The organism is Chryseobacterium sp. SORGH_AS_0447 (genome assembly GCF_030818695.1).
Classification (GTDB): Bacteria; Bacteroidota; Bacteroidia; order Flavobacteriales; family Weeksellaceae; genus Chryseobacterium.
Map to the genome: position 1 here is coordinate 2,881,004 of NZ_JAUTAR010000001.1, position 57,671 is coordinate 2,938,674.

The following is a 57,671-nucleotide window of genomic DNA, read 5'->3' on the forward strand; positions in this document are numbered from 1 at the left end:
CAGATATTCTCAAAAGCTCAGTAGGCTTGATGCTGGCAGGACTTCTTTTCCTGATCTCTCAAAATATCTATGCGGTGATTTTTGGGCTTGGATTATTGACCCTATCCTTTTTTGCTGCGCATACCATGGCCAGTCAAATGACAGCGCTTCACGCAAAAGAAGGAAAGTCTTCCGCGACTTCCATTTACTGGCTTTTTTATTATTGCGGTTCGAGTTTTCTGGGCAGTGGAACCGGATACCTTCTTCATGCAACTTCCTGGAATTTTTTTATTGGAATGCTTTCTGTTGTACTTGTAATCTGTTTAGCTCTTACCACTTTTAATAAATCACCTAAAATTGATTAAATAGGTTTTACAGAAATATTTGACATACCACAAACGTACCACAGATTTAACTTTTATAAAATAACTTTTTTTATTTATTTAATAGCTGTTTTGTAGTGTTTAAGGGCGTTGTAACTGCTGTTCATGTAAGATTTAACATTCGTACGAAATATTATCCTAAACATAAGGCATGGTATTTGCAAATATTAATTTACGATATATCGCTTTACAAAAATAACTTAACACACACAAAATAGTATGAACGTTGCAGATCTAAAAATCAAAAATTTAGTGGAATATAAAAATCAGATTTATAACATTACTGAGATATTCCAGGATAATGAGGGAAAAGATTATTTTGTTAAAATTGAGAACGACATTCACAGTTTTTCTGTTCCGGCAAAATCGATCAAACCGATCCAGATTACTGAAGAATGGCTTGAAAAATTCGGTTTTTCAAGAACGTACAGCTCCGAGCAGCGAATCAGATACGAAAGACCGGAAACTTTCATTAAGTACGACATCGACCTAAATTCAAAAAAGATCGTAGAAGGATTAAAAATCTACGGAAATTCGATCAGATGCAAGTACATTCATGAGTTTCAGAATATTTTTTCATGTCTGTTCGGAAAAGAACCCGTAGCTTACGGATTAGTCGGCACCGAATCTTAATAATAATATATTTTTCAAAGAGAAACCACAACTTTAAGAGTTGTGGTTTCTTTGTTTTAGAGATGATTTTTTTATTAATTGCAAATTTAAAAATCCAAAAGTTACTAAGTATAAACCCGAATAAGATCTACCTACGTTACTCTATTTAAAATAAGCTGATCAAAAGGCATTAAAAAGCCTTCACGCTTAAAAACTGAAGGCTGGAAAATATAACTCTTTATTTTATTAGTTGATATTCAGATAATCTTTGATGATTTTCAGGACACCAAAATTATCATTGGAACACGCTTCAAAGCTAGCTGCTTTTTTCACGGAAGGATGCGCGTTTTTCATAGCATAAGAATATTTAGAATTTTCCAACATCTGGATGTCATTCATATAATCTCCGAAGGCCATGGTTTGCTGTGGGGTAATGTTCAAGGCTTTCTGCAACTTTTCCAGTGCGGCGCCTTTGTTAATGTTCTTGTTCATGATGTCAAGCCAATATTGTCCGGAAACTACGATATCCAGGTCATACTTTTCAAATTCCTTTAGTTCAGGATATACACTCAGTTCCGACCCTCCGGAATGGTAGACCGCAATTTTAAAAATACTGTCATGCACTTCCTCGGTAAGATCCTCCCTCCTTTCGCTGTCTGCATAAAATTGTGAAATATAATCGATAAAATCCTGATTATCAGTATCAAAATAGGCTTTCTTCTTTCCTGAAAGAACGGCTGTTGCTCCCGGAATCGCGCGAATCTTTGTGATGATTTCAGCAATGTATTTCGGATCCAGCTTATCAGCAAACAGTTCTTCATTTTTATAAATTACATATCCCCCATTTTCTGCGATAAAAGCCATTTCACTTTCCGTATCACCAAAATATTTGGTAATTCCCAGCATCTGCCTTCCACTTGCAGGCACAAACAGGATATTTCTCTTTTTAAGTTCTTCGTAAATTTTCGGGAATTCCGGGCTAACTTCATGCAGTGAGTTCAGAAAAGTACCGTCCATATCCGTTACGATCATCCTTATATCATCCATAAAAATATTCTTCAGTAATTGAATTTAGCGACAAATATATTATATAAATATTTAATCGTATATCAACAATGCAAACGGCCTGCCTTTATTGCTTAATGCCTCATTTAATACAATTATAAAATCTTTATTCTTGTATTTTATTTAATTAAATAAAATCATTATAAACCTAACAAACAATTGGATGTTTAATAATAAAATTCCTAAATTTACCTAAGCATTCAACTAAAAAACAATAAACCTGAGCATCAATATATCGTGAATAAATCCTTTTTGCTATTCTTATTTGTCCTTTTTTCCTGTGTAAAAATCCATGCTCAGTCGCAGAAAAATATTTCCGGCCTCAAGAATAAAGTCACCGAAAATTCGAAGCTGTTCGATACCGATATCAATAAAGCCTATCGTGATCTGGACAGACTCATTAAAGAATCCAGGAAACTTAAAGACTCACTTTCCGAAATGAAGCTCCTGGAGAAGAAATGCAGGTATTTTTACTATAAAAGCCAGATCGACAGCCTTATTATCGCCTCCGAACAACTGCAAAAAGCAGCCGGTACTTACGGCAACAAATATTATGAAGCCATGGCCGATGTTTACCTGGCAGAGACCTATTCTGTAAATAAATTTTATGATAAAGCTCTTGTGCACCTGACGAATGCTTACAATACCTTAAAACAAGACGATTCAAAAAGCAAGATGATTTTCTATGCAAAAGCAAATGTCTTAAGCAGCTTTGCCAATGTATATATGGATAAAAACGAACCCCGGAAGGCAGCACAGAAACTCAGAGAGGAAATAAAAAGTGGTAATGAACTGAAAGACCCCGGAGAATTTGCTGACTTTCAATACCTCAATTATTCCAATATCTCAAAAGTTTACGTAGAGTACAATCTCGATTCCGCGTATTATTTTGCCATGAAATCGGTTGGGATCAAGCCGAAGAACGTTTCGTACGATAAATCCATGATCGATAATTATACCGTGATCGGCCAGTATCATGAGCATTTGAAAGATTATGAAAACGCGGTGAAAAATTTCCATAAGGCTCTAAAAATCGGAAAACGGACCGGTATTGAATTGAACCTTAACAGCATCTATAAATCTTTAAAGGAAATTTACCTCACAAAAAACCAAAAAGACAGTGCAGAATTCTATGAAAATAAAATAAAGCAGAATGACCTGCAAATGCTTCAGAGTAAATACAATTCTTTGCAGGAAGTAATGAGCAAAGATCAGGAAGAACAGAAACATTCTTTCAATAAAAGACTTTTGCTTCTGGGAATTTTGTTGGTATCGGTTTCATTAATTTTTGTTTTTCTTTTTTTCAGATTAAGGAATAACGGCAAAAAGAATATAGAAACTGCAAACGTAGATTCCAAACCTAAACAAAATGCCTATCTGCATGAAACGTACAAAAACCTTATGGCCCTTCTCGAAAATAACGATCCGGGATTTATGTTTGCATTTGAAAATGCGTTTCCTGAATTTTCTGAAAAGTTACTGAAAATACATCCGGATCTTCAACAGTCTGAAATTGAGTTTTGTGCCCTTTTAAAACTGAAGTTATCAACAAAGGAAATCGCAAAATATACTTTTATAGAAACCAGAACCGTACAAAATAAAAAATACAGGCTCCGTAAAAAGCTGGATATTCCTCAGCAAATCGATATTTATCACTGGATCGATAGTATCTGATTTATACAAAACCTTTACATTTCCATATTTCTCAATTATGACTATGATAATTTTATTATTAAATAAATATTAATTTTTAAATATTCATTGTTAATTATATTAAATTCAATGATGCTTTAAATTCCTTTAAAATTCAAAATAAAAATTAAATGTAAATTGAATTATTCACACTATTTCATCATAGAACAATAAAAAAGTATCAAATTAGTACCTATTTTCTTGATAATTTCTACGTAAAAAGCATGTTTTCCCAAATCAATCTATAAATTTGTTCACAGTTCTTTACCAGAACAATTCCACCAAACCGCAATTTATTAAGATCTGAAAATCCATAAAATTTTTCACATTTCTTAAAACATTCTTTATTATGGGAAACATCTCTTTTTTTACCTTTAAAAAGGCTCTTACTTTTTGCGGAGTCGGTCTTGCCATTCTTACTTCTGCCCAACAGTGGAGCAACGCAGGTTCGTCTGCCTTGGTTTCAGCAGGCAACAGCAGCTATAATAATCTGGTTGTAGATGCTTCTGGAAATTATTATATCTCATATTATGACACGACTGTAACGAAAGGATCCGTACAGAAATTCAACGGGACTACATGGTCTTACGTGGGAGGCTCCGCAGGAATTACAACCGGTGTTGCGACCTACAATTCGCTTACAGCCGATCCTCAGGGAAATATCTATTACAGCAATCAGGCCAGCTATCCGAATACGGGAATGGAGATTAGAAAATTCAGTGGAGGATCATGGGGCTCGCTTCCGATGGCCACGACCAACAGCATCAACTTCCACTCGATTACAACTTCACCTTCAAACGTACTTTTTGCATATAGTGCTGATGGGTCCGGAACAGTAAGAAGATATAACAGCAGCAGCGGAGCATGGGAGCAGGTAGGAAACTCAGGATTTCCCGGAGGCGCTACTTTCCCTAAAATAGCAGTGGGTTCGGATAATATGGTTTATGCTTCGCAGATCACTTCAGGTGTGTTCAACATCTATAAAATAAATGCCAATGCAACTTCATCAGATGCTTGGACACTTGTAGGAGGAGGTCCGGTAGGCAATGCCTACAGCTCAGACAGTTCTTTTTCTGATATTGCGCTGGACGGTAATAATATTCCCTATGTTGTATATGTATCGAGCACTGCGGAAGGAAGAAAATTGAATGTAAAGAAACTTTCAGGAAATACGTGGGTACAGATCGGTGCCGCTAACTTTTCGGACAGTGTGGTAAACAACACCGCCATTGCAGTAACTCCAGCAGGTGCCCCGTACGTAGTTGCAGCGATTTGGGACAGCTCGAACAGCAACCATGGAAGAAACAGCGTATATCGCTTTAATACCTCATCAGGAAACTGGGAAAGATTCGGAGATCCTTTTATTTCAACAGCAGCTTCTAATTATAACGATATCGCTATTGATCCCGTAAATAATTATGTGGTGGTGGCTTATTCCGAAAACGGCACAAGGGTAAAAAGAATGTCGTTGAACAACCTTGCCGTACATGACGTTAAAACTTCCGATACTTTCGGTATATATCCGAATCCGACAGACGGATTAGTATCTATAAAAGCCGCAAGAAAAATTAAATCTGTAGAAGTGAGCAATACTGTCGGACAGATAATAGCTGCAAAAATTTCTGAGCACCAGATTGATATTTCCGATGCCCCGAAAGGTGTTTATTTAGTAAAAGCGACTTATGAAGACGGCAAAATTTCAGTACAAAAGCTGATAAAAAAATAGACAATTGAATCATCATTGATAAGTAGCATATTAGGAAAGCCTGGGTATTTCAATTGAAATGCTCAGGTTTTTTGTTTTACACGTTTATAATGACTGAATTCAATTACAACAGATAATAATAATTCCTGATAAGCTTAACTTTTAACCTCTACCATTAAAAACTTTTTTAGTAATTCCATATCCTGATCTTTTATCATAATGCAGACCTATGCTCCATTTAAATCATTAATCCATGCGTATTCTTCACCTGTGCCATCACAAAAGTGCTGTGGCTGCTGCCGATTGAAGGAACGGCTCCTAAAATATTGAAAACAAAATTTTGGTACTGCTTCATATCACGGACATGTACTTTAAGAAGGAAATCGAAATCTCCGGAAATGCTGTAACATTCTGCCACTTCTTCGATTTCCAGAATCTCACGCTCAAATTCCATCGCCAGGTAGCTGTCATTGCTCTTTAATTTTAACTGGCAATATACTGTAAAACCAAGATTCAGCTTTTCTGCATCCAGGATAGCAGCGTACTTTTGAATATACCCTTCCTGTTCAAGCCTTTTTACTCTTTCAAAAACGGGTGATGCCGAAAGATTAACTTCCTTTGCCAGCTCTTTAACCGTTAATTTTGCATCATTTTGAAGCAGTCTCAACAGCTGCATATCCTTACTATCCAGTTGTTCCATAGAATATTATTCTTTTATAGGTGATCAATTTGGCAAATATAAAGAATATTATTCTACATAATGCATTTTTAAAAGTTTAATTTGCTGAATTTATAAAATATTATCAATCATATATTCTTTATATGTAATTTTACTCAAAACAAAATACCAGAATATGGTATCTGTTTTAGTAATAAAATAGAAGGGAATATTTTATATCGAGATCACTCTAATTGGGGAGTGGTCTCCTTTTTAAAATTTAATTATAAACCCAATAAGAATTTCAGTTAAAGTACATCATTAAGTTATACTTAAATTAATCTTAGGGAAAGCAGCATATGTAAATATAGCTGCTTTTTGTTTTTTAGGGCATGAATGATAACGAATATTTGGTCAATGAATTCTGCTTGCCTTATTTTTTATTTTGGCAGTTCAGGAACCCTACTATTCTCAGGCTCTGAAGACAGGGTTTTTAAAAAGGCTTCCAGCTGGTAAATTTCTTCATCCGACAATTCCAGCATCCTTACCATTCCCGATTTTTCTGACTGTAAGATAATACCGTCATGAACTGTTGATCTTTTCTGAAAGTGCTCAGGATTTCCCCTGCTGTAAAAACGGATGACTTCCGCCAGCGTTTTCATCGATCCGTTATGAAACCACGGCCCTGTCCGGGATACTTCGCGCAGGCCCGGCACCCTGAATTTCCCTGCATCTTCCGGATTTTTTGTCGCAAGATACCTTCCCAGATCCTCTCCTTTTTCGCCCATTAAAGACGTTCCTATATTTTCAAACTGATGATTGGAAAAATATCCCGAATTGTGGCAGTTCATACACTGTGCTTTGGTCCGGAAAAGATGGAGGCCCATCAGCTCGTCATTTGTATAAATATCCGACTTGCCGTCAATGAAAAGATCAAATTTACTCGGCGTACTTTTTACCGTCCTTTCAAAAGCGGCAAGGGCTTTTGAAATCCTGTCTTTTGAAACGGTTTTATCGCCGAAAGCCTTTTCAAATAACACTTCATATCCTTTTATTCTAGAAATTTTCCCGGCAGCAATATCAATATGCTCTCCCATTTCCTTTTCATCCTGGATCGGCATCTGCGACTGCTCTTCCAGTGTTTTGGCACGGCCGTCCCAGAATAGAGACCGGGCATACGCTACATTCAGAATGCTCATGGCGTTGCGGGATCCGAGCTGCCGGTCGTGACCGAAAGAAAATGTCCTGTTGTCGCACCAGCCCAGTTCAGGGTCATGGCATGAGGCACAGGCAATTTGATTGGATCTGGAAAGCCTAGGATCAAAGAAGAGCGTTCTTCCCAACAGTTCTTTTTCCGCCGAATACGGATTATTTTCAGGAAACGAAATTTCAGGAAGATGACCGATCTCTGAAAATGTAGGCCTTGATTCCGGATCAAGAATGGGTTTCGGCCATTGCGAGACATCCCCCGAAGAATATAGTGTTCTCAGGTGGTCCAGAAAAGCTTTTTTCCGGTTGATCTCTTTTTGTACGGTATTGCTTAAACAGTTATGCAGTAGTGAAACAACAAGAAACAAAACCAGAATCCAACTTAAGACATTCTTCATAGCCGTCAGGAGTTTCCGCAAAAATATAACATTTTTTAAATTGTATTCATTTAAAAATAACGATCCGAAAAACTGTTTCTACAGGAAATCAATTTGTAATATACCTGCATCTGCAACCACAAAGACGAATAAAGAATTGATAAAATTAAACTGTATACAGAGTGAAACGCCTTTAGCTGCCTTATATGCTGAAAAATTTCAGGGAAATCCCCCCTGTCTGATCCTGCGGTAAAATCAAGCGGCTATCAACACCGTGAATAATTTACCAAATACAGTCATTTCAAAAAAGTACCATAAAAATTCACCCCATGTTTATATAATTGAGAAGTAATAAACTTATATTTAAGCCTCATTTAAATAATAAACAAATTTACATGCAGATATTATCCCTGAAAGCCGCTACTTCTGCAGCAGCCGTCTGTTTCAGCACGATGGTTTTTGCCCAGCAGAATTACTCGGTGAGCGGTACGGTAAAAGATAAAAAAAACGGTGAATTGCTCATCGGTGTTACGGTAAAAGTAGCTGAAGATCCGGGCATTTCCGTTATATCAAACGATTACGGCTTTTATTCGTTATCGCTGCCGAAAGGAACCTATCATCTTATGATTTCAAATCCCGGCTTTAAAGACTTCCGGCAAAGCATTACCGTGGATGACAATACGAAACAGGACCTGCTCTTGGATTCCGGAGAAGAACAAGACCGGACGGCAGAGATCGACGAAGTGGTTATTTCAGGTATTAAAAAAGACAAAAACCTGAGTTCTGCCCAGATGGGAACAGAAACGATCAGCATTAAAAATATTGAAAAGCTGCCCGTTCTTTTCGGGGAACGGGACGTAATGAAAACCATCCAGCTTTTACCGGGAATCAAAAGCAACGGCGAAGGCAACAGCGGATTCAGCGTGCGTGGCGGCGCTACGGACCAGAACCTTATCCTGCTGGATGAAGCCACCGTATACAATGCTTCACACCTGCTCGGATTTTTCAGCACCTTCAACAGCGATGCACTGAAAGATGCCAGCATCATCAAAGGAAACAGTCCGGCCCAGTACGGCGGAAGGCTTTCTTCGGTACTGGATGTAAAAATGAAAGACGGAAACAACAAAGCCTATAACGTCAACGGAGGCATCGGAATTATCAGCAGCAGGTTAAGTGTTGAGGGACCGATTCAAAAAGAAAAGTCCTCCTTTATCATATCGGGAAGAAGGACCTACGCCGATCTTTTCCTGAAAGCAACTGATGATTTCAAAGACAATAAACTGTACTTCTACGATCTGAATTTAAAAGCCAATTACCAAGTGAATGAGAACAACCGCCTTTATTTATCCGGATACTTCGGGCGCGATGTGCTGGGATTGGGAAACACTTTCGCTTCGGATTGGGGAAACACAACCGCTACCCTGCGCTGGAACAGCATTATCAGCAGCAAGCTGTTTTCCAATACATCTCTTATTTACAGCAATTACAACTACAATTTCAGCGTAAGCAGCAATAACAATACGTTCGGGCTTTCTTCCCAAATCGAAGACTGGAACCTGAAGCAGGATTTTACCTGGTTTGCCGGCAACAGGCATTCGGTAAAATTCGGGCTTCAGTCTATTTACCATACCCTTACCCCAAGCAGCGCTTCAGGAACCAGTGTAAGCAGCTATCCGAGAAATCCAAGATACTCCTGGGAAAATGCCGTTTATATCAATGATGATTTTAAAGCCACTGAAAAGCTGACGATCAATTACGGACTGAGGCTTTCGATGTTCAGTGTTTTGGGAGGAGATACCTATAACCTCTATGAAAACGGAATCTTTATGGGTGCAAAATTTCTGGCTAAAGGAAAATTCGGAAAAACATATATTAATGCCGAACCCAGAATTACGGCCAATTACCGGTTGAATGAAGTCAGCAGCATCAAGGGAGGCTATTCCCGGAATACGCAGAACCTGCATCTTCTAAGCAACAGCGGAAGCGGAAACCCTACGGATCAGTGGATCGGAACCAGCTATACCGTAAAGCCGGAAATAGCAGATCAGGTAAGCGTCGGGTACAGCCGGAATTTCTACAATAACAATTATGAGCTGAATGCGGAAGTCTATTACAAATCGATGCAGAACCAGATCGACTATAAGAACGGAGCACAGATCACGTTTGATACCGCGGCTGATGTGGAAAGCGAGCTGCTGTTCGGAAAAGGCAGAGCCTACGGTCTGGAACTGATTGCCAAGAAGAAAAGCGGAAAGCTCACCGGCTGGATTTCCTATACGCTGTCGAAAACCGAAAGAAAAATAGATGGGATCAACGATAATCGATGGTACAATGCACGGATAGATAAGACCCACGACCTGGCTGTGGTGGCAACTTACCAGCTAAATCCCAAATGGTCTTTCTCAGGATTGTTTGTCTACAGTACAGGCAATGCAGTAACTTTTCCCACGGGGAAATACGAGCTTAACGGCCAGTCGATCCTACAGTTCAGCAGCAGGAACGCCGACCGGATGCCCGCCTATCACAGAATGGACCTGAATGCCACTTATGAACCCGGCGGCAATAAACGTTTTAAAGGCTCCTGGTCTTTCGGGGTCTATAACATTTACGGGCGTGAAAATGCCTACTCCATTGCTTTCAAGGATAATCCGGACAATCCGGGAACGTACCGCGCCGTACAGACCTCGCTGTTCCGCTGGGTTCCGAACATCACCTACAACTTTAAATTTTAATCGATGAAAAATCTGTTTTTAAGTATAGTATCCCTGCTTTTTCTTACTTCCTGCGAAAAAAATATTGATCTCGATCTCGAAGACCAAAGCGGAAAAATCGTTATCGAAGGAAATATTACGGATGATACCGGACCCTATCTTGTGAAAATCTCCAAATCGGTAGCGTATACGACCGCAGTGCCTTATACCGCTGTTGAGAACGCCCAGGTCGTGGTAAGCGACAATACGGGGCAAACCGAAACGCTGACCTATCTTGGAGACGGCTATTATAAAACCGCCCATTTCACCGGGCAGCCTGGCAGAACCTACACGCTGAAAGTGACGGCGGAAGGACAACAATATACTGCACAGAGCACCATGCCTCAGGCGGTCTCTTTCGACGGACTCGATCAGGATTCTTTCCCGATCGCCGGAGAAACCACCTATACCCTGCTGCCGGTCTTTACAGATCCTCCTGCGCTGGGCAACCGTTATCTTTTTGTATTTTCGGTAAATAACAGCTCCCAAAAGCTTTTCGCAGAATTTTCCGATAACGTCAATAACGGTTTACCCAACCAAAGACCTCTGCTGATGCCCAATGATAAAGACGGTATCAGGGTAAAGTCAGGCGATACCATCTACGTTGAAATGCAGTGCATCGATCAGAATATATTTACCTATTACTCGGCGCTGCTCCAGATTCTGGATGGCGGTGCAGGATCGGGCGTTACTCCGGCAAATCCACCAAGCAACATCAGCAACGGAGCACTCGGATATTTCTCTGCGCATACGGTAAGAACCAAGACCAAGGTAATCCAGTAAAAATCAAATGAGCTATTCAGAAGATCAGGAATAGCTCTCCTTATTTCCGGGCAAAAGTATTATCTTTTTATACAATTCATTCTAACTGATGTAACAAACCTCTTCTTTGGAATGTCTTATGGGTAGAAACCTAGTTTACATGAAAAATATTTTGATGCCCATTGCTTTTTTAGCTGGCATTCTCACCTTTGCACAAACAGAGAAGGATACTCTTAAATCGAAAGAAAAAGCCATCGAGGGCGTTACCGTCACGGTAAGAAAGCCTACTATAGAATCCAAAGTCGACAGAACCGTCTTCAATGTTGCCAACAGTTCCGTGCTTGCCGGAAATACCACCTGGGACGTCCTGCGAATGACACCGTTGGTAAGCATTGATAACAATGATGCCATCAAAGCGGAAGGTGAAACTGTTACGGTCTATATCAACGACAGGAAATCTGTTTTTACAGGAAAAGAATTAAAGGAATACTTAAAGACCATCCCGGCCGATAACCTGATGAAGATCGAAGTGATTACCAGCCCTTCTTCAAGATACGAAGCAACAGGGTCCGTTATCAATATCGTGCTGAAAAAACGGGATGACGAGGGCTTTAAAGGAAGTGTTACCCTAAACAACCGGCAAAACACCAAAAACTCGCAGTATGCCAATTTAAACGTTAATTACCATAAGAAAAATTTTACCCAGACCCTGATCGGAAGCTATGGCAATAATATCAATGTGCAGCGTAATTCCAGTATTCAGACGATATACGCAGATAATTCCACGACATTCCGGAATGCAAAAACCATTGGGGAATCCAGAAACCCTTCCCTTTCATCAACTTCGGAGTTTGAACTCAACAGCAAAAATACGGTTGGGGTCATCCTGGAATATTACCAAAGCAACTCGCTTTCCACTGCCGATGCTGACGGGCTGAAGAATGTGGATGGCATTTTCGCCAATTCTTACACCCAAAGCCGGAATTCCGATGGGCTGAACCGGAATTTAGGGACCAATCTTTTCTACAAATGGTATGACAAGGAAAAGAATAAAATCCTGGATATTAATCTGGGCAGCAATTATTACGGTGAGTCTACCAATGACTACTTTGTTAAAAACATAATTGATGCGGCATCACCAACTGTCATTCAGAACCAGCAAATCGGGGTTCTTACCGATACCGAAAACCGGAATTATTACGTTAAAGTTGATTACACGCAGCCTCTAGGAAAATCCGGCGGCAATTTTGAAGTCGGAGGAAAAATGGATTTCAACAACAATGTGATTCCGAACAGCCTTTATGGAAATATGCTCTCCGGACTCAGCAGCCATGATGTTTTTCATTACGAAGACAATATCAACTCATTATACGCCAATTACAGCAAAACCTTTTTCAAAAAACTGGAAACCCGGATCGGTCTCCGTTACGAACATATCGACTACAAAATCCGGCAGGACATAGCAGGTACCTCACGCAAAGACTCATACGGTAAACTCCTGCCGAATATTTTGCTGAAATATTCCTTCTCTGATAAATATGACCTGAGCTTAACCTACAGCAAAAACATCTGGCGTCCGTGGTATGCGGAATTCAACCCTTTCATGATCCCGAACAGTGACGGGTTCTACAGCCGCGGGAATATCAGCCTTGAACCTAACCCCAGCGACCGGGTTTATATGAAACTGGGGATTCTGAAGAAATATTTTATTTCCGCAAGGTATATGTTCACCGATCAGGATTACTGGACCGACTATGTTACGGAAGGAAACAAAACCATTTCCCAGGAATCAAACTTTGCCGGGAAAGTGCATAAGTATTACGTTTTTGCCAATACCAACCAGACTTTTTTCAAGAATAAATTTACCGTGAATCTCGGTTTGGGCTGGTACTATATCGACAACAGCGATTTTAATCAGAAAAACAGTTTAAGTAATGCCAATAATTACATCAGTTACCTGAGCGCTTCTACCAATCTTACCTATACTAATCTGTTTAATAAGAACATCAACATCAGTGCATGGGTAGAAGTTTCCAATCAGAACAACGGAAATTCCGTTACCAACAAACCCAATATTTTCCATAATATTTCGGCAACGAAAATTTTCCCGAAAACACAGATGGAGGTCAGCCTTCAGCTGATGAATATTTTCCAGCGTCCAAATTACGACGCGACCACCTATGTGCAGGGCGGAACTTTCAGAAATTCTTCCAAATGGGATTGGTACGGTGCTTCGATCTCATTCGTCAAACGTTTCGGAAACCAGAAAGTGAAAGAAAATACCAAAACCGATGTAGAGAAAAACGGCGGCGGCGGAAAATAACCTTTTATTCTTTTGAAATGTGGCTCATACTTTAAAATAATTCCAGAATATTTATTACCAAACGGACTTTGAATTCTTTTCACAGTCCGTTTATTTTTACCCATCTGTAATTTGCATACAACCTTCATTGTTTTGCATACATCCGCTTCATTATTTCTGCGGAATTTTGTTGTAATAAAAATCAGAATATGAATTTAAAACACATTGCATTAGGAAATCAGGGACTGACCGTTCCGGCCATCGGTTTGGGATGTATGGGAATGACCGGCTTTGAAGAGGCCGATACCTACGGAAAATCAGACGAGCAGGAAGCAATCGCCACCATTCACCGTTCGTTTGAGCTGGGTGGAAACTTCCTCGATACCGCCGACCTGTACGGCCCGCTGAAGAATGAGCAGCTGATTGCAAAAGCCATCGGCAAACAGCGTGACCAGTATATTATTGCTACTAAATTCGGCTGGGAAATCGATGACCAGCATAAAATTACCTGGGCTATCAACGGCAAAAAGGAATACGTAAAAAAGGCCGTTGAAAGATCTCTGAAAAATTTAAACACCGATTACATCGATTTGTATTATATGCACCGTTTAGACAAAAATACCCCGATTGAAGAAACGGTAGGTGCGATGAGTGAATTGGTACAGGAAGGAAAAGTAAAGTACATCGGATTATCCGAAGTTTCTTCCGAAACAGTACAGAGAGCCCATCAGATTCATCCAATTACGGCAGTACAAAGCGAATATTCCCTTTTTGAAAGAACGGTAGAGGAAAAAGGAGTACTGAAAACACTTCGGGACCTGTGCATCGGTTTTGTGGCTTATTCTCCGCTGGGAAGAGGGTTTCTGTCGGGACAAATAAAAACCGTCGATGATCTTCCTGAAAATGATTTCCGCAGAGGAATTCCCCGGTTTCAGGGTGACTACTTCCAAAAGAATATCGAACTGGTGGAAGCCATCGGCAAAATGGCAGAAGAGAAAAACATCACGTCTTCCCAACTTGCCCTGGCTTGGATCATGAGCAAAGGTATCGTTCCGATTCCGGGAACGAAGCGCAGGAAATATGTTGAGCAGAATATCGCATCGGTTTCTATAGAATTAAATGCTGATGATATTGAGAAACTGGAAAGTATCGTACCTTTAGGAACCGATACCGGAGCTCCGTATGACGAATTCAGCATGGGTCTTCTGGATTATTAATTTTAATATACGAATTATGCATACCATTCAGTCGCTTTCCGCCTTCCACCGCCTGATGTCTCTGCCCGAACCGAAGCATCCTCTTGTCAGCGTCATCAATTTATCAGATGCTGTCTTTGCTGAAAATGAGATCTGGAAAGGTTTCGTCAACCGCTTTTACTGCATTGCCTTAAAAAGAGAGGCTACCGGAAAGATCAGATACGGACAGCAGCATTATGATTACGATAAAGGGGTGCTGAGCTTTACGGCGCCAAACCAGGTTCAGTATCTGGACGTTCATGAGATGGATTGCCACGGAAAAGGCTACCTTCTGGTTTTTCATGAAGATTTTCTTCTGAAACATCCTTTGGCCCAAACCATTTCTGGATACGGATTTTTTTCTTACGCGGTCAATGAAGCCCTGCATCTGTCGGAAGATGAAGAAAACGATCTGGTTGAAATTCTCTGTAAAATTGATAAAGAGTGTCGTCATATTGATCACTATACCCAGGAAATTATTCTGTCTCAGATCGATTTGCTGTTAAATTACTCTAACCGGTTTTACGAAAGACAGTTTATCACAAGAAAAAGCGGGAACCATCAGCTGCTGGCGAAATTCGAGCAATACCTTAATGATTACTTCCATCAGGACAGTTTGGAAAAAGGAATTTTAACAGTACAACAGGTGGCAGAAGCTATGAATCTTTCACCGAATTATCTGAGTGATCTTCTTCGGATCCATACCGGGCAAAATACCCAACAGCATATCCATGAAAAGCTGATCGGTAAAGCTAAGGAAAGACTTACGTCGACCCAGATGTCGGTGAGCGAAATTGCTTATGCCCTGGGATTTGAACACGCACAGTCCTTCAGCACTTTATTTAAAAAGAAAACCAATATGGCTCCTTTGGAATTCAGGACCAAATTTAAGTTTAACTAAAAGGGCTGGAAGCCGGATAATGAATTCAGGAAGTTAATAAAAATATTTCTTTACAAACTTCAGGATCCGTTTTCCGGCTTCCAGCCTTTACATATCATGTAGCTGATTATTTCTTACGGATGCGGTATAATTTTCCGCCGTCCGTTACCGTATACAGGTTATTGTCCAGACCTTGGGTAATATCTCTGAAACGCTGGTTTTCACTTGCAAGAAGCCTTTCTTCTCCTACTACCTTATTATTGTCAATAACCAGTCTTGCAATGTGCATCCCGCTGAGTGACGCTACAAAAAGGTTATTCTGCCATTCAGGAATGGTGTTGCCTTTATAAAAAGTAATACCGCTTGGCGAAATCACAGGATCCCAGTAATATACCGGCTGTTCCATACCTGCCTGCTGCTGGATTCCGTTTCCGATGGTAGCGCCGCTGTACTCAATTCCGTAGGTGATGGTTGGCCAGCCGTAATTTTTACCTGCCTGTACCCTGTTGATCTCATCACCGCCTCTCGGGCCATGCTCACTTTGCCACAATTCCCCGGTTACCGGATGAATGGCAATTCCCTGTGGATTTCGATGCCCCATACTGTACAATTCAGGCAAGGCCCCGGATTGCGTAAAGGTAGGATTTCCCGGCGCAGGCTGTCCGCTGGTGGTAATTCGTAAAATCTTTCCTAAAGCGGCCGTAACAGACTGTGCCAATGGCCTGGTCGAAAGATCGGAACGTTCTCCCGAACTTACAAACAGGTTTCCGGTACTGTCAAACAGAATCCTTCCTCCATAATGCAGGTTTCCTACATTTGCCGAAGGATTGGCCCGGTAGATAACCACCGGATTCTCAATGGTTGTTTCGGAATTTGAAAGCCTTCCCTTTGCAACCGAAGTAACATTGCCCCCGGAAACATTTTCAGAGAACACCCAATATACCATTCTGTTGGACGAGAACTGCGGATCTACACAAACTCCAAGCAGTCCGCCCTGCCCTCCTGAATTAACCGCAGGAAGCCCGGTGATCGCACCGCTTACGGCTCCGGTATTGCTTACAATTCTCATGGTTCCTGCTTTTTCGGTAACCAGCAATCTTCCGTCCGGCAGACTTGTAATTCCCCAAGGTGCGGATAGTGATGACGTAACTACTTCTCCAATATATTCCGTTGAGGTTTTTACACCGTTGGCCCGGGTCTGTCCCGGAAATGCAGGCTGGTAATTAGTATTGGCAGCGTTGGTTTCTACAGGCGGAAGTACGGGCCCATTGTTCACGTTTTCATCAATCGTTTCCGAGCAGCCTGCAAACAGCATCGATGCTGCAATCAGCATTTGGTAAGTTGTTATTTTCATATAATCAATTTTGGTGATTTGGTAATAATTTCAGTTCTTATGCATCAAATTTTTTGCCGTAAATGATTTTCAAGCAATTTTTGCAAAGTATAATCGATTGGCTATATAAAATCGGTACAATGAATACGTAAATTCCATCAGATGTTCTTATTAGATTAATTCTAATTATTTTAAAAAAGTTCACATCCCCAAATTGTCTCCAACAGGAGGTTTGCAAAAATTTTATTAAAAAACAATTCCAAATTGTAATTATTTTAGTAAAAAAGAGAATTGTGGCATGAATATTATTATATTAATAAGAAACACTCTAAGAGATGGAAAATTTATCAGAAAATAAAGAACTAATAAAAAACTATATACATCTTATCATTAAGCAGCAATTTAATATTCAGATTGATCTCACCGGTGAATATACTTTTACAGAAAACCTGGTTTCGAGAAAACCGATTATTGCAACAACTTTCTCAGATAAGATTTTATCAGACCCTGAAATCAAGATGTTTCTTACTTCGCTGATTACAGAGATTAACACCGGGAACTGCAGCATACAGTCGATGAAGATGAAGCTCAGAAATTATCCGCAGATCGACTGGAATTCGTTAAGAAGAATTGTATGAATCGTATAAAATGAAAAAACAGATAAAATAAAAGTCCTTGCATCATCTGCAAGGACTTTTATTTTGAAATATCTTTAGATTTATTGCAGGTATTGCGCTACTTTATCTTCAAGGTCTTCCAGATTGAAAGGTTTTGCTACATAATCATCTGCCTGTGCCTGTTTGGCCAAAGCTACAATATCGTTGTTCGCTGTTACATAGATAACCGGAATGGTTTTAAATTCGTCATGGTTTTTCAGAAGCCGGGTTGCCTCTACTCCACCTATTTTCGGAATCCAGTTATCCATCAGAATAACATCCGGCTGATACTGGGCAACTTTCTCCAGGATATCATGCGAGGTTTCTGAAATTTCTACGTGATAGCCGTTTTCCTCAAAAATGATCGTAATCACTTCCAGAATCGTTTTATCATCGTCAAAAATCAGGATTTTCTTTTTACTCATACTAATTTTATAATTTTTAACGTAGTTAGGGACTTTAACTTTTATTCTTTACAGCTGATTGATATAATCTGCTAAGTTACCTGAATTAATGATTAAATCATAATCTATTTCTTCCACTGCATGTTTCGGCATATAATCCACTTCTGCTGTCTCCGGATCCTGTATCCAGACCCTGCCCTTATTTTTTTTAATATAGGACAATCCTTCTACACCATCCGCATTGGCACCCGACAACAGTACACCGATCATATTTTCGCCGTAAATCTCAGCCGCTGATTTGAAGGTAACATCAATAGACGGGCGGGAATAGTTCATTTTTTCGGAACTGTCCAGCGACATTGTTTTTTTATCTTCAAACAGCAGATGGTAATCTGCCGGTGCAATGTATATTTTATTCTGCTTTACCTCTGCCTTATCTTCAATTTCAATTACTTCTACCGGCGAGAACTGCTGAAGCAGCGTCTGCAGTATATTTGTCGCATTGGCTTTTCTATGCACGACAAGCAGAATCGGAAAGCGGAGTTTGTCATCCAGTTTCTTTATCATTTCAAGAATCACCTGCAGGCTTCCTGCAGATCCTCCTATTACGATAAGTTCGGTATTCGTGCTGTTTGTGTACATGGTGTAAAAGCTTTAATGATGATCTACCTTTTTCCAGATTTTCTGATCATCAACCTGATGAAAATTTTTATCTAATTTAGAAAATCTTATGGTTTCTTTTGCTCCTAAGGCCAAAAAACCTAAATTTTCCAAACTATTGTCGAATAACCGGAACACCCTTTCCTGCAAACCGCGGTCAAAATAGATCAGAACGTTTCGGCAGATAATCAGCTGAAAACTATTGAAGGAACTGTCTGAAACTAAGTTATGGGTAGAAAGGATCAGCTTCTCCTGCAGGCTTTTATCAAACTTTACACTGTCGTAATTGGCTGTATAATAATCTGAAAAATCTTTTTTACCACCGGATTGAATGTAGTTTTCGGAATACAGCTTCATCTGGTGCAGTGGGAAAATACCTGCCCGGGCAGTCTCCAGTACAGACGGATTAAGATCCGTCCCGTAGATCAGCGACTTCTGGTACAGATTGGCTTCCTTCAGCAGAATGGCCATGGAATAAGCTTCTTCTCCTGTGGAACATCCGGCCACCCAGATCCTGATCAGCGGATACGTACCCAGCTGCGGTAATATTTTCTCCCGCAAAGTTTTAAAAAACTGGGGATCCCGGAACATTTCCGTAACGTTTACCGTAATTTCTTCAATGAAACGTTTCAGGTATTCAGGATCGTTAAGAATGGTATACCTTAATTCTGCAAAGCTGGTAAACCTGTCGATAAGGCATATCCTGTTCACCCGTCGCTTAAACGAAGCGCGGCTGTATTCTGAAAAATCGTAACCGTACATATCATAGACATCCTTGATCAGATATTCCAATTCTTCATCTTTTATAATACTCGGCTCCAGCATTTAGGTTAATTTTTCAATGGATGTTATCAACTTGTCCACATCAATCGGCTTGGTCACATAATCCTGCGCTCCTGCATCCAGGCATTTCTGCCGGTCCTGCGGCATAGCCTGAGCCGTCACCGCAATGATGGGAATATTCCTTAAAGACGGAATATCTTTTATAATTTTTATAGCCTGATAACCGTCCATTTCCGGCATCATCATATCCATCAGTATCGCCTGAAACTGGTTGTCATTCTGTAAGACCGATATGGCTTCCTGAGCCATTGTACAGCTTTCCGTCTGATAACCCCGTGCTTTTAACGTTAGTTTCAAAGCAAATATATTGCGTGGATCATCGTCCACAATTAAGATTTTCTTATTCATCAGATTTCTTGCTGTTTAACTTTCATATAACCAAACACGGAGCAGGGAAAGAAGCTGATCGATATCCACCGGCTTCGAGATATAATCTGATGCTCCTGCGATTATACATTTTTCACGCTCGCCGATCATAGATTTTGCCGTAATGGCAATAATCGGCAACCTCGTGAATTTCGGCATTTTCCTAATTTCCCTAATGGTCTCGTATCCGTCCATTTCCGGCATCATCATATCCATTAGGATTACATCGACGTCCGGATTTTCTTTAATTTGCTGAAGGGCATGCTTTCCGTCCATGGCTACTACCGCTTCCACTTTGTATTTTTCCAATGCTTTGGTAAGGGAGAAAATATTCCGTACATCATCATCGGTAATCAGGATTTTTTTTCCGCTAAGAACCTCTGTTAAGGAGCCCAGCGCTTTATTTCTTACCGTTTCGATGGAACTGTTTTTTTCTTCCACCAGATGTAGGAACAGCCCTACCTCATCCAGGATTCTCTGGTAGGAATGAGCTGTTTTTACCACAATAGAATCTGCATACTGCTTAATCTTCAATTCTTCAGATTTGGATAAATTCCTTTCTGTAAAAATAATGATCGGAAGGTTCTCCAGTCCGTCGTAGCTTTTAATAGATTCTACAATCTCGTATTCATTTCCTTTTGATGCCCCGATGTCTAAAATGACACAGTCTATACGATCGGAAGTCAGGGCTTTTACACTGTCTTCCACATTGTTCTCCACCGAAAGCGAAATATTAAAATTGCTCAAAAAATAAGATAATGCACTGGCGTGCTTAGCATTTTCTTCAACAATTAAAACTTTCTGCGGTCCTTTTTTAAGGGCTTCTTCAATTTTTTTGAATACCTCTGTCATCTGATCCAATGCGACCGGCTTGCTGATAAAATCGATAGCCCCTTTCATCAGACTTTCTTTCTTTACATGCAGTGCAGACATCATGTGAACAGGGATATGCTTGGTATCTGCATTTGATTTTAGATCATCCATTACCTGCCATCCGTCTTTTACCGGCAGCTGAACATCCAATAAAATCGCATGCGGACGGTATTGCAAAGCAGCGGCAAGACCGCGGTCTCCCCTTACTTCAATTACGGCCTTATAACTCTGCAAATGGGCGTATTTCAGCAATGCTTTGGCAAAATTCGTATCATCTTCAATGATCAGGATTACTTTATCGTCCTTTTCTATCTGGTTACGGTCATCGTCTACATTATCCGGGATTTTGAGCGTATTAATTTCTTCTTTTACGTCATCTTCTCCTTCATCCAGGATATGCTGAATTTCTTCAACCTCTTCACGGATCGTTTTTACCAGGTTCTGATCATTTTCGGCCGGCTTGATTTCAGCAGTTTCTTTTACCGGAATAATTAAGCTGAACTCGCTTCCTTCGTCCACTTTGCTTTGAAGAACCAATTCTCCGCCCAGCAACCTGGCAATTTCACGGCTGATAGATAACCCCAGACCTGTTCCCCCGAACTTTCTCTTGGTAGAACCGTCTGCCTGCTGGAAGGCTTCGAAAATAATCTTCTGCTTGTCTTCCGCAATACCTATTCCTGTATCTTTTACCGAGAAAATTATAAAGTCTTTCTTTTTAGGATCGTTTTTAATATTCAGGCTGATACTTCCTTTGGTGGTAAATTTCAAAGCATTCGACAATAAATTTCTCAATACCTGATCCACCCTCAAACAGTCGGTCTGGATATTTTTTTGAACATCTGCTTCAATATCAATATTAAACAGAAGCTTTTTCTCCTGGAAAACCGGATTGAAAAGGTTCTTAAGGTCTCTTACGACATCTTCGATAACAACGTCCTGATATTCCAGGGTCATCTTTCCGGATTCGATCTTGGCCAGATCCAGGATTTCATCAATTAAGGTCAGCAAGCTGCTTCCTGAGCTTTGGATTACCTTTGCCGATTCGATCTGATCTTCATTCAGGTTTTCGTCAGGATTTTCAGCCATCAGTCTGGAAAGAAGCAGAATGGAATTCAGCGGCGTACGCAGCTCGTGAGACATATTCGCCAGGAATTCCGATTTGTATTTGGTGCTCAAGGCAAGCTCTTCCACCTTTTTCTGGATTTCGTTGTTGCGTTCGGCAATCAGGTGGTTTTTTTCTTCCAATAATCTCGAACGCTCTTCCAGTTCAGCATTGGCCTGCATCAATTCTTCCTGTTGCACTTTCAGCTCTTCTTCCGAAGCCTGTAGTTTCTGGGTCTGGGCTTCCAGTTCGGTATTTAAATTTTCCAGTTCAGAATGCTGCACCTGCAGCTCTTCCGATTGGGCCTGCGTTTCTTCCAGCAATTGTTGTTCTTTCTCACGGCCTCTGGCTGCACTTAAAGCAATTCCGATATTCCGGCTGCATTCTACGAAATAATCAATCCGGTCCTGCTCGTAATTTGAAGTTGATCCCAGTTCCAAAATTCCGATAATTCCTCCGTCGGCAAAAATCGGGATCAGCATAATACCGTAGATCTGAATGGTGCTGCTCGCGAAAGTTACCACGAAATCATCTTCATGCAGGTTGTTGTAAACCTGTGTTTTTTCGCTGATAAAAGTCTGGCCAACCATTCCTTCGCCCGGTTCGAAAACTTTCTTCATGTTATTTTCAAGCCCGAACGCAGTCGTCAGCCTCAGCAATCCTTCATCATAGAGATAGATGGAACCGTTGATGCATTTTCCATATTCAACCAGCTGATGCAGTGAAGCGGTAGCAACCTCTTTTACAGTTTTGTTTCCTACAAGAGATTCGTTTAAAATCGCAAGTCCTTTCTGACGCCAGTCGCTTTTATTGATGGTATCAAAGGAGAACTTCAGCGATTCCGTCATGTGATTCAGTGATTCCACCAACTCTCCTAAATCGTCTTCGGCAGTATCCACTACTTTCTGGCTATAATCCCCGTTGGCTACCCGGTTGGCAATCTTCTGGATGGCACTCACCCTTCTGGAAATTTCAAGATCTTTTGCCCTGAGCATTTTTTCCAGTTTTTCCCTGCGGATCAGATCGGATCTTAATTTAAAATAGAAGAAGGTCGTTACGATGATGGCTGCAATAGCAGAAAATATAATGAACATCACCGTCGTATTTGAAGAACGGTTAAGATCCTTGTTTTTTATAGCAAGCTGGTTTTCTTCATACTGCGAAAATTCTTTCACAATCTGTCGGCTTCTGTCCATATTGATCTTGCTGTCGAGGATCTGCTGCTGCGTCATCATCATTCCTTTTCTGCGGTTCTCCACATAAAGTTTCTGGGTAGCAATATTATCGTTTGCATTTTTCTCCAGCTCATCCAGCAGCTTTTTCTGATGAGGATCGGTTATCTCCAGCGTTTTTGCATACTCAAAGGTCTTGGAATATTCGGCAACGCTGCGGTTGAAGGGTTCAAGAAAGCTTTCCTTTCCGGTAAGCTGGTATCCGCGGTTTCCGGTTTCCGCATCCAGAAGCGACAGCATCACATCCTTTACGGCGGTTACTGCCCTTTTGCTTTTCCCAACGCTTTCGCGGTGGTTCATCTGGTTCTGAATACTGAAATAAGAAGCGATTGAACTTGCTATAAGGATAACAAGGGAAAGCCCGACTCCAAACTGAAGATTTCGTATAATTTTTTTCGGCATGAAAATTAGTTTAATGGTAAAGTAAAATAGAATGTTGAGCCTTCGTCAACTTTGCTGGAAACTCCGATATTACCGTGGTGCTGCTTGATGATTTCGGAACAGATGAAAAGCCCGATACCCATCCCCTGAAACTGGAGGGAAGATTCTTCAACCCGGTAAAATTTATGAAAAACGGCTTCCTGCTTATAATCCGGGATGCCGATTCCGAAATCGGTAACATTTACTTTTATTTCCTGCTCTTCTTCATCAAGGAAAGTGGTTACAATGACCTGATTGTTGTTGGGAGAATATTTTATGGCGTTGGTAAGGAAGTTAATTAAAACCTGCTCAATACGGATTTCGTCGATGGGAATCAGAATCTCCGGAAGAATCCCGTCACGTTTTATTTTTACCCTATTTTCATCATGGGTCTGCAGAATAGTATCGATGGCGTTATTTATTACGCTTGCCAGGTTCGCCGGTTTACGGGTAATTTTCAGTTTTCCGTTTTCAATTTTGGAAACATCCAGCAGATCGGTAATCAGGGTGTTGAGTTTTTCAATCTGGTCCTGGACTTTGGTAACAAATCCGGCTTCCGTACTTTCTTTATTAAGCTTCAGCTTTCTTTCCAGCAACTGAACATACGCCTTGATGCTCGTTAAAGGTGTTTTAAGCTCATGGCTGGCAATACTCAGGAACTCATCTTTTTCCTTTTCTACTTTTTTCTGGTCATCAATATCGGTAAAGGTTCCTACCCAGTTTTTAATGCTGTTCTCTTCATGCACCGGTGTGATGCGCAATAGATGATAACGGTAATTTCCCGTCTCCCGGTTTTTAATCCTTACCTCCATTTCAAGAGCCTTGCCTTTTTTCCTGCATCTTTCAAGCTCTTCTTTTATATTGAAATCGTCCGGATGCGTTTCAGGAAATTCTTTATCGGAATCCGAATACTGATACCATTTTACATTCACAAAATCTACGATTCCTTTTTCATTAAGAGTAAATGCAATCTGGGGAAGAGACTCCAGCATTAGGTGAAAATGATCGATCTGAGACTTCATGGTCACTTGGGATTCCCGCCTGCCCTTTACTTCTAATTCCAGGCTCTGCTGCGTCTTTTTCATCGCAAGATTCTGTTCCTGGAGGTTATAAAAGGTTTTTACCTTAAGAAGGAGAATTTCCGGATCCACGGGTTTCGTTACATAGTCCTTTCCTCCGGAAGCGTATCCTTTGGTAATGAATTTTTTTTCCGTATTTACTGCAGAAAGAAATATAATCGGCACTTCTTTTGTTTTGCTGTACCCGGCTAACGTTTCGGCAACTTCAAAACCATCCATGTCTGGCATCTGTACATCTAAAATGATGAGGGCATAATCGTTTTTAAGAGCCTTGCCAAGGGCCTGTTCGCCCGAATCCGCTGTATCTACCTGAAAATCTTTAGATTCAAGCAATTTTTTTAATGAATAAAGATTACTTTGGTTATCATCAACAATTAAGATCATAGAAACGTAAATCAATAATTAATTATTTTTTAGATCAGTTTCAAAAGTACTGATAATATTCTAAAAAAAGTCATTCTGTATCTTGCAGCAATAGATATACCATTATGTTAAATTCTCTAAAATTTTTATTAAAAAAAGTGATCAAAAAAAGTGGAGTTATCTTTATTCGGGCAATTGAGTGTTTAAATGTAAAAATTTAACCAATTATACTATTTTAAATTAAAATTTTCTTTTTATAAAATTATTCACGGCACGGTGTTTGAATACAGATTGGTAACACTTTTTCACTTAAATATATTTTTCAAATTTAGCCCCCGTTTTTTGCGGGGGTTTGCTTTTTTGTTTATATATTTGCAGCGAATTTCTCATGTTTAATTTGAGTTTTCATGGTTATTAGTTTTTTAATCCCCGTCGCAAGTCGGGGATTTTTTATTGCAATAATTACAACCATCCGTTTATTTTTGTCTTATTTCCCTACCACAGTTCTGAGAATTTTATTCATTAAAAATTTAATTTCATTTAAAATTCTACCCGGTCTGGCACAACTTGTGATATAGCAGAGATACACCATTAAAATCATAACACTATGTCGATAAAAATACAAGTCGCTGTCTGCACAGAATGCAAAGGCTATTTTTCAGCTGCACCATTGGAACAGAAAAACGCAAATCACCCGGATATTATTGATCATTTTTTCTATCATGGCGAACCATGGTTCACTCTTGACTGTAAAACCTTTGAAAAGTCGAAAAAGCTTGAAAATACACAAATTGTTGTTACCGACCTTGAAGAGCATGCAAAGGATGATCATAGGTACTGCAACTGCAAGAAGAAAGAAGTTTCTGCTCAAGTAAAATATGCTTATGAAGCATTACAAACTGAAAAGTATCTTCCGTATATGGAAAAGAATGAAATGGAAAATGAAATTTACTTCAAAGATTTGTATTACACCTATAATAATTTTCATGGGATTGCTGCTGCAAGCCACCACAGAAATTCAGGCACAAAATTTCGCTGAATATAACATGTCATGAAAATTGCAACATACAACGTGAACGGCGTAAACGGTCGGCTTCCTGTGCTCCTTAAATGGTTACAGGAAGCCGACCCTGATATTGTATGCCTGCAGGAACTCAAGGCACCGCAGGAAAAATTTCCTGAAACATCTATTCATGAGGCTGGCTATCATGCCATATGGAAAGGGCAGAAAAGCTGGAACGGGGTGGCCATTCTCGCTAAAAAAAACCTGGAAATTACCGAAGTACAAAGAGAACTGCCAGGTGATGAAGATGATGTCCAGAGCCGTTATATAGAAGCCATCATCGGCCAGATAGTAATATGCTGCCTTTATCTCCCGAATGGAAATCCGTTTCCGGGCCCGAAATTCGAATATAAATTAGACTGGCTCAAGCGTTTTAAAAAACGTACCAATGACCTCATTAAAATGGATCTTCCGGCAATACTAATCGGAGATTTTAATATTATCCCCACTCCTTTTGATGTTCACAAACCGGAAAAATGGGAAGACGATGCCTTATTCCGGCCTGAAGTACGTAAAGCCTTTGCCGATCTTTTAAAAAAAGGCTGGACCGATTCCATCCGCACCCTATTTCCGGAAGAAAAAATCTACACATTCTGGGATTATCTCTATAAAGCGTATTCACGTGATGCAGGTATTCGGCTGGATCATATTCTGCTGAATCCGTACCTGAAACCAAGGCTGCAGTCCGGAGGTGTTGACAAACACGTTCGCGGCTGGGAAAAAAGCAGTGATCATGCTCCTGTCTGGATTGAATTGAAAGAGGTATAATCTTCGACAGAATTGATAAAAAAATTCATTGATAAAAAATAAAGTTATCCTGATTTCAGGATAACTTTTAATTTTTAAATAAGCTTTTGCAGATGTATTAGATACGTACTATTTCACTGCAGCCTGCGCTTTTTCAGATTCCATTAAGTGATGCTCTAAGGTAGGCAGTGTGTTGCTTGCAAAAGATTTCAGTGAAGTTTCCGTACCTCCCGAAGCCTCTTTCTTAAATTCTGCAATATCCTTTTTATGATCAGTTACCATAAGATCGGTATAGGCACGGTCGAATTCCGCTCCTTTTTTAGCTTTCAGTTCATCGTACTGTTTCTGCTGATCCGCATCAAGGGTTGTAGGAAGCGTATATTTGGCCGTAGCAGCCCATGCTTTCAGTTCATTATTGGCTTTTCCATGATCTTTTACCATCATTGATCCTAATGATTTTACAGTAGCATTCTGGGCATTGGTTTTGGCCAGGTCACCCATCATGACTTCCATCATACCTCCTTTGGCTGCCGCATCAGCAAATTTTTTGTCCTGATCGCTTAAAGAAGTAGATGCCGCAGTGTTTTGGTTCATGGTTGAAGCCGAATCGGTTGTGGATGTTGCCATTCCCGTATCTGCAGGTGCAGACATAGCGGTGCTGTCGGCTGATTCGTTTGCTGTTGTTGTTTCGTTTTTCTTACAAGCCACCATAGTTCCAACGGCTAATAGGGCTAAAATTGTCTTTTTCATAATATTAATAAATGGTTGATAAATTTTTTGGTGTTATGCGAATAAACTTAACGATAAAATGGGTCACCGGTTTATGCGCAGGATCATAATCTGTAAATTAATTTTAAAAATAAAAGTTGACCCTTTAAAAATAAAAGAAGCTCTTCCGTAACTGAAACAGCTTCTTCTATCGATGATTATACAAAATTATTGTATTTGATATTTCCGGTAGCTCCCATTGGAAGGAATACCACTTTTCTTTTGATCATTTTTGCTTTCTCAAGAGCTTTAAGTGCTTTCTGACGCTCGATCTCTTTGTTCAGGGATACCGCATTATCCCATTCGTTTGAATTTTTCATAATATAATATTTAAGTGATTGGTGTGTCTGTATCAGTATGCTTTTCAGCTATAAATGTGTTTACATAAAACAGGCCACTTTTTATATTTTATGAAAAAAAATAATATTTTTTTATATTTAAATGAAAGATTTACACTTAATTTATTACCTGTTGGTTTTCAGCCACTTCTTTCTTTCTGAATTTCTGAAAAAAGAAGATATTCCATAAAATAAGTTCGTAGCCATAGACGGTATCTTCAATAGGAATAGTTAGAATCCTGATTCCTATAAAATCTTTCGGATTGTAATTTACGATCGGAGATTCCAGCCCGGTTCCGGTTAAAATACCATTAACCATCAAAAAGCCGGGCATCAAAAGAAGATATATGAATGAAGCTTTGCCGATCCACCGTACTTTGAGAGCAAAATGCAGAACAGCCAGGCTGAATGCCGTCGTGATGAAAGTAAGGCTGGTGTAAATTTTATCGATGAAATAAATTCCGATCATCAAAGCCAGCAAAATACATATCAGTACAAAAGCTTTCTCCCGCAAAGGTTTCCAGTCAAGCTTAAAAAACTTATCCAGACAGAAATATGTAAACATACAAGAAAAGGGAATACAGAAAAAGAAAAGGATTTCTTCAACCGGTAGTTTAAGTAACCGGATTCCGATCAGGTAGCGGTCATTAAACCACCATACCCCTATTTTGGTAAACCATGCATCCCAGATAATAAAAACCACTGCCACGATTAATGATGCCGAAAAAAAGGCTCCGAAATGCCTGTTGAATTTGATTTTTGGATGAAAGGAGAAGATAAAGCAAATAATTACGGTAAAGAAATTGATAAGAAGGTAAGTATATTGCAGCATCCTTTATTTTTTTTTATTAAAATACATCTTAAAATACTTCACGGGAACCCAAAGAAAACCAAAGCATTCGCCTTCTTCCTTTCCGATATGCTTGTGATGCTGTTTATGGGCTCTTCTAATCGCCAGCAAATATGGATTTTCGGTATCACGAAGTACTTTCAGACGCTGGTGGATGAAAATATCGTGTACGAAGAAATACGCCATTCCGTACAGGGCAATTCCAACAGCAATGTAGAACCAATAATTGAAGCCCTGTATGGTGCCGTAGTACATCAGCATAATGGTTGGAAGCGCAAAAATCACAAAAAAATAATCATTTTTTTCCATGGGTCCGTCATTGCTGTGATCGTGATGATCTTTGTGAAGCGCCCAGAGAAATCCGTGCATGATGTATTTATGAGTAAGCCAGGTAATCCCTTCCATAATGAAGAAAGTAGCTGCCACGATAAGAAAATTCATATAAATAATTTAAGTAGTATTGATGCTATAATAAAGAGGTTTTGTACTGTACGTAGCAGCTCATCATCAGAGAAATCTTCGCACTGTTTGATATTCTTATTCTTTCACTCAGGATTTTTTCTGCCGATTTTCTCTTGATCTTCTTAAATAAAGAAATATAATATTTGTAGGCAAGATAGACTCCGAACCTTGAAGAAGCCGGAAGTTTCTTTATGCCGACTAAAGCCTGTCTGAACTCCTCCTCTATTTCTTTTTCGATGGAAAGCTTTACATTATTGTCAAATGATGTCATATCCAGATTTGGAAAATAGCTTCTTCCCAATGTATAATAATCATCTTTCATATCTCTCAGGAAGTTCACTTTCTGAAAGGCAGAACCCAAAATCATGGCAGAAGGCTTCAATGCCTCATACTGCTTTTTGTCGCCGTTTACAAAAATCTGTAAACACATCAGTCCCACTACCTCTGCGGATCCGAGGATATATTCTTTGTAAAGGTCTGAATTGTAATCGATTTTCTGAAGATCCATCTCCATACTTTTCAGAAACTGGATGATCAGCTTGCGGTCGATGTTATACCGGTGTACCGTTTCCTGGAACGACTGTAAAATCGGGTTCAGTGAAATACGGTCTTCGAGAGCCTGAAATGTTTCTTCCTTAAATTTCAGCAACAGTCTTTCTTTATTGAAATCGTGGAAGCTGTCTACGATTTCATCGGCAAGACGTACATAGCCGTAAATGGCATAGATCGGATTTCTGATCGATGAGGATAGGGCGAGAATTCCTAAGGAAAAACTGGTGCTGTACTGCTGGGTAGTTTGTTTACTGACTTTATAAGAAAGTTCGTCAAATAATTTTTTCATACGTATCAATTTTTGGTGGCTTCGGTGGCAGCAATTTTTCCTGAAATGATGGAAGGCGGAACTCCCGGCCCCGGAACGGTAAGCTGGCCTGTATAAAATAGGTTTTTTACTTTTTTATTCTTCAGAGAGGGTTTCAATACCGCGGTCTGGGATAAGGTGTTAGCCAGACCATATGCATTTCCCTGATAGGCGTTGTAATCTTCTTTAAAATCCTTTACACAATAGCTTTTTTTATAATCAATTTTCAGTAAAAGATCGGATGCCCCGGTATGTTTTTCAAGCCGAAGGATCATTTCCATAAAATACCTTTCCCGGATTTCTTCCGAATCTTCAATTCCCGGTGCAACCGGCATGAGCAGGAAAACATTTTCGCAGTTTTCAGGCGCCACTGACGAATCTGTTTTTGAAGGACAGCAGGCATAGAACAGTGGTTTGGTAGGCCATTTTTTATCTTTATAGATCTCTTCGGTATGAAGGCCAAGATCATTTTCAAAAAACAAGGTATGGTGCTTCAGATTAGGAATTTTTTCTTTAAATCCTAAATAAAATATAAGGCATGACGGTGCGAATATTCTATTTTCCCAATAGTCATCATCGTAATTCCTCAGCTCCTGAGGAAGAAGACGGGATTCTGTATGATGATAGTCTGAAGAAGCAATGATGGCATCAAAATCGATGGTTTTATCGTTAACGGTTAAGGAAGAAACTTTCTTATCCTGTACATTAATCTTCTCTACATTGGAATTTACATAAAAATGGGTTCCCTGCGTTTCGGCAATGTTTTTCATTGCGTCAATAATTTTAGAGAAGCCGCCCATCGGATACCAGGTCCCTAATTTGTATCCTCCGTAATTCATTAAACTGTATAACGCAGGAATGTCCTTGGGTGCGGCGCCTAAAAAGATTACAGGGAACTCCATTAATACAATCAACTTAGGGTCCTTAAAATATTTTCTTACAAAGCGCTGAAAGTTGGTCAGCAGATCCAGCTTCAGGGCACTTTTTGCAATTTTCGGTGAAAGGAATTCAAACCAGGAGTGGCAGGGCTTATTTACGAAATCCTGCATTCCCACTTCGTATTTGTAGCGGGCATCTTCCATAAATTCGTCTAATTTTTTGCCAGCTCCCGCTTCCGTGTTTTCGAAAAGCGCTTTCATCTCTTCATAATTTTGTGGAATATTCATTGTCCCGTCTGAAAAAACCATTTCAAATTGCGGATCAAGCGGAACAAGCTGGTAAAAATCAGAAGATTTTTTACCGAAGTCCTCAAAGAAAGATTCAATAATATCGGGCATCCAGTACCAGCTCGGCCCCATATCAAAGGTATAGCCGTTATCGGTTTTAAAATGTCTTGCCCTGCCTCCGATATCACTGTTCTTTTCAAACAGGTGTACTTCGTGTCCTTCTTTAGAAGCATAAGCTGCTGCAGACAATCCTGAAAACCCTGATCCTATTATTGCAATTTTCTTTTTCATGATTAGTTTTTAAATGAATATTCTTCGTATACGGTTTTGATGAGGTCTTTACTGTCTATATTTCTGGAGAAAATCGGATAATGAAAACGGTCCAGCTTATTCAGAATTCTGATCAGTTCCATTTTTTCATTATGACTCAGATTTCCGGCTACGATCTCAGTTGCAATTCTGATTTTACCCATATGCTGCTCCAAAGCATTTATTCCCTCCTGGGTAATACTAATCAGCCTATTTCTTCGGTCTGCATCGGATTCGGTCTGTTCGATCCATCCATGCTTCAGGAGCCTTGTAATGATGAGCATACCTACCGGTTTATCGTGGATATTCTTTTTAATAAGCTCCATTTTGGTCATTCTTCCAAATGCCCTAAGGTTAATGAGGTAAATAAAATCTTCCTGGGTAGCAAAATCTGAGTCCGCGATAGCTGATTTAGAATAAGTTCTGGCATATCGGTTAAGATGAACGAGTAAGGTACTGATGGCACTTTCAGGCGTCCGCCCACTTTCTTTACCTTCCCAGTAAGGCTCATTGTTTTTTGCATATTCGTTGGATTCCTTATCGCAGATCCATGCTTTAAAACCTTGAACGGTGTCAGGATAATAGTTATTAGTATTCTCTTCGCCAAACTGTTCCAGTAGATCAATGACCTCTTTAGTAACTTTGTAATTCATGATGAATTTAATGTATAAATAAACTAAACGCAATATATATAGTTTACAAATAAACCTATCAGCATTTTTTATGCCAAAAAAAATTATTAAAAAAATTTAGAATCGGCCTAAAATAGGCATGCTTATTGCAAAATATCTAGCACACCAATTAAAAATTTTAATATGAACAACGAAAAAACAGTATCAACATTAAACGATTTACTGAACATCACGAACGACAGAATTGAAGGATTTTCAAAAGTAGAAGACAAAGTATGGGAAAACCATTCCGGATTGAAAGCAGACTACGACCAAATGGTTTCACAATCGCAGCAGATGAAATCCGATCTGATCAGAATGATTAATGAGCACGGAGGAGATGCAGATAATACGACAAGTACTGCAGGAGCGTTGCACAGAGCATGGATTGATGTAAAAAATGCTTTTTCAGCAGACAAGGAAGAATCTACACTGGAAAATGTGGTTTTCGGAGAAAAAGCAGCAATTGACGCGTATCAGGATGCCTTGGACAGCGGAGATTTAACTCCGGAATGTTCAAGAACAATTTCAGACCATCTGCATCATTTAAAATCTTCTTATGCTAAATTTGAAAATTTAGAAGAAGTAAAATCATAATCTTTTCAATAAAAGATCATAACAAGAGAGCCTCACAAGGCTCTCTTATTTTTTATACTATATTTAAAATAAGTACTCAATTCGCAGATTTAATAAATTGTTATTGCTGTTTTATTCGGTTCCGAATTTCTTTACCCGGATCTTTTTCTCTTTTACTTTAATCACAAATGGCTGTAATGTGAGTATTTTTCCCGCTTCCACATCAGCTTCAGTATCGGTCTGGTCCACATAGGTATTGGCAGGCAATGAGTTCTCATTCAATTCAATTCTGTATTTTCCGGATTCCAAGAAGAAGACAAATTCACCGTTGTCATCCGTTACCATACGCTGCAGAAGCTGGTCGTTTTTATAAATATTAAATACGATACCTGCTGATTTTGGATCAAATTCCATAGCGGTTTTCTCATTATATTCATAACGGATACCGCCTTTAACCGTACCATTCTGATGCAAAGGAATCTGCAATACGTAATTATATCTGTTCAGATCTATTTCCGCTTCATCGTAATACCAGCCTTTCTGAATGATCTGTTTCAAGGCATATTTTCCGAAAGGAAGGGCTTTATAATTCAGGTATCCTTTGCTGTCTGTGCGGAATGATACGGTATTCAGCATCACCAGATATCCTTCTGCCGCCTGATCGCCTTCATCGTACACCCCATTGGTATTATGGTCATAATAAACAAAGGCTGTGACGTTTCCTTTTTTGCCCGGATCCGGATTATTGGTTTTCAGATTCAGGGTAATGCCCGCTTCTACCGTAAGAAGACTATTGTTATTGCTTCGGGAAGAATAATAAAACCAAGAGGTATTTAGATAAACGCTGTACAGCTTGCCGGAATATTTCAGATTGACAAAACCCGAAGGTGATTTTCCGTAAAAAATATCATCGGTATAGGTGGCACCGGAAGCTACCGTAAATCGCTGATTAAAAAAATCTTCATTTACAAATGCTGAAAAGGACAGTTTTTTATACGTGCTGTTTTCATCAAATACTTTGGAAAAAGCATATTCTGAAAGAAAATAGCTTCCATACTGGTAAGTAAGATTAAAATTAAACCATTTGTAATTGTAATTACCCAATACTTTCATCTGGAATCCGGCATTATCACGGTCCGGATACTCTACCCGTCCGGCTTCTAATCCCAATACGGAAGAGTGCTTTGCATTGGGGCTGGACCATGTCATATAATCCGTAATCCGCTGAGCCGTCAATGTTTTTTTCTCTTGATTGAGCGCTGTATTAAAGAAGTTGTTATATGCATTGGATTTTTCATTCTGAAACTGAATCCCAAGCGTACTGCCAACATTTCCTATTTTCGGCAGGCTGATCCCGGTATCCAGCCTGAAGGTATCGGATATCAGATTATTATTAAAAAAATAGAATTTAGGAGAAAAATTGGAGATCAAAAGATTTCCGTAAATACTGTAATTTTTATTGAGATTGGCAGAAATGTTCTGCTGTACCTGAAGCATTCCTCTTCTGTTTCCAGGGTAATAATCAGTACTGTAGAAATAATTTCCGTTCAGATTAATTTTGCGGATATTTCCCGAATACTGGGATTCGAGGGCCAATGAAGGTTTCGTAATATTAATTTCGTCATATACACTTAGTCCCGAATAAACTTTCGCATTCATGTTCCAGTCTTTGCTGAAAACATACTGCATATCGGTTCCTACTAAGTTGTGACGGGCTTTTTCATACGGATCGTTTCTGAAAACATAGGTTGCTGAAAAACTTTTAGTCTCGTCTTTGATCATGCTTCCTTTTGCATAGAAACCATATCCATACTCTAAAAAAGGATGCCGCTCTACCAAACTGAAGGTCTGATCTACAAAACCAACTTCCAGCTTTTTATCCCTGGCAGAAGAATTCCAGGCATACTCCGCTCCCCTTCCAAACATCGACAGCTCCATCATTTTACTGATGTTCCCGACTGTGTATTCATTATTGGTATTGCGGTAAGTAACATAAGTGTTCGTTATTACCGGCTCACTCTGGCCATTCAGGGTATAAATATTCCCTCTGATAAAGACGTACCCGGACGGCAGGTTGAAACTTCCGGCCCCTCTGAGCTGGTACATATTGAGGTTCTCACCTACTCTTCTGTAAGATGCCGTGATGCTGTTCTTTTTATAATCCGAAATAACCGCATTCTGAGGATCCTGATACCGTTGGGAAGAAGCAACATTCTGAACCGATACCGAAGCATTACCGAATATTTCCTTTTCAGGATCTTTAAACCCGGCAATACTTACACTGAATTGAGAGGTTTTTGCCAGAGGTCCTGATGGCATAAACCTGAAAATAAATACCGAATCCTTCTGTACGGAAACACTTCCTTTTTTTTCGACAAAAATATTTTCCTGAGTGATTTCGGGTATTTTAAATACTACCGTCACATTCTGCTTGGTATTACCCAAATTGGAAACCCGGGCCCTTACTTCTACCGAATCCCTTATATTATTGATATACTGTACAGGATTTTCTGCAATGATTCTTAATGAAATATTTTCCGCGACTTTAAAAGCAGCAGACTTCTCCGAAACTATATTGTTCTGAAGGTCGGTAAGGCTAAATGCAACTGCTTTTTCTCCTGCAACCGCATTGTTACTGACAATTATTTTTACCGGTAAAAACACCGTTTCCCCTGCATCAAGCTCAGCTATAATTCCGTTAGGAACCGCTACCCTCGTACCTTCCGGCGTGTGGATATTGATTTTTCCTTTAAATGGTCTTTGCTCTGTATTTTTCAGAACCACTGTAAAATCCATAATATGCTGCCCTTCGGTACCGGATTCACTTTTGATTTCCATATCGATAGCCGGGATATGCTGTGCGGAAACCGTAATAAAAGTAAGCAGTATCAAAAAAACAAATGTTATTTTTCTGAGATGGACGTGAAACATTAGGTATTTTACTGTGGGGTTATCTCAAATTGTAAGGTTGTGGAATAATCTGCTGATTTTGCGTTGATGAACCGTTGATCGTTGGCATTGGTTGAATAGTTCATGTCGTAATATACATTGGATCCCTGCGTATAGGATCCTTTGGCAACAAGCTGCTGCCAGGAAGCCAAAGAAATGGGATATACCGTTGCATTATTCCCATTTACAGGAGCCAGCGCAAATCGTACCGCATCCAAAGGAAGTGTATTTCCGGCAGCCGAACTAAAGTTGTTCTGCAGAGACCTGATTTTGATCTGGTAATTGGTGTTGCTGCGTACGGTAAGAGCACTTGAGTAAGAAACACTTACCCCGTTGGTGTAGTCGTTTCTGCTTTTAAACTCCAGCAGTCCGTTCATGGCATTTGCCGAAAATTTCAGCGACATTTCCGGGCTGTCGGGTGGAGTTCCTGATAGAGTACCGATCTGGAACTGGTACACATGATCTGCTCTCCCAATCACATTATTGTACCTGTCATAAGCCGTAAACTGCATGGGTGCTACAAAAGTTGACCATGCCGGATAGTTGCCAAGGTAGGCTCCACCAGCAAGGGTTAAACTATATTTGAGCTGAAGGTTGTAGTAATATCCGAAAAACAAAAACGGAAAATTGTACAAGGCCGCATTAGACTGTGGCACCAGGAATATTTCCTGTCCTTCCTGCATAATCACATTGAGTGGCATGCCGATTTGTGAGATCGTCGGTACACCGTTCGGGTATGAATTTCCGGAAGAAGATACCGGGCTGAAGGAAATCTTGTTGGCAGGCAGTGTATAATTACCATCTGTGGAAGTTACCGGCTGCTTCAACCTTACGGACAATCTCCAGTACGGAACATTCAGATAGCCGTTGCCCGAAAAACTTGCCGTATAGGCGTCCGGAATGGTATTGCCTCCATAAGAGCTCACCGACATATAGCCGTTGATCCAGGAACTGTAGGAGACCTGGGCCATGCTGTGCATACAGCACAGCAGCAATACGATTACCGAAAACTTTTTGTTGTTACTCATACGTGAAGTTTAATTCTCCTAATTCGAGATTATCCCGGTCACCGTAATCTATAATCACTGAAGCGGTATATTTTCCTTTTTCCAGACCGGTAGGAAGCGGAATGCTCATTTCTCTTTTGTTTCCAGGCATGGTATAAAAAACAATTGTTTCCAGCGTTGTTTTTTTACCGTTTTGGGTATTGACAAGATCTGTAGATATCTTGCCGTCTGCCCATACATCTCCGAGATTATCAAAGGTAAGATCAAGAGTTTCCTTCGATTTATCATAGGATAAATTCTGTATTTCCAGTTTTTTGTTTTTCGCTGCCGGAAGTTTATGAAATATCTTTATGCCCGAACGGATGCTTACTTTAATGTTGGCTCCTTTGCTGTCCACATCATCCACAGGATTCATCTGGCTTACATACAGAACTGCCGTATGGGTGAAAAGCTTGTCTGATAATGTTCCGGGAACGGTAAGAGTAACATCGATGTCTTTTTTCTGCCCCGGTGCAAGGGTAAAATAGTTATCTTCCTTTTTTACGGAAATCCAGCCGGCACAAGATGAAGGTAAGGTATTGGCTGCAGCCATAATGTTCTCTCCTCTTTCGTTATACTCCCAGTCACCGAGACTTACGGCAAGATCCAGAGAATTCTTGGAGCTTACATTGGTTACCGTAACTTTCTGGGTACTGCTGTTTGCAAGACCGGACTCAAAATAAAGCCTCGGCGGAGAAACGGATACTCCGGTTTGAGCGGATAGATGGCAAAAAAAACATACAAGTGAGTAAAGAGCGATAAAACAGAGTCTTTTCATTACTAAGATTTGATACTAAAATACATAAAAAGTGCTACAATATATGTTGTAACACCTTATATATTTTAATATTTCAGTAAGTTTTTCTTCAAATTATTGGGAAATAATAGTATAGGTAAGTTCAGTGGTATATACTGATGGATCCTGACCTGCTACATAATTATCAAGATAAGCATTAGCTCCTGCTCCTTTGTAATCGATACTGATTTTTTTATCTACACCCCCTACTGAAGATGTTACCAATGTTGTTTCTGTTGCTGAAAGCGGTGCAATGGCAGCATACTGCGCTCCGTTTACCGGATCTGTTCCTGCATTGGCTTTAACCTGTACGGTATTTACCTGGATGGTTTTATTACCATTCTGTAAAGCAGCATTTGCAGTTTTTACTTTTACCTGGAATCCTCCGGTGCTGTATATGGTTAAGTGGTCTATATTAGAAGAAGTAACTCCGTTTGCATAATCATCTCTTGTTGTGTAATCCAGATTAACGGTTTTCTGTGCTGTGTTCACGATAAGGGTCTGGATCGGCTTTAATCTTACGTTTAAAGTAACAGTCTGTGCGCTTACTGTAGCAAACCCAACTAGGGATAATGCAGTAAAGATGAATTTTTTCATGATGGGGAATGATGTTTATTATTAGTTGATTAATTTCTGTTGCAAAGGTAAATACATCATGAGAAAGCCCATTTGTAAAAAAATGCGCAAAACTTGCAAATATGGTTTTGAAAAAAATAATGAAAATTTTATTGCATTTGAGAAAAAAAAGCAAAAAGTAGAATTACATAATTAATAAAAATTACAAATTTCACAATTATATTAATTTTATATTAACAATAAATTAATCTTATATACTCTTTTAACTAATCAAAAACGCTTTTTTTTATATTTAAAGCATAATTATTAGTCCGTTTTTTACCATAAAAATTTACTGAGAAATTAGAGTTAAAACTAAATCGGCAGATTTTAGGGATGTGTCTGTAAGGATTTCCCTGCTGAGATTTTTTATATTATAATCAATTGCAAAATCTTTATGTACTGCTCCTTTATTGCTGTTAATAATATTTCTATTACCGGATGCATCGACCTTATGATATAAACTCACCTCAAAACCTGTTGTGCTGGATACCGTAATATACTTCCGGTCCGTTGTTTCCGCAGACGCACGGCCCGCTTCACTACTACCCCCGACAGAAAGAATCTGTACGGGATGCAGCCGCATCCTGAGATAAACACCATCGATTTGTCCTGAAAGCTCTAAAAAAGCAAAAAACAAAATACCTAATAAAAAAAATTTGCCCCCCATAGCAATTAATTTTTTCACCGATCAGTTACTTAGGTAAATGTACAATATTTTTTCTAAACTATTTCATCTCTGAAGGATTTTTTCCGGTATGTTTTTTAACAAAATTGCTGAAGTTTCCTTCATCGCTGAAACCCAGGTCATAGGAAATTTCCGAAATGGTATAGCTGGTAAAAGCAAGTGTTTTTTTGAATTCGCTGATCACTTTTTCGATAATAATGCTTTTTGCTGTTTTTCCCAAAACATACTCGGTCATCTCAGTAAGTTTTCTGGAAGTAATGTTAAGCTCGCTTGCGTAATGAGCCACTTTCTTCTCTTTTTTGTAATCCCTTTGAAGAAGAATCTTGAACCGGTTTACATAATGAAGATAATCGAATTTAATGTCTTTTTTAATTTCTTCATTGGGAATATAGAGAAAAGCATCAAGAATCAGTCTTTCGACAGCGTTATGGGCTGCAGATACGTACAGGTTTTCATCTTTAATACGAAAAGCCTCCAGACGTTCCATGAAAATAACGCGCATCTGCTCAATATTTGAAAACGGAGCAACGAAAAAATCGGTATGGTAATTAAAAAACAGCTGTGAATGAAGAAAAAGGCTGTCTTTTGAAGATCTTTCGTAAAAGCTTGCAGAAAAAGAAATACACAAGATATTCGATCCGCCGGTCTTGCTGAAAACAATATGTTTCTGAGGTCCTAAAAAAGCAATCTGGCCTGATGTGACGGAGTAAGGCATATTTTCTACCTCAATGTCCATGTCCTCCATAAATATGTAAATGCAGTAGTACTCCAAGGTACTGAATTGTCTACTGAAATTGTTTCTTTTAATAAAGTGATCCATACGATTCAAACTGAATCCTATATTTTCTAATTCATCTGTTATGATATACATACTGCAACGACCGTAAAATTTTCACATAAATATTCTATAAGCATCAAATATTTAATCAGGAAACATTGATTACCTATTATTTTTTCTAATTATATTAAAAGCAGTGAAACATTTATAGTACAAAATTATGCTATACACGGGAGCAAAAAAAATCATAATTTCGTAAAATTAATCAAGATGTTTATCTATAGATATATCAGATAAACAACCTGTTCTTTAAATCATTGGAAATCAAAAATCTATTAATACTATCCGTTCTGAAAACGGTATATTAATTTTTTTTAAATTATTGCTACATCCCCTACTTTGCATTACTTCTATGCAATTAAACGGCCATTCTCAATTATTTTTTCTAGGATTGATATTGAATTTTAACAATTACATTATGAATTGTTAAGTACATAATATGTGAAGTAATATTTTTTATCAAAATTTGGAATTTTTTTAAAACTTCATAATTGATTCCAGCCTTTCTTATTCCATGAAATAATTAAATTCTTTCCGATACTGTGACGGGCTTTTTTTAACGTATTCCTTAAAGGTCTTATTGAAATAGCTGAAATTATTAAAGCCCGACTCAAAACAGACTTCGGTAATGCTTAAAGGCTGTTCAGCCAAAAGTTTCAGCGAATGGGTAATGCGGTATTCATTGACAAAGTGGGTAAAAGTTTTATTGGTGATTTTTTTAAAATACCGGCAGAAAGAAGGCACTTTCATATTGGCCAGATCTGCAACTTCCTCTAAAGTGATCTGTTCCCGAAAATGGTCTTTTACATAATTAAAGATAATGTTAATCCTTTCATTATCCTCCACCTGAGTCTGAAGATAATATTTTCCGGCATTCAGGATTCTGTAGTCCTGCGTAGTGGCTAGCTCTTCGAGGATCTCCAATACACACATCAGTCTTCTGAATGATACGGCATCATGCATTTCCACAATTTTTTCGCCGATTTCTTTTTTTACTTTCTCTCCGAATACGATGCCAGCCTTGGACTTTTCCAAAAGGCTTGAGATCTTCTGCATTTCCGGAGTTTCCCACAAGGGTTCACCCAAAAAGTCCGGTTTGAACTGAAGAACCATCTCGTAATCGTTGTTTGTATTTTCATTGGTCATCCCGCAATGCGGAAGATTGCTGCCGATCAGCACGAGATCACCATCGGAAAAGTAGGAAATATTACTCCCGATCTGTCTTTTCCCTGAACCTTTGCATACGAAAATAAGCTCAATTTCAGGGTGATAATGCCAGACATGAGATTTTAAATTCTCATTTCTTTGAAATTTTAAACTTGTGAAGCTGCTGCCTATATTAGGCTTCACTGCTTCAAATGCCGGATTAGAATGTTTCATATATTAACTATTACCTATGCAAAATTAACAATTAATATTTGATTAACATTAACCCCATGTTAAAATAGCACATAAATTTGAAAATTGTATTGTAGAATATGAACAATAAGCGATGTAGATTTGCCATATCAATTAACAGAAACAAAAACTTATCATTATGACAACATTATTAAAATCAGGTTTCCTTGCAGGTTGTTTATTAATCTCCGCAAGTTTGATGAGTAAAGATAAAGACTTTTCTATTTCGGTAGGAAATGTAACCGCAAAAACGGTAAACTTCGAAGTTGCCAATGCAAAAAATGTTTCTCTCTTTGTATATAATGATGTTGATGGTGAATTGTTTTCTGAGAAGCTTGATGCAGCAAACCCTGTTACGAAGTCTTACAATCTTCAGGACCTGGCAGCCGGAACCTACTACCTGGTAGCCGAATCGGAAACGAAAGTAGAAAAGTACAGAATAAGCATCAACAGCCAGAATGTAATGGAAGTTGATAAAACACCGGTAAGCTCGGTAAACAAACCGGAATATACCATTACCGGAAATATGGTGAAGCTTCACATGGCGGATGTAAAAAATCCTGTAAATATTTCAGTATACGATTTTGCCAACAATATGTTTTACAACGCTAATAAAAAAGCAGAAGACGGCGAAGTAAACCTTACGTTTGATCTAGATCCGAAAACTGCATCCAACTACATTATCCGTGTTGAGGAAAACGGGAATGTATTCAATAAAATCGTTCCTCTTAGATAAAGAATATATTTTCATATATATACTATTTTTATATAGACCTTCCGGGTAATACCGGATAAAGTTTTACGTACAGTTATTTTTTTGAGGCATTTCTTTTTTGTAATCACGGAAAAAGAGGTGCCTCATTTTTTTTGTTTACATTCAGAATTCAAGATTCGGGATTCAAAATTCAAAGTTTAAGATTCAGGGTTTAAAGTTTGGCTTTAGATATTCCAAGTTACCTTATTTTTGCTGATTAGTTTAAATCCAAATACCAACAAGTCTTCCGGAGCTAATATTTTATTATTTACTAAGCTTCTTTTTTAAAACCAAAAATACTTTACTCCTCACATTGAGTTCATTACTTCAGAAAGTATTTTTAGCTAAACCCAAAAAAAGCACCGTCAGTCGACGATGCTTTATCATTTATTTTCTGTTTCAGATGTTATTTATCCTTTTGCCTTTTCATCGGTAAAGAACATGAAGCCTTCTTTCGGACGGATAAGCTGCAACGGATAAAGTTGGGGATTGTATTCTCCGTTCAACACTTCATTCAGTGCGTGCTTTTTCGATTCTCCGAATGCGACTACCAGGATATGTTCGGCCTTGTTGATAATTGGCGCCGTCAGGGTAATCCTGAACATTTCCTGAGGCTTCAGGTAATAGGCATCCACCCATTTATCTTTTTCTTCCAGCACCTTCTCACCCGGGAATAAAGACGCTGTGTGACCGTCGTCCCCCATTCCCAACAGGATGAAATCAAAGATTCCTTCTTCGCCAAGAACCGTCCTGATCTGGTTTTCATATTCTTTGGCATAATCTTCCGGCTCAATCCCGTCTTTATACATGGGAAAAATCTGGTCTCCATTTACAGGAACCCGGTGCAAAAGTGTTTCGAAAGTCATCCGGGCGTTGCTTTTTTCATCCTCCAAAGGAACCCAACGTTCATCCACCCAGAAAAAATAGACTTTGTTCCACTCTACTTTCTGCGAATATTCTTCTGTAGCCAACAGGCTGAAAATCGCTTTCGGGGAAGATCCTCCGCTTAATGCCACAGCAAAACGGTCTTTGGAAGCAATTGACTTTTCAGCAAGCTCAACAAAAGTGTCCGCCGCTTTTTTATATAAGGTATCTAAATCATCAAATACGGTAATCTCCATTTCTTTTTTGTTTAAATCATTATTTACACCCAGGTATGACCCTGTCTTTCAACTAAGGTAAAGCTGTCTTTCGGGCCCCAGGTTCCGGCCTCATAATTCGGAAAAAATACATCTTTATTATTTTCCCAGGCTTCCTGTATGGTTTTTACCACATCCCAGGCTTCTTCCACCTGATCGGAACGCATAAACAGCGTCAGGTCGCCCATCAGCGCATCCAGCAATAGCGTTTCATAAGCTTCCGGGGTATCTTCCTGGCAGGCAAAATTATCAAAGATCATTTCCACCGGCTTCAACACCAGGGAAAGTCCCGGTTTTTTGGTCATAAACTGCAGCCTGATATCCATCAACGGCTGAATATTGATGATCAGACGGTTGGCAGAAAGCAGCTGCTCGCTGTCTGAGAACGTAGAATGCGGAAGCGGCTTAAACTGGATGGTAATATAGGAATGTTTTTCCTTCATCTTTTTCCCGGTGCGTACGTAGAAAGGAACGCCCTGCCATCTTTCGTTATCCAGGTAGAATTTTACGGCTGCGAAAGTTTCCGTATTGGAATTTGGCGCAATGCCGTCTTCCTGCCGGTATCCTTTCACATCCACACCGTTCACGGTACCTTTTCCGTACTGGCCTCTTACCGCATAATGGTCTACTTTATCCGGAGTAATCCTGCGGATGGATTTCAGAACATCTACCTTGCGGTCCCTGATCTCCCCCGCTTCCAGTGAAACCGGCGGCTCCATCGCCACCATACAGAGGATCTGAAGAAGGTGATTCTGGATCATATCCCTTAAAGCACCCGTCTGCTCGTAAAAGCTGCCTCTGGTTTCCACACCTACTTCTTCGGCAACAGTAATCTGTATCGATTCGATGTGTTTGTAATCCCATAAAGGTTCGAAAATAGAATTTCCGAACCGGAACGCTAAAATATTCTGTACCGTTTCTTTTCCCAGGTAATGGTCGATACGATAGATCTGCTCTTCTTCAAAAGTCTCTGCCAGAAGGCTGTTCAGCTCGATTGCCGACTGCTTGTCGTGGCCAAAAGGCTTTTCGATGATGATCCTGTCCTTTTTAGGATCCGAAGCCAGGGATGAGTTTTTGATATGGTTGGAAATCGTGGCCACGAAATTCGGACCGATCGACAGGTAAAAAAGGCGGTTTCCTCTCATTCCGTATATTTCATCTAGGCTGTTAAGCTTTTTCTGAAGGTTCTCGTAAGAACTTTCCTGATCCAGCTGGTGCTGGAAATAGGAAATGTGTGCCTGGAAGCCCGCCCAGTCTTCTGAAGTTACTTTTTTTCTTGAAAAGATTTCCAGGTTTTCCTTGATGTAGCTTTTAAAATTTTCATCGGTATTTTCAGATCTTCCTAAGGCTACGATATTGAAGCCTTTGGGCATTCTTCCGTCGATGTATAAATTATAAAACGCAGGAAAAAGTTTTCTTTTTGCAAGGTCTCCTGTAGCACCGAAAATAATAATGGTGGTTGGCTGCAAGATTTTATTATCGTTCATTTTTTTACCTGAATATTAATTGTTTACACTTCCCCATGAAGTATGGAAAATACCTTCCCGGTCGATTCTCTGATACGTATGCGCTCCGAAATAATCACGTTGTGCCTGGATCAGGTTTACCGGAAGAGATGCTGTAGTATAGGCATCAAAATAGCCTAAAGCAGTCTGGATCCCCAAGCTTGAGATCCCATTAGAAACTGCATAAGATGCTGTATTTCGTAAAGCTTTGATCTTTGATTTTACAATTTGGGAAATTTCTTCATCCAGCAGGATGTTAGACAGACCGTCATTCTTGGTATAAGCCGAATAGAATTTTTCCAGCAGTACGGAACGGATAATACAGCCGCCTCTCCAGATTTTCACAACATCTTTTAAAGGGATATCGAAATGGTATTCTTCAGAAGCTTTTACCAATAAAGCAAGCCCTTGCGCATAGCTGATCAGGGTAGCCAGATATAAGGCATCGCCGACTTCTTTGATGAACAGTTCATTATTTTCCGGAACAGAAATTTCCTTTTCCGTGTAGAGTTCGGAAGCTTTGATCCTTTCGTCTTTGTAAGCCGATAAAATTCTTGAAGTAACGGCAATATCGATGGTCGGGATTGAAACGCCAATCTCCATCGCCTGCTCGGAAGTCCATTTTCCGGTTCCTTTCGCTCCTGCTTTATCCAGGATATGATCTACTAAATAGCCCTCTGCCAAATCATCTTTCTGTTGGAAAATATCTCTTGTGATTTCGATCAGGAAAGAATTCATTTCGCCGTTGTTCCACTCTCTGAACACTTCGTAAAGCTGGTCGTTATTCAGTCCGGCTCCTTTTCTAAGGAGGTCATATGCCTCACTGATCAGCTGCATGATGGCATATTCGATTCCGTTATGAACCATTTTTACATAATTTCCGGCAGAGCTTTTACCCATGTAGGCCGTACATGCTTCACCGTCTACTTTAGCAGCAATCGATTCCAGCATCGGCTGGATTAGCGTAAAGGCTTCCAGATCGCCGCCCGGCATAATGCTTGGGCCTTTTCGCGCTCCTTTTTCGCCTCCTGATACGCCCATTCCCATAAAATGAAGATTTTTGGATGCCAAGTCGGCGATTCGTCTTTCGGTATCTCTGAAATATGAGTTTCCTGCATCGATTACGATATCACCTTCGCTCAGAAACGGCGTGATATTTTCCAGCACGGCATCTACAGGCTTTCCTGCGGGAACCATTAAAATAATTTTTCTAGGGGTTTCCAGTGCGGCTGCGAAATCTTCTAAAGAACCGATTCCTTTAATGTGCATTTCCGGAGTGGCTCCTTCATGCAGTTCGCGCACTTTTTCAGCATCCAGATCAAATCCTGCGATCGAAAAACCTTTCTCTGCAATGTTGTAAAGAAGGTTCCTTCCCATCACACCGAGCCCGATCATCCCGTAAATATATCTTTCCATTTTATCGTTATTAATATGAATTCTATTATACGGAGTATAAAATTACGCAAATGCTGTTTAGTAAAAAAATAAAATGGATTAAAAATTATTCACCTTTTGCGTTTTGCGCTCATTTACAGAATAATACATTATTCTCATTTAACAGCCTTATCATATTTTAAAAGCGGAAAAACACCCATTTCCGGAATGCTTTTTCAGAGCCGAATTTAATCTTTAGGTGATTAGCCTCATAAAAAAGGAACCCAATTTTTCAGTAGCTTACTATTGTTGTTATCATATTTAAATAAATTGGTTACGGATAAAGAATTATTCTGAACAACTAAATAAAATATGCTTTTATTTATATTGAATGCATTCTACTAATTTAACCGAAAGCAAAACTGGTCTGCCTGAAGAGTTGCAAAATTTTATTAACTTGTTTTTATCAACTGACGAGAAGAATGATATTTATACTATCGCAGATGTTGATGTAAACCTAATTGTAAAATAAAAGATCTGATTTAATAATAGAGAATGAAGAGAAAACTTACGCCTGCATACTATCAAAACCCTGATGTTGAATTTATGGCTAAAGACCTGTTGGGTAAGATTCTGTACACTAACAAAAACGGAGAGCTTACTGCGGGAATCATTACCGAGACAGAAGCCTATTTCGGGATTGATGACAAAGCTTCACATGCCTACGGAAACCGCCGTACTGCCAGGACGGAAATTATGTACGGACCCGGAGGTTCTGCCTATGTCTATCTCTGCTACGGAATTCATTATCTGCTGAATATCGTGGTTTCGGGCAGTGATGATCCCAAATGTGTCTTAATAAGAGCCGTAGAACCTTTTTCAGGAAGTGAGATGATAGAACAAAGACGGAAAATGTCTGTACAGAAAACCGCCGTTTCTTCAGGCCCGGGTTCGCTTTCAAAAGCACTGGGAATCGACAGTTCCTTCAACAGAAAAGAATTATCCGGGGACGAAATCTGGATCGAAGACATCGGTAACCGGTATGCTCCGGACGAAATTGCCGCCGTTCCCCGAATTGGAGTTGATTATGCCAAAGAACATGCACTGCTGCCACTGCGGTTTTATATCAAGAACAACAAATTCGTCAGTAAAAAGGTGAAATTCCTCTAAGGCTTATTTAAATTTTAAGCGGCAGAGCCATTTTTTACTCACGCAAATTTAGCAGGTTCGCGGTTTTATTTGCGATGTAAAGTTACAATTCAGGTAAATTTATGCTGAGTCCGATAACATTTAATTTAAACCATGAGCAAAAAATTCTACCTTTCAGCCTCCAGCCTCCAACCTGCTTTACGTGATTTCTCTTCAAGTCAAAGTTAAATTATTCCAGCCATTCAAATCAAAAAAATCCTGATACGAAATCAGGATTTTGCTATACTAATTAACGTCACTTCGAATAGATTTTCAAAAATGTATCGGGAAGTTTTTGCTTGTCAACTTTAAATCGTCTTCAGATACAATTCCTGGAGCTCCGACGCGGAAAAGTCCCGGGAAGGCAGATGCTGCACCAATTCCCCCTGCTTCATAATCCCTATATTGGTGGCAACGCTCACGGCATTGAAAATATCATGGGTGGCCATAAAAACGGTACGCCCTTCTTGTCCGAGCTGCCGTACGATTTCTGTAAATTCCGCTGTGGCAATAGGGTCCAATCCGCTGGTCGGCTCGTCGAGTAAAAGGACTTTTGCATTTTTCGCCAAGGCAATGGCAATGCCCACTTTCTGGCGCATCCCTTTGGAATATCCGCCCAGTGCTTTATGATGGGCCGTTTCCTGAAGGCCGGTACGTTTCAGAAATGCAGACAACTCATCCCGGGTGTAGGAAAAACCGGCAATTTGTGAAAAAAAGTCCAGGTTTTCAATTCCGGTAAGGTTCGGGTACAGCAATACCGTTTCCGGAATGTAGGCCAGGTGTTTTTTAATGTCCTGCGGATGGTCTTTTACGGATATATAATTGATGAAAGCATCGCCGGACGTCGCTTTGATGAGTCCCAGCAGAATATTGATCGTCGTACTTTTCCCGGCTCCGTTTTGTCCCAGCAAAGCGAATATTTCACCTTTCCCGACTTCCAGGTTAAGGGATTGAAGTGCGGTAAAATCGTTGTATTTTTTATGAAGGTTGATGGTCTTTAGCATAATTTTCTGAATTTAATTTGTGAAAGAATAAGAAGAATGGCAATAATCAGGACATAAGGCAAAAACAGGGCAGCCGGGTCCAGAGGAACATCTTCACGAAATGATTTTACCGTTTGCCGGTTCCAGTCGACCACATCCGGATGTTGGCCGGAAAAGATGAGCGGATAGAAGAACAGCCGTTTTTCTTCATGAAATTTCTTTAAGCCGATCCCGAAGTCCAGATGGTTATCCATCCCTGTTTCCGCAAGCCGGCTTCCCTCCAGCTGCGTATGGATATTCGGAAGGAAATACCCTAATATTTCCGCAGCCTGATTCCGTTTTGCCATTTTTTCATTGTAATGCTGCGAAGAAAAGGATGCTTCCAGATCGCCCATGTGCTGCATGGCATAATACCAGGTCCACGAGAAACTGTCGTCTTCCTTTACTGTAAACTTCGCGAATTGAGGGTAAGCTTTATAAAACTTCTGCATGGTCGGCTGCTTTGGTTCATCCCATTTGTTGTGATAACCTTCGCGCTGCTGCATCACTGCCTTTAAGGATTCCTGAACAGGATAAAATTTCTGGATCAGGATATTGCTGCTCATCGGAACAATAAAATTGATTCCTACCCAGACGATCAGAAGAATCAAGGCATTCTGGGCAGATGATTTTCTGAATGAGACGATCCACCGGCAAAGCACAAACCAGAAGACAATATAAAGCCATCCGGCCATGATGAAAGCCATGAAATTTATACTCAAAGGAATAGAAATCCAGATGGAAGCAATAAAAATCAGCAGGAAATACACTGCACTGACCGTCAGAAAACGGATGAGCAATTTCATATCCAAAAGCTTTCCCAGGTCCCGGCTCTGCACCGAAAGCAGTTTCCAGCGGCCGCTCTCCTCTTCTTCGGAAATAATATTGTAGCAGAAGGCCACAATAATCAGAGGGAAAAGAAAAACCAGGACAAAACTGAAATCAAAATTCCCCGCCGCTGCACTCGCCGGATTATAGAAATCCGCATTGTAACGCTGCTCCTCAAGATTTCGTATTGTTACGCCCTGAACCGAAGGATTAACGTCCCGCATTCCGATATTTAGGGCAGCGAGCTTGGGTGTTTCGTTTATGAGATTGAATTTGATATAATATAAAATCAGGCCCAGATCTTCATTGTGGTAATTCACATTTTTCCTGATGCTTTCTTTCTGGAACTGCTCACTTTTAGCGATAATATCCTGATTCCTGTCGAGGAATTTCTTCCCGGTGTAGATGGCCATGATGCCGGCCAGCAACAGGAAAACCAGGGCGGAAGTATAGGCTTTATTGCAGTAAAACTGTTTAAATAGGTAATTTTTCATTTAAATTAATTTTAAGTTTCGTCCTGCTATTTCGATCATGATCAGGCAGAGAGCCAGCCAGAATACAAGTGCTGCCGCCGGAATCCACTGCCCGGCAAAGCTTTCCCGGAAAGAGACATACCGGTAACTGAAATCAGGGAAACTTTTTCCAGTTTCCGGCATCCACAATGGCCGCCGGCCCACCCTTTTCCGGCTTGATGTTGCTGATCTTTTCAATCTGCAGGTCGTTCATTTTCTGCGCCAGGCGGTAACGGTATTCCTCAGCCTGCTTCTGAAACCGGGTATAAGAGAAATAATCGGTTCCTGAGGCCGTCATGGAAACATTTTTAACGGCCATCAACGGATCGATGAAAGCACTCAGTTCCGAAAACCGCTGCTGGCTGGCAAAGGTTTCTTCCAGCTCTTTCTGATGCCTGATGTAGATCTGCGAACTGATTCTTTCTCCTTCCTTCATCACGAAACCGCTGTAATTGAACGGAAGTTCATTGGTGGATTTCACATTGTAGCGCACCAGAAGGGAATCCTTTATTTTATTGAAATGCGGGTCGTCGGGATTATGGCTGTCCCCTGCTTTCAGGATATCCTTCTCCAGGACGGTTTCAAAAGCAATCCTGGAAGGCACCGGATACAGGTTCTGTGCAGCAAACTGAATTCCCTTCGGGAAAAAAATCACCAGAAGGAGCCAGCTCCCGATCAGACAGACCAATGCCAGCGAAGAACTCCTGCTGACTGCTGAAACCAGGACAGTTAATGTACTGATAAAGAAGTAGTAGATCATATATCCCAACAGAATCACCAGCAACCGGACGGTAAGATCGTCCCATCCGGATATTCCGGACATCATCGCCGTCACCAGCACGACCGGTAAAACCGGCAGCAGGAATAACAGTGAGAACTGCCAGAGACCAAGGATTTTCCCACGAACAATTGTGGTACCCGACGCGCCCTGGGTGATCAGGATTTTCAGCGTGGCATTTTCCCGCTCCTGGGCTATCAGCCCGAAACCGGAAAATAAAATAATCAGCGGAACGATACATTGCAGGATGAAAGCACTGCTGAAAGTTCCGAAACGGACCAGAATACCGGAGCTTCCCGCTTCCGACAGGTTGGCTGAATTTTGCTTGTGGGCTTCAAGAAAGATTACATTACCCAGGTAATCGTCCATTCCGTTATCAAAAATACTTAGCGGATGGGCCATCCTGAAGACAAGATAGCCGTAATGGGCCATCCGGTGCGGATGTTTGGCAGGCCGGTGTTCCCACTGTTCGCGCACCTGTTTCCGGTATTCCTTTACCTGTGCATTGGTTTCGGTATATTTTGTAAATCCGGCCCCGATGCTCAGCAGGCAGAATAAAAGGACGGTCATGCAGATCAGCAGGTTTTGTTTTCCTTTCATCAGGTCCTGCCGTGTTTTCCTGATGATCAGCTGTAATGTTGACTTTTTCATAATTAAAATTTATAGGCAGCGGTGAATAAAAAGTTTCTCGGCGCTCCCGGAAACAGGCGCAGGTAATTCTGCGCACCGATCCAGTAGGCCTTATTGGTTATGTTATTAATATTCAAAGCCAGTTGAAGTTTCGATTTAAAAAGGGAATAATACAATGCGGCATCCAGAGTAGCATACGCCGGAAGCTCAAAACTCCGGGTGAACCATGGGACTTTTGAGCTTTGGTACAGCATCCCCACCCCTATTCCGAAATCTTTCAGAAAGGAAATCTTAGAAAAGTTGTAACGGCTCCAGAGGTTTACCGAATTTTTCGAGGTATTTTCTTTTCTCTGCCCGATCAGCGCAGGATCTGCATCATTTACGATTTTTGCATCGATGTAGCTGTATCCTCCGTAAATATGCCAGTTCGGCAGAAGATAGCCGGTAAATTCGGTTTCAAAGCCCCGGCTGCGGTCGGCTCCACGCTGTACCAGTTCGTCGGGTTCCGCGGGATTGTTGGCATTGATCAAAATATTCCTCTGATTGATTTCGTACACTGCCAGACTCAGGGAGAACTTTTTAAACAGTCGGCTTTTCATCCCGAACTCTTTCAGGTCTGAAGTTAAAGGCCTGAATCTCGCCGCAGAGACGGAGCCTGTAAAACTGGCTGTATTCGGCATCAGCGATACGGTGTTGGATTGTGGCTGATAGCCTGTAAGATAGGTTCCGTATACATTGATGTCATCCGTGAGGCTGTAGGTAATCCCGATTCGGTACAGCATTCTGGAATTATCGAATGATGTCCTGTTATCCTTTTTAAAGTTGGTGATATCGCGGAACCATTCCTGACGAAGTCCGGCCAGTACCTTAAACTTATTCCAGGTGGCAAGATGCTGGATATAGGCCGCATGGGTTGTCGTAAGTGCCGGTGGCAAAGGATTGATGACATTCAAAACATAAGGATAGTTTCCCTGATGGTTCTGCGCGCCCGGGCTGAGGTCAAAAGGGGAAACATTGGGCTTCGGCAGTACCATCCCCTGATATTCAATAGTTTGATAAAGGGAAGCTTTTGCAGGGTTGAAGGAAGCGGCAACCGTTCCGTCCTTCAGCAGAAATCCCCGGGCTGCATCCTGCCGGCCGCCATCGCGCTTTTCCCAGATCTGGCTGTCATAGCCGGCCAGGGTCTGATGGAGAAGACTTCCGGTTTTATAGCTGAAATTAATATAAGCATTCACATTATCCACTTCCCACTTCTGCTTCCGCCGGACAAACTGCATCATGGCCAGACTGGATACGGGATTGTTGTTGATGTCAGGAACAAAAGCATTGGTGGTGCGATGCTCCTCAAGGTTTTCCTGCCAGAACTGTTTCATATACGAAGCATTGAAACTGATCTGCCTCGTAAAGTGATGGGCAAACGAACCCATGATGATGAGCTCCCTGGTCTTGAAGAAATCGTCCGTTGCTCCAAGATTGAGGCTCCTCGGCGTGCTGTTGAGGTCTGTTTTTCCGGCTACAGCTCCGAAAATCGGCTGTCCGCGGTCCAGGTTTCCGTGGAGGTCGCTGTAGATCAGTTCAACGTTTACGGAAGTTTTTTCATTGGGAATGAAAGTGAATGATGGGGAAACCAGGATGCCGTTGTTTTTCACATGGTCCCTGAAAGAACCTGCTTCCTGGTAAGCACCGTTGAAACGGTACAGCAAAGTTTTATTTTTGTTCAGCGGGCCGGTAAGATCGGCGGTCGCGCGGTAGGTACCAAAGCTTCCTGCGGAAAGCCTGATCTCGTGCCGGGGATTCGGCAGCGGCTTTTTCGTGACCATATTGATGGTTCCGCCGGGATCCACACTGGACATGGTGATGCTGGCAGGCCCTTTGAATACTTCCACCCGCTCGATATTCGAGGTCATTGGCTGAAGGAAATAGTTCTGCCGGGTCCGCATCCCGTTGATGATCTGCCCTTCTTCATTCTGGCTGATCCCCCGGATGTTGTACTGGTTATAATAGCTGGAAGGGGAAACCCCGCTTACATTTTTCATTACCTCTCCCAGCTGAAAGGCCTGCCGGTCGTTCATCAGTTCTTTGGTAACGGTATTAACCGTTAAAGGAATATCTCTGTTCTTCATGGCAATCTTGGTTGCCGCAAAAGAATAATCCGAGATGTAATCTTTGGCTTTCCGCCCCACGACCTCAACAGTCCGGATGGTTGCCGAAACCGAGTCGGAAGTTTTCTGCTGTGCACTAAGAAAGACGGATGAAAAACAGAAAACGGCCACAGAAAAACCTTTTTTCCTGGCTGGAATACCTGACCGGATTTTCCGGTCGTCATTCGTATTGATGTTCATTAAAAATTAGCATGATCCTGACGTTATTCCGCCAGATGTTATTGAAAGAACTTCCCTATCGCTGATGATAGGGAAATCCGCAGATGTTGCCCTGCAGACCTGAAAATCTGCACTGTATCGCGGCGGATAATGAAAATATTATACGGCCGGAGAAGAATACGGCGGCGCCCTGGAGCTGAAATAATCGAGGAGGCAATAATAGGCAATCGCCTTCGGATGCGGGATTTCACCGGAAACAGAGCGGCTGTCCGGCAGTTCCAGCGCAAAGAGATCAGGAAGCAGCACGTGGTGCATCTGCAGGTGAAGGGCACATTGGCATTCATCATCCTGTGAAACGGCAGGCCCTTTTTCGGTTTTGGAATGCTTTAGTTTTGCAGCAAAACTTTTGGCGTGCCCGGCATGATCAAAACACACCCTGATCCCGCTGACGTTGTAAACAAACACCATCAGCAAAGAAAAAACAAAAAAAGTCTTTAGGATCTTCTGCATATCGGAGGCACAAAAATACAATATAATTTTTTTTCGGAATGCTCCGGGCCCGATATATTGACAAAATTTAACGTAACTTCCTCATCAAAAGGTGACTTTTTAAAATTAAATTTTGCGGACGTTCAAATTAAATGAATGTAAACCCGAAGCAGAAATCGGACTCACAGGCTGGAAGAGGAATACCGGAAGCTTGTCTTTGTCGGCATGACTTTTCAGGCTCACCATCAAACAAAATTGATTGTTATTATCTAAGAAGCAATCTGTTTAAAATCCTGACTTACCAATCCAATTCCAGTCTTTAATTTCCATAATCCACCGGAAATAAATTCAATACGGCCGAACCCGAAGGCAACCCATCCGATATTCTCGGTTAACTTAAAGTACACAAACAGCCCTATCTGTCTGCTATTCTTTTATTTATAGCTATACAACAGGACGGGTTTCCGGAAAATATTTCCCGGAATTGTGTATTCCAATTGACAGAAATTGATTAATTTAGAAAACAACCAAATCTTATGTTTATGAAAAATTTAAAAAAAGTTAACAGACAAGCAATGAAGGCCATTACAGGCGGCATTAACTGTCCCGGCGGACAGCTGTGTTTAATCAACGGTAAATGGCAATGCAGACCTTACGATGGGTGTGGCGGTGGAAACCAGCCTTAAAATCTATATTTAATCCAAATTTCTTTACTATGAAAAATTATAAAAAAATTTCAAGAAGCCAGCTGAAAGAAATCCATGGCGGAGCTTCAGGCTGTTCCGAGGCCTGCTGCCCTCCTCCAAACATCAAAAGATGCCCGTGGGTGATCTGTATTATCGCCTGTCCTGTGACAAGTTAACATTCAAAGTTATTAAGCAACTTAAAATCCTGTAGAAGTAGTATTCTGCAGGATTTTTATTTTCATCCGAAGTGATGTAGATTCGAAGTGGGATTACCCTGAGGGATTCAGATATTTTCGCCTATTTACCAAAAAAATTCCTGAAAAAACCTCCTTTTTTATTGATATGGCTCCGCGCCTTATTCAGGTTGGTGCGGGTATGCGGTAAGTCATTCAGCTGTAACGACTGCTCCAAGTATTTTACGGCTTCATCGTAATTTCCAAGGTCAAGCTGCGCGCTGCCGATATGTTCATAGATTTCCGCTGTAATATCATCGGTGACGCCTCCCTGTCCGGGCATCACAGAGAGTGCCCAGGTTCCGTAATTCACGGTTTTTTCATTTTCCAGCAAATGGTAAGCCGTATGGACCGCCCAATAAAAGCACCAGAAATCCCGGTTGCCGTAGTGCATGCTCTGCTCAAAGCTTTCGAGTGCGGCAGTGCTATTTTTAAGATGTACTTCCAGAATATATCCCTGGTTGTAAAAAGCCACCTGCACAGACCGATGCTTGTTCTGCTCAACTCCGAAATGAATTGCCTGATTATAGCAATCCAGGGCTTTTTGCCAGTTGCCTTCTTTCATGAACGCATCGGCCCTACTGATCATCAGGCTCGGGTTGTCCGGCATGCTTTCCAACAAATAATCCGCTTCCACAGCGTCATTGGTCGTATCCGTTTCCAGACCCAGCGCAACAGAAGCTTTTGCCTTAAAGATGAAAAAGTTAGTGACACAACGGGTAACGTCTTCATGTTGAAGGATCGTATCGGCAGGGTCTATCTCATAATAATGTTTCAAGCCTTCATCTGCCCAGTACAAAGCCTCTTCATATCGCTTAAGATCCGAATAAGAAAAAGCAAGACAGTCGATCACGCTGATTAAGGTGATGAAGTCCATTTGATGAGAATACTCTTCCAGAAGCACTTGCGCATCAGCAATGGCTTTTTCCGGCATTTGGGCGTGGGAATAGCTGTCCATTCGATTGAGCAGGATAAACATGAATCTGCTCTGCATTATTCCTTCGGTGGCTATGGCAATGGCGCCGCCATAATCTCCCCGGATCGACAATTCCCGGGCAAGATTGTTGCAGCACATGGCAAACGTATGCGGATCATGGTTTAGCTCATCTCCATTCCCTTCAATTGCATTTTTATATAATAGATAGGAACGTTCATATAGTTGTGTTTTCAGTTGGATTAGGTGCTGTTTTTCCATGTCCGCCATTTGCGGAAATTGATCTAAAATCCTGTTGATTTCCACACCTGCATTATAGGCTTCCATTCCTGAATCCGTTTCTGTTGAAATTTTAAACTCCGAAAAGTCCTGATGATCCAGGTTTATGTGACGGATATTGAAAATACGGATCTGCAGTACCGGCGAATTACGTATTTGGTTACTGATCTCATAATACCCTAATGCGCCTTTCCAGTCATTCAGCCAGTAGAGTGCAGAGCCTGCATTCCGGTTGCAATGGTAATGTTTCGGATCAATCTCGGCACCGGCTATGCTCCAATCCAAGCATTTCGCCAGGGCATTCTCGCGGTTCGGTTCGAAAATTTCGTTATAATCAAGGGCAATTAATCCGAGTATGGCATAAAGATCCGGGTGTGGTGCTTCCTCATTAATGGCGGTGATTTGGCGGAACATCTTTTTCAGCTCGGTCCGGCTGTCCGGAAGCGCATATCCATACACCCAATTCTTTGCTGCTAAGGCATAATTGCCGGCGTTGAGTGCCTCCCATGCTTTCTGATGAAGAATCTCTTTCATAATGGTAATTTTTAAAATGATATATAGGAGAACAAGATAATCATGAAACCCAAAGACCATACAGAGCAACTGGTATTTTGCAGCTTCGTATTTTTAAATAGAAAATGTGACGGTCTTATCCGACAGTTCATTTTTTACTTTTACTTGCCGGATATTGCATTTTCAATCAATATTTGGGCATCCTTTAATTTTTAAATCTTATCAGCTTTTTCCTATTAATTACTTATTTAAAAGCTCGTACAGCCTATGCAAAATTTCTTTTTCGTAATCAATCTGTTTTGCCGACTTTTCCGAACCATCTGTAAAATCTTCGCTGATCCGGTAACTCTTAATGAGATGGTTCTTCTTCGCACCGACTGAATAATGCCAGTAACGGTTGGTACTGCTTATAAAAATCACTACCTCATCAAAAGACATCAGTCTTTTAGCCGGGAACAAAGGCATTATCCGATAAAGTTCTCTTGATTCCCGGTTAAATACATAACGGATTTTCGACCGTATCAGGATGTCATACAAGCTGTGAACAATGAGATACGGGACAAAAACAAAAAACAACACACGCCATCCCTGGTTTACCTGAGCAAAAAATATAATAAATAAAACCGCTAAGATCAGAATGACAATAAATACTGCAACCGACAGCCCTACACTGTATTGATTGGGCTGAAAGCTGAAAGCTTTTCCGTTATCGGTAATATTATACCTGCCTGTTTGTTGCATAAGGCGATGTGATTTCCTCAAGATCATTAAGAATACGCTGCATGGCAGATTTAGAAAATCCCTGAGCTATAATCGCAAATTTTTCCTTTCCCGAAGAATAGTACCGAACGTTCAGTGATGTATTTACCGGAACAAAGATATAGATCAGCCTGCTCATCTGATAATCGGTAATTTCTGAAAACGGGATGCGGCTTTCAGGTCTTAGCCCTCTTTTGATCAGCAATACCTCTGCATCGAGGTCTACCACCATTCTTTCGGTAAAGACAGACAGCAGGCAGAGTGCGGCAAGGATTCCAAAGATCCACATCATGGCTTTGTTGTCGGAATTATAGCCTATCCAGGCCATGACGGCCAGACCGATAACAATTACCATGGTAAATCCATACTGCCTCTTCAGTATATAACGGTTTCCTTCTCTTCTGAAATTTTCAGTTCCTTTTTCCATTTTCATTTTTATTTAAGTTGTACTTCATTTACTGTAATTTCCTTGCACCAGAAATAGATAAATACATGGGCCTCTTCGGCAGAACTTTGAGAAGAGAAATTGTCGAGGGAGGCTCCTGAAAATATAATCTTCTGAATAATGCGGTTATCTTTTCCCGTAACTTTCAGTTCGCCGGAAATCTCGTTGGCGTAATTGGTAATCAGCTGTAAAAGAGCCGTATC

53 protein-coding genes (2 of these 53 running past the window's edge) are annotated in these 57,671 nt (G+C 40.4%); 17 read left to right on the plus strand and 36 right to left on the minus strand.

What is annotated here, in order from left to right:
* Positions 1-344, plus strand: the 3' portion of a protein-coding gene (locus QE422_RS13325; RefSeq protein WP_307459201.1) for an MFS transporter. The gene continues 850 nt to the left of window position 1, outside the view; only the last 344 of its 1,194 coding nucleotides appear in the window; its start codon lies beyond the left edge, outside the window; its stop codon occupies positions 342-344.
* A gap of 237 nt (positions 345-581) precedes the next feature.
* Entirely contained in the window at positions 582-995 is a 414-nt protein-coding gene (locus tag QE422_RS13330; protein WP_307459203.1) for a hypothetical protein, read from the plus strand.
* A gap of 225 nt (positions 996-1,220) precedes the next feature.
* On the opposite strand, the gene QE422_RS13335 is transcribed toward QE422_RS13330, so the two are convergent.
* Entirely contained in the window at positions 1,221-2,021 is an 801-nt protein-coding gene (locus tag QE422_RS13335) for an HAD family hydrolase (protein WP_307459206.1), read from the minus strand.
* 255 nt (positions 2,022-2,276) lie between these two features.
* Between QE422_RS13335 and QE422_RS13340 the strand changes: the two genes are divergently transcribed.
* A complete protein-coding gene (locus QE422_RS13340) occupies positions 2,277-3,713 on the plus strand; it encodes a hypothetical protein (protein ID WP_307459208.1) in 1,437 nt (478 codons plus the stop codon).
* A 367-nt stretch (positions 3,714-4,080) separates the two neighbouring features.
* Complete coding sequence (locus QE422_RS13345) at positions 4,081-5,457, plus strand: T9SS type A sorting domain-containing protein (RefSeq protein ID WP_307459211.1); 1,377 nt, start codon at positions 4,081-4,083, stop codon at positions 5,455-5,457.
* A 217-nt stretch (positions 5,458-5,674) separates the two neighbouring features.
* Here the strand turns inward: QE422_RS13345 and QE422_RS13350 are convergent, their stop codons facing one another.
* Both QE422_RS13350 and QE422_RS13355 read right to left on the minus strand, forming a co-directional pair.
* Entirely contained in the window at positions 5,675-6,136 is a 462-nt protein-coding gene (locus tag QE422_RS13350; protein ID WP_307459214.1) for an Lrp/AsnC family transcriptional regulator, read from the minus strand.
* Positions 6,137-6,534: 398 nt separating this feature from the next.
* Complete coding sequence (locus QE422_RS13355; protein ID WP_307459217.1) at positions 6,535-7,701, minus strand: cytochrome-c peroxidase; 1,167 nt, start codon at positions 7,699-7,701, stop codon at positions 6,535-6,537.
* 374 nt (positions 7,702-8,075) lie between these two features.
* Here QE422_RS13355 and QE422_RS13360 point away from each other — a divergent pair, with 374 nt between their 5' ends.
* From QE422_RS13360 to QE422_RS13380, 5 genes are all read left to right on the plus strand, one after another.
* Positions 8,076-10,412 (plus strand): TonB-dependent receptor, encoded by a 2,337-nt coding sequence (locus QE422_RS13360; protein ID WP_307459219.1) that lies wholly within the window; start codon positions 8,076-8,078, stop codon positions 10,410-10,412.
* A gap of 3 nt (positions 10,413-10,415) precedes the next feature.
* Positions 10,416-11,213, plus strand: coding sequence for a DUF4249 domain-containing protein (locus QE422_RS13365; RefSeq protein WP_307459222.1), 798 nt, complete (start codon positions 10,416-10,418; stop codon positions 11,211-11,213).
* Positions 11,214-11,352: 139 nt separating this feature from the next.
* Positions 11,353-13,515 (plus strand): outer membrane beta-barrel protein, encoded by a 2,163-nt coding sequence (locus QE422_RS13370; RefSeq protein ID WP_307459224.1) that lies wholly within the window; start codon positions 11,353-11,355, stop codon positions 13,513-13,515.
* A 188-nt stretch (positions 13,516-13,703) separates the two neighbouring features.
* Positions 13,704-14,711 (plus strand): aldo/keto reductase, encoded by a 1,008-nt coding sequence (locus QE422_RS13375; RefSeq protein ID WP_307459226.1) that lies wholly within the window; start codon positions 13,704-13,706, stop codon positions 14,709-14,711.
* Between the two features lie 16 nt (positions 14,712-14,727).
* Positions 14,728-15,630 carry an AraC family transcriptional regulator gene (locus tag QE422_RS13380; protein WP_307459229.1) on the plus strand — a complete coding sequence of 301 codons (903 nt, stop codon included), beginning with the start codon at positions 14,728-14,730 and terminating at the stop codon, positions 15,628-15,630.
* A 106-nt stretch (positions 15,631-15,736) separates the two neighbouring features.
* On the opposite strand, the gene QE422_RS13385 is transcribed toward QE422_RS13380, so the two are convergent.
* Positions 15,737-16,963, minus strand: coding sequence for a PQQ-dependent sugar dehydrogenase (locus QE422_RS13385; protein WP_307459231.1), 1,227 nt, complete (start codon positions 16,961-16,963; stop codon positions 15,737-15,739).
* 314 nt (positions 16,964-17,277) lie between these two features.
* Here QE422_RS13385 and QE422_RS13390 point away from each other — a divergent pair, with 314 nt between their 5' ends.
* The gene (locus tag QE422_RS13390) at positions 17,278-17,580 is read left to right on the plus strand and encodes a hypothetical protein (RefSeq protein ID WP_307459233.1); all 303 of its coding nucleotides are present in this window, start codon (positions 17,278-17,280) and stop codon (positions 17,578-17,580) included.
* Positions 17,581-17,660: 80 nt separating this feature from the next.
* Here QE422_RS13390 and QE422_RS13395 read toward each other — a convergent pair whose 3' ends face one another.
* From QE422_RS13395 to QE422_RS13420, 6 genes are read right to left on the minus strand one after another with little or no spacing between them, the layout of a single operon-like run.
* A complete protein-coding gene (locus tag QE422_RS13395) occupies positions 17,661-18,023 on the minus strand; it encodes a response regulator (protein ID WP_307459236.1) in 363 nt (120 codons plus the stop codon).
* A gap of 48 nt (positions 18,024-18,071) precedes the next feature.
* Complete coding sequence (locus QE422_RS13400; protein WP_307459237.1) at positions 18,072-18,644, minus strand: chemotaxis protein CheB; 573 nt, start codon at positions 18,642-18,644, stop codon at positions 18,072-18,074.
* A 12-nt stretch (positions 18,645-18,656) separates the two neighbouring features.
* Entirely contained in the window at positions 18,657-19,487 is an 831-nt protein-coding gene (locus QE422_RS13405) for a protein-glutamate O-methyltransferase CheR (RefSeq protein ID WP_307459241.1), read from the minus strand.
* Entirely contained in the window at positions 19,488-19,853 is a 366-nt protein-coding gene (locus QE422_RS13410; RefSeq protein ID WP_307459244.1) for a response regulator, read from the minus strand.
* 15 nt (positions 19,854-19,868) lie between these two features.
* Entirely contained in the window at positions 19,869-23,480 is a 3,612-nt protein-coding gene (locus QE422_RS13415) for a response regulator (protein ID WP_307459247.1), read from the minus strand.
* Positions 23,481-23,485: 5 nt separating this feature from the next.
* Positions 23,486-24,961 (minus strand): response regulator, encoded by a 1,476-nt coding sequence (locus QE422_RS13420; RefSeq protein WP_307462372.1) that lies wholly within the window; start codon positions 24,959-24,961, stop codon positions 23,486-23,488.
* 586 nt (positions 24,962-25,547) lie between these two features.
* Here QE422_RS13420 and QE422_RS13425 point away from each other — a divergent pair.
* Both QE422_RS13425 and xth read left to right on the plus strand, forming a co-directional pair.
* Complete coding sequence (locus QE422_RS13425) at positions 25,548-25,979, plus strand: hypothetical protein (RefSeq protein WP_307459249.1); 432 nt, start codon at positions 25,548-25,550, stop codon at positions 25,977-25,979.
* Between the two features lie 12 nt (positions 25,980-25,991).
* Complete coding sequence (gene xth / locus QE422_RS13430) at positions 25,992-26,771, plus strand: exodeoxyribonuclease III (protein WP_307459252.1); 780 nt, start codon at positions 25,992-25,994, stop codon at positions 26,769-26,771.
* Between the two features lie 108 nt (positions 26,772-26,879).
* Here xth and QE422_RS13435 read toward each other — a convergent pair whose 3' ends face one another.
* The 7 genes from QE422_RS13435 to QE422_RS13465 form a co-directional block, all read right to left on the minus strand.
* Positions 26,880-27,500 (minus strand): DUF4142 domain-containing protein, encoded by a 621-nt coding sequence (locus tag QE422_RS13435; RefSeq protein ID WP_307459255.1) that lies wholly within the window; start codon positions 27,498-27,500, stop codon positions 26,880-26,882.
* 176 nt (positions 27,501-27,676) lie between these two features.
* Complete coding sequence (locus QE422_RS13440; RefSeq protein ID WP_307459258.1) at positions 27,677-27,838, minus strand: hypothetical protein; 162 nt, start codon at positions 27,836-27,838, stop codon at positions 27,677-27,679.
* A gap of 136 nt (positions 27,839-27,974) precedes the next feature.
* Complete coding sequence (locus tag QE422_RS13445; RefSeq protein WP_307459259.1) at positions 27,975-28,688, minus strand: lycopene cyclase domain-containing protein; 714 nt, start codon at positions 28,686-28,688, stop codon at positions 27,975-27,977.
* A gap of 3 nt (positions 28,689-28,691) precedes the next feature.
* On the minus strand, positions 28,692-29,147 hold the full coding sequence (locus QE422_RS13450) for a sterol desaturase family protein (RefSeq protein WP_307459262.1): 456 nt from the start codon (positions 29,145-29,147) through the stop codon (positions 28,692-28,694).
* A gap of 25 nt (positions 29,148-29,172) precedes the next feature.
* The gene (locus QE422_RS13455) at positions 29,173-30,009 is read right to left on the minus strand and encodes a phytoene/squalene synthase family protein (protein WP_307459264.1); all 837 of its coding nucleotides are present in this window, start codon (positions 30,007-30,009) and stop codon (positions 29,173-29,175) included.
* Between the two features lie 5 nt (positions 30,010-30,014).
* Positions 30,015-31,484, minus strand: a complete 1,470-nt coding sequence (locus QE422_RS13460; RefSeq protein WP_307459266.1) for an NAD(P)/FAD-dependent oxidoreductase — start codon at positions 31,482-31,484, stop codon at positions 30,015-30,017.
* A gap of 2 nt (positions 31,485-31,486) precedes the next feature.
* On the minus strand, positions 31,487-32,155 hold the full coding sequence (locus QE422_RS13465; RefSeq protein WP_307459269.1) for a MarR family winged helix-turn-helix transcriptional regulator: 669 nt from the start codon (positions 32,153-32,155) through the stop codon (positions 31,487-31,489).
* A gap of 162 nt (positions 32,156-32,317) precedes the next feature.
* Here QE422_RS13465 and QE422_RS13470 point away from each other — a divergent pair, with 162 nt between their 5' ends.
* Positions 32,318-32,770, plus strand: a complete 453-nt coding sequence (locus QE422_RS13470; RefSeq protein WP_307459272.1) for a PA2169 family four-helix-bundle protein — start codon at positions 32,318-32,320, stop codon at positions 32,768-32,770.
* A gap of 111 nt (positions 32,771-32,881) precedes the next feature.
* Here the strand turns inward: QE422_RS13470 and QE422_RS13475 are convergent, their stop codons facing one another.
* The 7 genes from QE422_RS13475 to QE422_RS13505 all read right to left on the minus strand — a co-directional run bounded on the left by QE422_RS13475 (position 32,882) and on the right by QE422_RS13505 (position 41,061).
* Positions 32,882-35,641, minus strand: coding sequence for a hypothetical protein (locus tag QE422_RS13475; protein WP_307459276.1), 2,760 nt, complete (start codon positions 35,639-35,641; stop codon positions 32,882-32,884).
* 47 nt (positions 35,642-35,688) lie between these two features.
* Positions 35,689-36,726, minus strand: coding sequence for a hypothetical protein (locus QE422_RS13480; protein WP_307459279.1), 1,038 nt, complete (start codon positions 36,724-36,726; stop codon positions 35,689-35,691).
* Positions 36,719-37,522: a molecular chaperone gene (locus tag QE422_RS13485; RefSeq protein WP_307459282.1), complete on the minus strand. Its 804-nt coding sequence runs from the start codon at positions 37,520-37,522 to the stop codon at positions 36,719-36,721. Before QE422_RS13485 ends, QE422_RS13480 begins: the two co-directional genes overlap by 8 nt.
* 93 nt (positions 37,523-37,615) lie before the next feature.
* Complete coding sequence (locus tag QE422_RS13490; protein ID WP_307459285.1) at positions 37,616-38,137, minus strand: hypothetical protein; 522 nt, start codon at positions 38,135-38,137, stop codon at positions 37,616-37,618.
* Positions 38,138-38,447: 310 nt separating this feature from the next.
* On the minus strand, positions 38,448-38,843 hold the full coding sequence (locus tag QE422_RS13495; protein ID WP_307459287.1) for a hypothetical protein: 396 nt from the start codon (positions 38,841-38,843) through the stop codon (positions 38,448-38,450).
* A 40-nt stretch (positions 38,844-38,883) separates the two neighbouring features.
* Positions 38,884-39,588 carry an AraC family transcriptional regulator gene (locus QE422_RS13500; protein WP_307459290.1) on the minus strand — a complete coding sequence of 235 codons (705 nt, stop codon included), beginning with the start codon at positions 39,586-39,588 and terminating at the stop codon, positions 38,884-38,886.
* A gap of 600 nt (positions 39,589-40,188) precedes the next feature.
* Positions 40,189-41,061, minus strand: a complete 873-nt coding sequence (locus QE422_RS13505) for an AraC family transcriptional regulator (protein WP_307459293.1) — start codon at positions 41,059-41,061, stop codon at positions 40,189-40,191.
* Between the two features lie 157 nt (positions 41,062-41,218).
* On the opposite strand from QE422_RS13505, the gene QE422_RS13510 reads away from it, so the two are divergent.
* On the plus strand, positions 41,219-41,815 hold the full coding sequence (locus QE422_RS13510) for a hypothetical protein (protein ID WP_307459296.1): 597 nt from the start codon (positions 41,219-41,221) through the stop codon (positions 41,813-41,815).
* A 428-nt stretch (positions 41,816-42,243) separates the two neighbouring features.
* On the opposite strand, the gene pgl is transcribed toward QE422_RS13510, so the two are convergent.
* From pgl to gndA, 3 genes are read right to left on the minus strand one after another with little or no spacing between them, the layout of a single operon-like run.
* Positions 42,244-42,954 (minus strand): 6-phosphogluconolactonase, encoded by a 711-nt coding sequence (gene pgl / locus QE422_RS13515; RefSeq protein ID WP_307459298.1) that lies wholly within the window; start codon positions 42,952-42,954, stop codon positions 42,244-42,246.
* 23 nt (positions 42,955-42,977) lie between these two features.
* Positions 42,978-44,459, minus strand: a complete 1,482-nt coding sequence (gene zwf / locus QE422_RS13520; RefSeq protein ID WP_307459302.1) for a glucose-6-phosphate dehydrogenase — start codon at positions 44,457-44,459, stop codon at positions 42,978-42,980.
* Positions 44,460-44,474: 15 nt separating this feature from the next.
* A complete protein-coding gene (gene gndA / locus QE422_RS13525) occupies positions 44,475-45,893 on the minus strand; it encodes an NADP-dependent phosphogluconate dehydrogenase (protein WP_307459304.1) in 1,419 nt (472 codons plus the stop codon).
* A 513-nt stretch (positions 45,894-46,406) separates the two neighbouring features.
* On the opposite strand from gndA, the gene QE422_RS13530 reads away from it, so the two are divergent.
* Entirely contained in the window at positions 46,407-47,021 is a 615-nt protein-coding gene (locus QE422_RS13530; RefSeq protein ID WP_307459306.1) for a DNA-3-methyladenine glycosylase, read from the plus strand.
* A 326-nt stretch (positions 47,022-47,347) separates the two neighbouring features.
* Here the strand turns inward: QE422_RS13530 and QE422_RS13535 are convergent, their stop codons facing one another.
* The 5 genes from QE422_RS13535 to QE422_RS13555 all read right to left on the minus strand — a co-directional run bounded on the left by QE422_RS13535 (position 47,348) and on the right by QE422_RS13555 (position 53,640).
* Positions 47,348-48,043 carry an ABC transporter ATP-binding protein gene (locus tag QE422_RS13535; RefSeq protein WP_307459309.1) on the minus strand — a complete coding sequence of 232 codons (696 nt, stop codon included), beginning with the start codon at positions 48,041-48,043 and terminating at the stop codon, positions 47,348-47,350.
* Positions 48,037-49,383, minus strand: a complete 1,347-nt coding sequence (locus QE422_RS13540; protein WP_307459311.1) for a DUF3526 domain-containing protein — start codon at positions 49,381-49,383, stop codon at positions 48,037-48,039. The genes QE422_RS13535 and QE422_RS13540 overlap by 7 nt, the downstream gene beginning before the upstream one ends.
* A gap of 133 nt (positions 49,384-49,516) precedes the next feature.
* Positions 49,517-50,830: a DUF3526 domain-containing protein gene (locus QE422_RS13545; protein ID WP_307459312.1), complete on the minus strand. Its 1,314-nt coding sequence runs from the start codon at positions 50,828-50,830 to the stop codon at positions 49,517-49,519.
* Positions 50,831-50,832: 2 nt separating this feature from the next.
* A complete protein-coding gene (locus QE422_RS13550; RefSeq protein ID WP_307459315.1) occupies positions 50,833-53,151 on the minus strand; it encodes a TonB-dependent siderophore receptor in 2,319 nt (772 codons plus the stop codon).
* A gap of 138 nt (positions 53,152-53,289) precedes the next feature.
* Complete coding sequence (locus tag QE422_RS13555) at positions 53,290-53,640, minus strand: hypothetical protein (RefSeq protein ID WP_307459318.1); 351 nt, start codon at positions 53,638-53,640, stop codon at positions 53,290-53,292.
* Between the two features lie 521 nt (positions 53,641-54,161).
* Between QE422_RS13555 and QE422_RS13560 the strand changes: the two genes are divergently transcribed.
* Both QE422_RS13560 and QE422_RS13565 read left to right on the plus strand, forming a co-directional pair.
* Complete coding sequence (locus tag QE422_RS13560; RefSeq protein WP_307459319.1) at positions 54,162-54,305, plus strand: hypothetical protein; 144 nt, start codon at positions 54,162-54,164, stop codon at positions 54,303-54,305.
* A gap of 29 nt (positions 54,306-54,334) precedes the next feature.
* Complete coding sequence (locus tag QE422_RS13565) at positions 54,335-54,481, plus strand: hypothetical protein (protein WP_307459322.1); 147 nt, start codon at positions 54,335-54,337, stop codon at positions 54,479-54,481.
* A gap of 121 nt (positions 54,482-54,602) precedes the next feature.
* On the opposite strand, the gene QE422_RS13570 is transcribed toward QE422_RS13565, so the two are convergent.
* From QE422_RS13570 to QE422_RS13585, 4 genes are all read right to left on the minus strand, one after another.
* Positions 54,603-56,285 (minus strand): tetratricopeptide repeat protein, encoded by a 1,683-nt coding sequence (locus QE422_RS13570; RefSeq protein WP_307459324.1) that lies wholly within the window; start codon positions 56,283-56,285, stop codon positions 54,603-54,605.
* A 219-nt stretch (positions 56,286-56,504) separates the two neighbouring features.
* Positions 56,505-57,005 carry a hypothetical protein gene (locus QE422_RS13575; RefSeq protein ID WP_307459327.1) on the minus strand — a complete coding sequence of 167 codons (501 nt, stop codon included), beginning with the start codon at positions 57,003-57,005 and terminating at the stop codon, positions 56,505-56,507.
* Positions 56,983-57,450: a hypothetical protein gene (locus QE422_RS13580; RefSeq protein ID WP_307459330.1), complete on the minus strand. Its 468-nt coding sequence runs from the start codon at positions 57,448-57,450 to the stop codon at positions 56,983-56,985. Before QE422_RS13580 ends, QE422_RS13575 begins: the two co-directional genes overlap by 23 nt.
* 8 nt (positions 57,451-57,458) lie before the next feature.
* A protein-coding gene (locus tag QE422_RS13585) for a hypothetical protein (protein ID WP_307459332.1) crosses the window boundary here: on the minus strand, positions 57,459-57,671 show its 3' end. The gene runs 273 nt beyond the window's last position; only the last 213 of its 486 coding nucleotides appear in the window; its start codon lies beyond the right edge, outside the window; the stop codon is at positions 57,459-57,461.

Excerpts from the sequence above, each read along its gene's own strand:
- QE422_RS13330 (WP_307459203.1), top strand. The coding sequence starts at position 582 with ATGAACGTTGCAGATCTAAAAATCAAAAATTTAGTGGAATATAAAAAT.
- QE422_RS13335 (WP_307459206.1), bottom strand. The coding sequence starts at position 2,021 with ATGGATGATATAAGGATGATCGTAACGGATATGGACGGTACTTTTCTG.
- QE422_RS13345 (WP_307459211.1), top strand. The coding sequence starts at position 4,081 with ATGGGAAACATCTCTTTTTTTACCTTTAAAAAGGCTCTTACTTTTTGC.
- QE422_RS13350 (WP_307459214.1), bottom strand. The coding sequence starts at position 6,136 with ATGGAACAACTGGATAGTAAGGATATGCAGCTGTTGAGACTGCTTCAA.
- QE422_RS13355 (WP_307459217.1), bottom strand. The coding sequence starts at position 7,701 with ATGAAGAATGTCTTAAGTTGGATTCTGGTTTTGTTTCTTGTTGTTTCA.
- QE422_RS13360 (WP_307459219.1), top strand. The coding sequence starts at position 8,076 with ATGCAGATATTATCCCTGAAAGCCGCTACTTCTGCAGCAGCCGTCTGT.
- QE422_RS13365 (WP_307459222.1), top strand. The coding sequence starts at position 10,416 with ATGAAAAATCTGTTTTTAAGTATAGTATCCCTGCTTTTTCTTACTTCC.
- QE422_RS13370 (WP_307459224.1), top strand. The coding sequence starts at position 11,353 with ATGAAAAATATTTTGATGCCCATTGCTTTTTTAGCTGGCATTCTCACC.
- QE422_RS13375 (WP_307459226.1), top strand. The coding sequence starts at position 13,704 with ATGAATTTAAAACACATTGCATTAGGAAATCAGGGACTGACCGTTCCG.
- QE422_RS13380 (WP_307459229.1), top strand. The coding sequence starts at position 14,728 with ATGCATACCATTCAGTCGCTTTCCGCCTTCCACCGCCTGATGTCTCTG.
- QE422_RS13385 (WP_307459231.1), bottom strand. The coding sequence starts at position 16,963 with ATGAAAATAACAACTTACCAAATGCTGATTGCAGCATCGATGCTGTTT.
- QE422_RS13390 (WP_307459233.1), top strand. The coding sequence starts at position 17,278 with ATGGAAAATTTATCAGAAAATAAAGAACTAATAAAAAACTATATACAT.
- QE422_RS13395 (WP_307459236.1), bottom strand. The coding sequence starts at position 18,023 with ATGAGTAAAAAGAAAATCCTGATTTTTGACGATGATAAAACGATTCTG.
- QE422_RS13400 (WP_307459237.1), bottom strand. The coding sequence starts at position 18,644 with ATGTACACAAACAGCACGAATACCGAACTTATCGTAATAGGAGGATCT.
- QE422_RS13405 (WP_307459241.1), bottom strand. The coding sequence starts at position 19,487 with ATGCTGGAGCCGAGTATTATAAAAGATGAAGAATTGGAATATCTGATC.
- QE422_RS13410 (WP_307459244.1), bottom strand. The coding sequence starts at position 19,853 with ATGAATAAGAAAATCTTAATTGTGGACGATGATCCACGCAATATATTT.
- QE422_RS13415 (WP_307459247.1), bottom strand. The coding sequence starts at position 23,480 with ATGCCGAAAAAAATTATACGAAATCTTCAGTTTGGAGTCGGGCTTTCC.
- QE422_RS13420 (WP_307462372.1), bottom strand. The coding sequence starts at position 24,961 with ATGATCTTAATTGTTGATGATAACCAAAGTAATCTTTATTCATTAAAA.
- QE422_RS13425 (WP_307459249.1), top strand. The coding sequence starts at position 25,548 with ATGTCGATAAAAATACAAGTCGCTGTCTGCACAGAATGCAAAGGCTAT.
- xth (WP_307459252.1), top strand. The coding sequence starts at position 25,992 with ATGAAAATTGCAACATACAACGTGAACGGCGTAAACGGTCGGCTTCCT.
- QE422_RS13435 (WP_307459255.1), bottom strand. The coding sequence starts at position 27,500 with ATGAAAAAGACAATTTTAGCCCTATTAGCCGTTGGAACTATGGTGGCT.
- QE422_RS13440 (WP_307459258.1), bottom strand. The coding sequence starts at position 27,838 with ATGAAAAATTCAAACGAATGGGATAATGCGGTATCCCTGAACAAAGAG.
- QE422_RS13445 (WP_307459259.1), bottom strand. The coding sequence starts at position 28,688 with ATGCTGCAATATACTTACCTTCTTATCAATTTCTTTACCGTAATTATT.
- QE422_RS13450 (WP_307459262.1), bottom strand. The coding sequence starts at position 29,147 with ATGAATTTTCTTATCGTGGCAGCTACTTTCTTCATTATGGAAGGGATT.
- QE422_RS13455 (WP_307459264.1), bottom strand. The coding sequence starts at position 30,009 with ATGAAAAAATTATTTGACGAACTTTCTTATAAAGTCAGTAAACAAACT.
- QE422_RS13460 (WP_307459266.1), bottom strand. The coding sequence starts at position 31,484 with ATGAAAAAGAAAATTGCAATAATAGGATCAGGGTTTTCAGGATTGTCT.
- QE422_RS13465 (WP_307459269.1), bottom strand. The coding sequence starts at position 32,155 with ATGAATTACAAAGTTACTAAAGAGGTCATTGATCTACTGGAACAGTTT.
- QE422_RS13470 (WP_307459272.1), top strand. The coding sequence starts at position 32,318 with ATGAACAACGAAAAAACAGTATCAACATTAAACGATTTACTGAACATC.
- QE422_RS13480 (WP_307459279.1), bottom strand. The coding sequence starts at position 36,726 with ATGAGTAACAACAAAAAGTTTTCGGTAATCGTATTGCTGCTGTGCTGT.
- QE422_RS13485 (WP_307459282.1), bottom strand. The coding sequence starts at position 37,522 with ATGAAAAGACTCTGTTTTATCGCTCTTTACTCACTTGTATGTTTTTTT.
- QE422_RS13490 (WP_307459285.1), bottom strand. The coding sequence starts at position 38,137 with ATGAAAAAATTCATCTTTACTGCATTATCCCTAGTTGGGTTTGCTACA.
- QE422_RS13500 (WP_307459290.1), bottom strand. The coding sequence starts at position 39,588 with ATGGAGGACATGGACATTGAGGTAGAAAATATGCCTTACTCCGTCACA.
- QE422_RS13505 (WP_307459293.1), bottom strand. The coding sequence starts at position 41,061 with ATGAAACATTCTAATCCGGCATTTGAAGCAGTGAAGCCTAATATAGGC.
- QE422_RS13510 (WP_307459296.1), top strand. The coding sequence starts at position 41,219 with ATGACAACATTATTAAAATCAGGTTTCCTTGCAGGTTGTTTATTAATC.
- pgl (WP_307459298.1), bottom strand. The coding sequence starts at position 42,954 with ATGGAGATTACCGTATTTGATGATTTAGATACCTTATATAAAAAAGCG.
- zwf (WP_307459302.1), bottom strand. The coding sequence starts at position 44,459 with ATGAACGATAATAAAATCTTGCAGCCAACCACCATTATTATTTTCGGT.
- gndA (WP_307459304.1), bottom strand. The coding sequence starts at position 45,893 with ATGGAAAGATATATTTACGGGATGATCGGGCTCGGTGTGATGGGAAGG.
- QE422_RS13530 (WP_307459306.1), top strand. The coding sequence starts at position 46,407 with ATGAAGAGAAAACTTACGCCTGCATACTATCAAAACCCTGATGTTGAA.
- QE422_RS13535 (WP_307459309.1), bottom strand. The coding sequence starts at position 48,043 with ATGCTAAAGACCATCAACCTTCATAAAAAATACAACGATTTTACCGCA.
- QE422_RS13540 (WP_307459311.1), bottom strand. The coding sequence starts at position 49,383 with ATGAAAAATTACCTATTTAAACAGTTTTACTGCAATAAAGCCTATACT.
- QE422_RS13545 (WP_307459312.1), bottom strand. The coding sequence starts at position 50,830 with ATGAAAAAGTCAACATTACAGCTGATCATCAGGAAAACACGGCAGGAC.
- QE422_RS13550 (WP_307459315.1), bottom strand. The coding sequence starts at position 53,151 with ATGAACATCAATACGAATGACGACCGGAAAATCCGGTCAGGTATTCCA.
- QE422_RS13555 (WP_307459318.1), bottom strand. The coding sequence starts at position 53,640 with ATGCAGAAGATCCTAAAGACTTTTTTTGTTTTTTCTTTGCTGATGGTG.
- QE422_RS13560 (WP_307459319.1), top strand. The coding sequence starts at position 54,162 with ATGAAAAATTTAAAAAAAGTTAACAGACAAGCAATGAAGGCCATTACA.
- QE422_RS13565 (WP_307459322.1), top strand. The coding sequence starts at position 54,335 with ATGAAAAATTATAAAAAAATTTCAAGAAGCCAGCTGAAAGAAATCCAT.
- QE422_RS13570 (WP_307459324.1), bottom strand. The coding sequence starts at position 56,285 with ATGAAAGAGATTCTTCATCAGAAAGCATGGGAGGCACTCAACGCCGGC.
- QE422_RS13575 (WP_307459327.1), bottom strand. The coding sequence starts at position 57,005 with ATGCAACAAACAGGCAGGTATAATATTACCGATAACGGAAAAGCTTTC.
- QE422_RS13580 (WP_307459330.1), bottom strand. The coding sequence starts at position 57,450 with ATGGAAAAAGGAACTGAAAATTTCAGAAGAGAAGGAAACCGTTATATA.